Origin of the sequence: Bacillus cereus group sp. N21 (genome assembly GCF_016483395.1) — a bacterium.
Lineage (GTDB): Bacteria > Bacillota > Bacilli > Bacillales > Bacillaceae_G > Bacillus_A > Bacillus_A pseudomycoides.
The window spans coordinates 1-57,671 of sequence record NZ_JAEHBX010000028.1; the positions used below are offsets into that span (position 1 = coordinate 1).

A 57,671-nucleotide genomic window follows, 5' to 3' on the forward strand; every position below is an offset into this window, starting at 1 on the left:
AATGAGTGTAAAGATACACAAAAACCCCGAAGCATGGACTTTTTTTAAGTGTCCACGATTCGGGGTACAGTTCAATTATAACATAAATGAGCCTTTTTCATCTCTCAAAGTAAAATATAGAGAATATATTTAATCCATTTCCTCCGAATTATTATTTTTGTGCTCTAAATTTTTTTCTAACAACTTTTCAATAGATTGTAATTTCCATTTAATTTGAAGTCCGATCATGATGATACTAAATATAATTCCTCACAGTAGTCCAAATAACAAAGAATCCATATTATCCTTCTCCCATTATTTATTTCAATTTATAACTAAAAAAGGCTTAGAGATTTCTCCAAACCTTTTTTATCTAAATAGAATTCTAGAAAACTACTTCTCCAATACTAATCACATTACTGATTTCGCTGCGCCCCTCTAAACTCCTCCTTAATTTGATCAAGCGTTCCTTCTTCTGTAATTAATCGATATGCTACATACGCTAATGCTTTTGCGGATGTAACTAATGCTTTATCGCCAAGTTCCGAACGAGCTGCTTCTCTAAATTCATTCGTATGTGCAACTAAATTATCCGGCCCAATTTTAATATAAGGATGAACCGTTGGTACGACTTGACTCACATTTCCTGCATCTGTTGAACCGATTCCAAGTCTCTCTTTACGATTTACATCTTCACCAAGATTTTCTAATTCCTCAGCAATCACTTCATTAAATGTTTTTGTCACTAATAATTCATCAATTTCATTTTGAAACTGATTGATTTTTACTGTTGTCCCTGTTGCTAATGCGGCTCCCTTTGCAATATTTCGTACCTTTTCAGTTATTTCAACACATCTTTTACGTGTTGCTGCTCGAATAAAGAAACGGGCTAATGCGTAATCCGGAATAATATTCGGTGCCTTACCACCCTCAGTAATGACACCATGATTTTCACATCTGATGGAAGCTGCTGACGAAGTGCGTTAATCCCATTGTAAAGCTGAATCACCGCGTCTAATGCATTAATTCCTTCTTCAGGTGAAGCAGCCGCATGTGCCGACTTTCCATAAAAATGAAAATCAAGTGGATCAACTGCGAGTGACGGACTTGTTGTTGCTGTTTTTCCACTAGGGTGAATCATAAGTGCTGCATCAATATTGTTAAACAAACCTGCCTTCACATAACTTGCTTTTGCACTTCCATTCGGCCCACCTTCTTCTGCTGGTGTTCCGAATACAACGATTTCACCGCCGATTTCTTCAATTGTTTCCGATAATGCAATGGCTGCTGCAACGCTAATTGTACCAATTAAATTATGACCACACGCATGGCCTAATCCAGGCAAAGCGTCATACTCTGCTAAAAAGGCAATTGTCGGTCCTTGTTTTCCTGAACTTTTCCGTGCAATAAATCCTGTTTCATGTCCTGCGATATTGTGCTGAAGCTGAAATCCTGCACTTCCTAAAAGTAAACTTAACGCTCTAGATGCAAAGAATTCTTGATTACCAATTTCAGGATTCGCATGTATATCATGACTTGTTTTTAAGTATTTTTCTCTATTTCTTTCTATACTTTCCGTAATACTATTTCGGTGTGACGTTACTTGTTTTGTTCCCATTTCCCATTCCTCCTTTAAATTTGCACATAAAAAAGCCTCTTTCTAAAAGATAGAAAGAGGCTTGAACATACAGATTCAAAAATGGCCTTCTTTCTTATCTTTCAAGTCTTTCACTTGCTGGAATTGGCACAGTATTCATATTGAATCCGCTGCCGAGGTTTCATAGGGCCAGTCCCTCCACCTCTCGTGATAAGAAAATCGTTTTTATTTTCATAAAATTATATTAAATTATTTTCATTCTAGTTTTATTCCGAGTAAATGTCAAGGAATTCCGATCTGATTTTAACGAATATCTAAAAATCCTTTTAAAACGCCAATCGTTTCAGGCGCCTGCATTCTTGCACATATATAAGGGAATTCTGGACTTCCTTCAAACATCATTTGCGATGTTAACGGAGCACCTACCCAAAAGATCTCATCATCAATACATACAAATGGGAGTGATTTATTTTGCCTTTGTACTCTCACATTTTTTAATGGAATTGGTCCATCGCTATAGATTGTTACCTGCGCTGTTGTACGCATTAACGCTTGCCATACCCTTTTATCTACTTGTCTTGTACTTGGGAGCGAAATAATAATTTTTTGTTTTGCTGACAGAATGTCTTTTAATAATGTTTTCGTCTCTTCCAAATTCATTTGCATAAACCATCTCAAGCGTTTTGTAATTTTTCGTTCTAACAATGGACGTGATGTTGTACGATCATATACATTTCCGTGTCTTTCTATGTGAGAAGTTAAGTGAGATAACGCTTGTTTTCTAGAAAGATTTTTCCGCATATATTGACAGTCCGATAACTGAATGAGCTTTCCTCTTGCTCTCGTTACCGCAACATTTACAAGACGATGATTCTTATGATCAAAGAATAACACGCCAGGACGTTCCTGCGGATAACTATCTACTGTATCAAAAATCATCATATCGCGTTCAGATCCTTGAAATTTATGAACCGTCGCTGCTAGAATAGGTGTATTTCGATACTTTGTTTTTTGCAATATTTCTCTTATACATGTTGATAAGAAACGGGACTGCGCGCGATATGGCGTTACAACTCCAATCGATTGAACGCCATCTAATAATCCAATTAAAATCATCTGCATTGCAACTAAACCGGACATAATATTAAAACGAGAACCAGAAGCGGCATCTTTTAAAGAGTAAGCTCCCATTAAACTTGTATCAAACAGAGCTGTCGCTTCGTTTGCAAACGGCTGTAATTTCGCTAATTCTTGTCTTGCCGAAACAGAAGGATGGTCGAACACTCTATTCTTATAAATAAATGAGTTTGTAAATTTAGATATATCCGCATGCATACGTCTTTGTTCTTGCAGCATAAATAGATTCGGATGTGTCTCGCACTTGTTTACGGATTGGACAATCCCTGCATGATAAAACATATCTTCTCCTAACCACTTTCTAACAAGCTCATGATTTGCCATCGCAATTGGTGGCAACTGTAAAAAATCACCACAAACGACAATTCGCTTACCAAGAGAAGCAGCTAATGCGATTTGTGGCACATATGCCATACTCACTTCATCTACAACAACTAAGTCAAATGTTCGTTCATAAATAAGAGAATCAATTGCACACTTAGATAGTGTCGCACCTATTACCTTTGCATTTTCAATATATTCTCTTTCTACTTCTTTAATTTTCGCTCTTTGTTTTCTAAGATCTCCTTCAATTTCTTGCATACGCTTTTTATCAGAAGCAGTTGCCTTATAAGATAAGATTTTTTGACGAAGATCTTGACGCATTTCTTCTAAATAAAGCTTTTCTTCTCCCCATGAGCCATTCGTTGTTTCCACTAATCTAGAAGCAAGCAACGTTTCATGATTACGTATATGTTCATGTTGACTAAATCCATACCGGACGATTTCCCCTGGTGTCCATTTTTCTTTTTTTTCTATTTGCTTTGTAACCTCACTCATTAATACATCAACCGCTGCATTACTATGAGCAAGTACAAGTACTGATTTTCCTTTTTGATAGTGCGCCGAGATAATACGTGATAAATTATAAGATTTTCCTGTTCCAGGCGGTCCCCAAACATACGTCGCCCTATTATAAAAAGAACGATATGCAAGTTCATTCTTCGGATTTTTCATCTTTTCTATATGCTTTGGCGTACTTTTTCCATCTAAAAGACGCTTTACGCGTTGACGTTTTTGTTTATCTTTTCGTATTTCTTTCAATCGCTCTTGCAATTGCTCTAATAACTGCCATGGTTCACTATATAAAATCGCTTCTCTTATTTCGCCTTGTATATAATCATTTAATTTCAGTTCGATTTCTAATCCATGTACAGATAGCACTTCTCCTGTTGCTTCCTCACCATCAAATTCAATCCGAATGGGTGTACCATCAGGTAAGCTTACTTCCGAAATAAGCTGAAATACATACACCGTACTCTCATAATCTGTATATAAAAAACGGCCATTTATAATCGATAATTTACTGCCGCCTATCGTTTTCCAATGTTTAATTTCATATGCTAACGCCTGATGCCACTCTTTCATCGTTTCCGTTAATGAAGGAGCTTGCGAAGTTGTATTCATACTAATGTCTCCTTCCTTCTCTCCAAACATACTTTCTCACTATATCATAGAACACTAGAAAATTTGTAAGGTTTTTATCTTGCTTATTTTCTTAATTTTCAATATTATGATGCATATGCAATTTATGGGATGAAGGAAGCAACATGCCAGTAAGAAGAATCGAACATGTCGGAATCATGGTTGCAAACTTAGAAACGTCCCTTTCCTTTTATGAAGAAGTAATTGGACTAAAGCTTATCAAACGTATGGGACATCCAGACCCAAACTTAAAGCTTGCTTTTTTAGGTGTAGAAGAATCACAAGAAACAATTCTTGAATTAATTGAAGGCTATAATCCTTCTCTTCCAGCAGAAGGAAAAGTGCATCATATTTGCTTTAAAGTAGACTCTCTAGAAGATGAAATTGAAAGACTGAAGAAGTTAAGAGTAACTTTTTTATTAACAGAGGAAATTGAAACATTACCTGATGGAACACGTTACATTTTCTTCTCTGGCCCTGATGGAGAATGGATTGAGTTTTTTGAGACGGAGTGATAAGGTAAAGCTTTTATCAGTAAGGGCATTCATTCCCTCACTTATTTATTTATGGAGGTGAACCGATACATTGAATCAAACAGACATTCAACTAGGAAACATACACGGTCTCTTATTACAGCCCACACAACAGAATAAAAAAATAACAATCGTTTTCTATCATGGATGGGGATCTAGCATTTATCATCAAATCTTTTTAGGTACCATCTTAACTAACTTTGGATATACCGTAATTATTCCAGAAATTATTTATCACGATTCACGGACAGCTTTAGAAAATCATTTTTCTAAACCGATAATGGAACAATATTTCTGGAAAACCATTTTGCATACTGCTAAACATGATATAAATGATTTATTTACTAGTATCTATGAGAGTGAATACTGCTTAGGTCATAAAATTGTAGTTCTCGGAAGTTCAATGGGTGGATTCATATCCTCAGGAGCTTTTATCAAAGATTCAAAAATTGATGCACTTATTAATATAAATGGTTCAGGAGCTTGGATAACTTCTGAAGAGATTTTTCAAAAGCAAGGCTCAAATATCGCCAATGTAATTCATATGATTAGAAAAATGGATCCTATTCAATTTATCGAACGCATTCATAATCGACCTATACTATTATTACACGGGGCAAGTGATGCTGTTGTCTCGCCTCTTGGACAACAAACATTTTATGAAAAAGTACAATCACACCATCAAGATACAACAGCTAACATTACATTTATGCTATACCAAAATATCAATCATTCTATAAGTATTCCAATGATTGAAAAAATAGTAAACTGGTTAGATGAGCAATTTGTTCTTTATAGCTAATTAAGACAGACAAGTAAAGCTTACATAAAAAATCAGCACCACTTATTTTGGTGCTGATTTTCTTACATATTAGGAAAATAGTGATGTATTCGCATATAACGCCGGAGAACCACCTGAATGTACAAATAGAATGTTATCTTCTTTCTTAAATGTACCTTTTCGAATTAGGTCGATCAGTCCAGCTACTGCTTTCCCTGTATATACTGGATCCAGTAAAACCCCTTCTGTTTTTGCTAAAAGCTGAACAGCTTCTACCATTTCAGGTGTTGGTAAAGCGTATCCTGGTCCAACGTATTCATCAAAACATGTCACGGCCTCACGCGGAATACTGTTTAGAATACCAACATGCGCTGAAGTTTCTTGCACAAGCTTACATACCTTTTCTTCTTGTTCAGCTTTCCCGCGGCTCACATTCATTCCAATTACCGGAATCCCTGTTTGTCTTCCATAAAATCCAGTGATCAAACCAGCATGCATGCCCCCGCTGCCACTTACACAAACAACCGTATTGAAATCTATCCCTTGCTCAAACGATTGAGCCATAATTTCCTCTGCACATGCAATATATCCCATTGCACCGGTAGGATTGGATCCTCCAACTGGAATGACGTATGGTGTATGCCCTTTTTCAGTTACTTCTTTGGCCACTTTTTGCATCTCATCCATAAGGTCAGTTCCGTTTGGCACAACGATTACATTTTCAGCACCTAATAAATGATATAAGAAGTAATTCCCATTAAAGTCTGGTTTTTCTTCTGGTTCAAGTCCTTCTTCTAATACAAGAATGCATTTCATCTTCTCTTTTACCGCAGCTGCTAATGTTAATCGGCAATGATTGGACTGAATACCGCCAGCAGTAATTAACGTATCTGCACCTTTCGCCTGTGCATCCGCCACAAGGAATTCTAATTTTCTTGTTTTATTTCCACCAGCTGTTAAACCAAGTAAATCATCTCGTTTAAAATAAATAGAAGGTCCTCCTAGGACTTCAGAAAAGTGATTTAATTTTTCAATTGGCGTATATGATTCTGTATATTTTTTTCTAGGAAATTTGGCTAAATTCATACTAACTCTCCTTCTGTATTCTCTATTCAAGCTTCATACATGTAATTAACGTATCCTAACATGCTCTGCTTACTGATTATAAACTTTACACTTTCAATGAAAGAAACTTTATGTAGTAAGAACAACTTCAATGTCTTTTCGAAATAGATTATTTGCAGGAAACATTTTTCAGTATACTTGATTCATCTTAGTAAAGCGACTCGAATTTTTAAAAAACCATTATTTTATCTGACATTTAACTAATTCCTTTATAAACACCCTGTTGTGATTGTCGTTGTGAAATAATGTTACTATATTTGTGAATTTTATTTCAAATTTACAATAGTTCCTCTTTTTGTTGCTTTAAAAATTCTCAAATAATAAAAATAAACACTTCACTGTTTAATCTTGAAACAGCGAAATGTTTATTTAAGTTATCAGCTGTTATTTGATTCACTCATCACTAGGAGCAAACTTTTATATATACGCCTTTTTCTATTGTTTGCTTCGCTTGTTCCGTCATCATTTTAACACTAGTCGACAAGTTGGATACGGGAACAAGTTGACCTAAAACGATAACAAGTGGGTCAATCAGGCGCTGTTTTGTTGTTTGATGGACGTCATAACAAGACTGGGTTCCCTTCTCTACTTTGCTGTTAAAAAGCGTATATAGCATAGCTGCTATTCTGCTATCTCCAGAGTCCTTTAACAAGCGAACAACATCCTCATCTTCTTTCAAAAAATCTTCTATAGACAACACATCTTTTTGCAAAGCAAGCCTTAATGTTTTGGCAAGCTGATCATTCCCAAACATATTAAGCGGGTCCATAAAAAGCCCAATGACTTCTTTATAATACGTACTCACAAACCACTCCGCCGCTGATTGATCACTGCAAACCATTTTTCCGTCCAAAGCCACAAGTTGTTCTAAAAAGAAATGTGCTTCCTGTAGTGTTATATGACCATAGGCGTATAAATCACGCAATGTATAATCAACACGATCCGCGCATAATTGTGGGGCTGGTTGTTCCAATAAAGTCCATTGGCTCTCATCAAGCAAGATGCTCTTCCAGTCTAACCCAGCCTTCGCCAATATATCAGGAATTGATGATCGAGCAACTATCTGTTCATAAATCGTTTCATGATAATTCTCTTCTTTATGCCCTAAGACATAATCAATAACATGGGAAAATGCCGTGTGCGAAACATCATGCAATAAAGCGGCCACTTGCTCTTCCAATGAGCCTCCGAGTTTGTTCACAAGCATCATCGTGCCAATTGAATGGTCGTATCGCGTGTTGTTCCAATTTGAATTTACAAGATAGCTAGCTCCACCTTGATAAATTCCTTTTAATCGTTGAACTGGCTCACTGCAAATAAGTTCTAACAAGACACCATCCACCTCAAATTCACCGTAGAGGGCGTCACTAAGCTTCAAAGTCATTATCATGGTTCTTCTCCTTTCAACATACAAATCATGTCTTCAAGCTAAAACGGGGTGATCTAGCTTTATTAAATCTCTACATGCAAACATCATTTCTCACTTATACAGTAATCGAGGCATTCATTACAGCCAATGTTAATCAATACAAGAACAAAACCGCTCTTGTGCTCATTGACATCCACTGGAGAACAACACACCCTTTGTACCCCAATGCCTGCTGTATCTGTCTTAGGCAGAGCCTCATAATAAGATTATACCATTTTTGAGTTTGTATTTACTTTTTATTTTTTTGTTCCGCATAAATACAAAGACAACAAATAAAGCCACTAACACCTGTATACCACCTACTACAGCATTCATCTCAACACCGGTTATTCAATTTTGTAAAAGGTAAAATAAAAATTGACACTGCAAATGCGGCAATGACACGAATTATCGTTTTATTAAGGCCAATACGATAAAAGAGATTTTCCCATCGGTAAATCTCTTTTATCTAGAACATATATCCATAATTTTTATACAACTTTTCTGAATTATTTATCAACCGAGAACCGCACCATCTGCGTTAACTCAGGTTGCAAATTCATTTCCTCTTTAGACGTACATATACCGTTTGATTCCCTTCAAATTTCGGAGGTGTTACCGGATTATAAGTATGCCATTCTTTTGTTACTTCTATAGAATATTCCATTACTATATCCTATAACTTCTGAATATGCGTATCCTTAAAATCTGTTTTATATTTAAGACCATATCCGAACAGACGATCCATCCCGATATGAGCAGTCCAAATTAAACCAATCATAAGGGTAGCATCTGATTTTAGAAATACGCCTATCAAAATAAGGAATATTGATACTATGTAGGTATGAAATAGATTGTAAACCTGTGCTCCAATACGATTATTGATAAGATATGCAAGCATTGAAACATCCGGCGTTAAAAGCAGTAAGAAAAATATAAACCAACTAAAATCACAGAATGAATACATATATATGCTTGCGACTAAAACAATAAGTCCTTCAAGATGTATGATTTTCTTTTCCACATTTTCCCCTCCTACCATTTAAATATCAGAATAATGAAGTTATTATAACATTTAAAATAAAATAAATGAAAAAGCACAGGAATCCACCCTGTGCTTTTTCTTATCATACTTATACTAACTTTCCGTCACGTAATGTTAAGATACGATCACATACATCCAGCATTCTTTCGTCATGTGTAATCATAATCGCTGCTTTTTGACTTTCTTTTACTTCTCGTTTCATCCTTTCGACAACTTCGCGCCCACGTTTTGAATCAAGGCTTGCTGTTGGTTCATCCGCTAATATTAAATCTGGATTATTCATGAAAGCACGAGCAATTGCAACCCTTTGTTTTTCTCCGCCAGATAATTGATTTGGATAATGATTTTTTCTTTGAGATAATCCAAATGCAGCTAACAAATGATCCACTCGCTTTTCGGATTCTTTTCGGTCTTCTTTCTTTAATTTTGCAATGTAGAGTAATTGTTCTTTTACATTTAAATAGGGAACAAGATTTGCAAACTGAAAAATGAACCCGATTTTTCTTAAACGAATATCTGTCATTTCCTTTTCTGATAAACGCGTAATATTTTGTTCACGAATGTAAATGTTTCCTTTTGATGGTGATAATAACGCACCAGCAATTGATAACAAAGTACTTTTCCCTGATCCAGAGGGACCAACAATACCGATAAACTCTCCCGCCATCACATCAAGTGAAATTGGATGTAGAGCAGTTACTTCTGTATTTCCTTCTCCGTACACTTTACTTACTTCCTCTAATTTTAATAATGAAGTCATTACATGCCACCTCCAATTGCTTCTAGTGCATCAACTTTTAACACTTGATATAAGGAAATAAGTGTTCCTAGAATACTAATGACAATAAAGATTCCTGTATATTGGCCAATCATTGTCGTTGTTAATAAAAATGGCATGCTTTCTGGCAAAATCTTTTGCAATCCTTCTACTAATACAATGCTTATCACCATTGCGACAACAGATAAGAATAATGCTTGCACAACTAAAGTATTTGCTAAATAAGAATTTTTCGTTCCAATTGCTTTTAATACACCTAATTGCTGCGTTTTTTGTAATGTAATGACATAGAAGAACACACCGATTAATAAAGCAGCAATCACAAGCAAGAACGCAATAATCATTGTTAATGTTCCTTGTTCTTCTTTATACCCTGGAATACTTTGAAGAACTTCTTTTTTCTCTATCACATGTGCATTTTTCACTTCTTTATCAGTACGAAGTGCAATTGCGCTATAATCCTTTTGATTTGGCTGCGCAATTTGTCCCCATACATCTTGATTCACATAAACAACAGGTGTGTGACTAAACATTTGATCTTTCGTAAAGCCAACGATTTTGAATTCCTTTTTCGAAACTGGATCGATAATTGTATCGCCAATATCTATGCCTTTTTCTTTAATCGATTCGTCAGCAACCATTTCATCTTGTGCTGTTCCTAATGCATTCCCTTTCACAATCTTTGGTTCCAAGAACGTGTCACGTTCACTTGCAAAAATTGCAATATCAACCTTTTTTGAACTATCCTTCTTTTCATACGTAGAAACCTTCACATGAAATGGCACAGCATCTTTTGCATCTACTTGCCCTACTACATCATCCACATCTTCTTTCTTTATTTGTGAACGGAGTAATTTATTTTCTGCATCATCTGCTAATACAAATTTTGTTGCATCCATATTTTGAATTGATGATGCATTATCATACGATAAACCATTTGCTAATCCAGAAATCACAAGAACTAAAAATGATAATAAAATCATGATGAGCCCGATTAATCCATATCTTAATTTTGATTGTTTTAATTCACGCAGAGCTAAAAACATTTCGCTCGCTCCTTCCTATTTCTTTCTATGTACTCATCTTAAAAAAGAAATATGAACGGAATATGAACAAAAGATTACAATCAAAAAATTACCATTGAATGAAATGTATTGGATTCAAGCCCATAGTTTCATTAACGATTTCTATAATGAGGTTGAATATATCCTAATTGTATTCCTTTTGTTACAGCTTCTAATGAAGATGAAACATCCAATTTATCAAACATATGTTGAATATGGTTTGAAATTGTGCGTTCACTAGCATATAACATAGTAGCAATTTCTTTACGCTTATATCCACCACATAGTAACTGTAAAATTTGTTTCTCACTATCGGTTAATTCTTCAACATAGTCCATAGACATTGGAAAATAACAAATACCTTCGTTAATTTTAATTAAAATTTCCAACAACTTATCTGGCATAATATTTTTATTAATAAAGCCACTTACACCAATTTTTTGAGCTTCATATCGATAAACAGGCAAATCATAACCTGTTAATATAGCTATTTTCGTGTCACATTTACTATCTAAAATAGTTTTTGCTATTTCTAAACCATCTTCGCTACTAATATTGCTTAAATATATATATACTAAAATAATATCTTGCTTAAACTCATTAATGATTGTAATGACATTTTCAACATTTTGTAATGAATAGAATTGATCTATCTCAGGATAATCTTCTAAAGCTATCTCCAAACTTTTGGAGAACAAAGCATGGTCATCTATTAATAAAATATTGATAGGAATCATCTCCTTTCATAGGAATAAAAATAACAATACATAAACCAGAAGGATTACATTCTGAAATTGTCATGTTACCGTTTAACAAAAACAGTCGTTCTTTGATAGAATTCAACCCTCTATGGTCATTAGGAATATGCTTTTCATTTCCCATACCCATTTGACCTATACCATTATCTTTTACTATAATATTTCGTTATTTTCTTGTGCCAAACTCAAAACTAACTTAGAACATTTAGAATGTTTGAACACATTTGTTACTAATTCTTTTATAATTCGATATATAACAAGATTATAAGGTTCAACTAAGAATAAATTATCATTACAATTAAAAGATATATCAATATTTTTCATTCTGTATTTTTGCTGTATCATCTCAAGCAGATTACTATAATTCTTTTTTAATGTGAGTGTCTTTAATAACGTTGGGTGGTATTCTTGCATTTGTACACGTATAGACTGGTTTAAGTCATCTAGCGTTTTTACTATCATTTCATGAATTTCTTCTTTATTAGATTTATTCATCATATTTTTAACTGCTAATATATCTTGTAATATTTCATCATGCAGATAATCAGAAAAATCACTTTTCAACTTCTCCTCTTTAGCTATCTGCAAAAGATTGTGAACGTAAGAGCTTTCTGGCAAGGTTTTGGGTTCTTCTGCATCCACATTTAAGATCGTATTTTTTATGTCTTGAAATAATAATGTGAAATAAAGAAGAACAAACCAAAAAATCGTATGTATAATGACAAAATAGGTAATCATATTAAATTTAAACAACAGCCCAAGCGAACTAATAAAAACAATAAAACATAAAAACATGAATACCATTTTACCTTCCTTTAAAAGAAAATATTGCTTCATAAATGTATGGCTTTTAAAAGCAATCGCATGAATACTAAATAAGGGTAGCAGGATCACGATATACCACCCTAAATTACTTAAATATTCGGGGCTTCCTGCAAACAACATAGCATATAGAATAAAGAGAGCGATAAGAATAGCAACAGATTTAAATAACTGCTTTTTTTCGCTTTTGAAGATAAATTTAATTCGTTTTCGATTTTTCAAAAATAGAAAAATAATACAAATAAAACTAAAAATCCATTGACATGAAAATAGAGCGGCAAATATTTTATCGTTTATCAATTTCGCAACCAATGTTAATACACATGTAATCTTTAAAATCCAGTCTGTTTCTTTTTTATAAGCATAAATAGAATCTTGGAAAAAGAACAAAAGTAAAAATTGTACTGTCTTATATAGAATCACTACACTAAGTAGTATACTTAGTGTATAAGAAATTTGACTCCCGTTAAGCGTAAGTAAAAATTGCCATGAAGCAAAAAATAGCAATTTGGAGAATTTTGATAACGTGTTATTTTCTTTTATGTTTACAAAACTAATGTATGCTCCATATATGACCATTATCGTTATAAGCGTTAGTGGAAGTAACTTTGCTGTGCCTCCAATATTACCTTGCAAAAATTCATAGCATAAAAAAATAATCATACAAAGTTGATTCATTAAAATAAAGATTTGTTTTTGCTCATAGTATTTTTTCATAGACTCACTTACCTTTACTAGATTACATACAGATAAAGCTGATGTTTGTTTATTATCATCAGCTTTATCTGTAAATTTTTACTTTTTATCGTTAAATATAATTTTATAGCATGCTCTTTTTGTTAACAAATAATAAATGATATAAACCACAGTAAAAATAATTAATGCAAAAAGAATAGGTAATATAAAGGCACTACCTTTTCCTAATAAATCGTCCATTAAAGCAGTTTTGTATGCCACCAGTGCAAAAATACTATGCGCTGCCCCTAATATATAAGGGATGTTAAATAACGTAAAGATTTCTTTTCTTATTATCCTTTTTATCTTTTTCTTGTTATATCCCATTCTTTGTAAAATTTTAAATTCATTTTCATTTGACATTATACTCGAAAGATTATGGAAATAGAGTATGCTACCTGTTGCAATAAAAAAGATGATAGTGACAAAGCTAATGAGCAGGAATGTTGAGCTATTCTGCTGGATAATGTAATCATTTTTTTGATAACTACTTGTAAAATAGATATTATCTTTAAATAGTGGAGCTAAGTTTTCATAAACTTCTTTGTTATCTCTCATATCTGTTCCGTTAATGCTCAACATAGTCTTTTCTGGAAGCCCTAATGCTTTTATTTCTTTGTAAAGTTTGTCAGAAATAATAAGGGTTCCTACACTATTCGCAAATCCAATTGGGTTAAGTAATGTGGTCTCTTTCACTTTTACATCCACACTCTTTGTAGATGTTAAGTTCAAAGTATATGTATTCTCTTTATCTAACTTTTCTTTTTCAGGCCTATATTTCACTAAAATACTTTCATGTTTAGCTAAATTCTCAAATTCTACATTTTTCCCTTGAAAATTTATTAAATCCCTGTAATCCGACTCAGAGATTAGATCAAATCCATGTTCTTTCTTTACACTATATTCTTCAGGCAAATTTCCAGAAGAGGATGTTCCCTGAATAATAGTCGTTTCTTTGTATTTCATGTTTTCTTTTCCGACAGTATCTTGTACAACTTTAATTGCTTTATTAGTCAATTCTTTATCTTCTAACGGGAATTCAATAGCTGACGGTACGATACGTTCTGTAGCAGCAACTGGATAGTAAAGCGTCAGTATAATGGATCCAAATATAGCCAAAGTTCCTGCAGCTAATAAAGTTAACAAAATTAAAGTCTTTGCCTTCGAACGGATTTTAAATATAAAGTTTGGAATGATAATAATATTCGATTCCTTATAAAACCATTTTTTCTTTTTCTTCAATTTTTGAATAGCAAAAGGTAAAAAGGAGTGAATAAAGAAGATTGTCCCTAATACCACACTTAACATTGTTAAAAGTGCGATTGGTGAAAACCCTATCGTTTTCCACAATGATTCGGTTCCTCTTATAATATCAATAGCTAAGAAATAGCCTACCAAAATCAAGAATAGTCCTAATAGGGATAAAGCTGTACTAACTTTCATCTGCTTTTCTTCCTTTTTCTCCATACGTACCAAAGTAAGTAAGGAACTTTTTCGAAGGATTATCCAGTTTGATAAGAATAAGACAGTCAAAACAGCAAATATAAAAATAAAAGTGAATAGTACCGAATCAAGATTAATTAATGGCACTTCAGAAGTATGAATGTTTAATTTTAGTACTTTGATTATCACCTCAATAATTCCTTTATGAGCAACAGCACCCAGCACGATACCTACAATTAGAGCAGTAAAACAAATTATAATATTTTCAAAGGTTAATAATTTTACCATGGTTGACTTTCGATACCCCAAGAGCGAATAAATCCCCAGTTCTTTCATTCTTTTTTTCATAAAGAAAGTATTGGAGTATGACATATAGAATAGTACAAATGCCATAACGAAGATTGCCACCGTTCTCGACATTGTTTCTACTCTACCATCAGACGAAATCTTTTCCATGATAATATCGTTCATGGAAAAAGAAATAGAACGAATAGAAGGAAAAGTTATTCTTCAGATTCTTTGTTGCTATTGTTAATAATCCCACAGTCATGCCTTCCTCTCACACTCTTAGTTATATCGATTTTCATCAATTTTTGAGATTTCCTTTAATATCTCTTCAAAAAATTCTTTTCTACCCTTTTCGTTTCTTTTTAATTCTTTCAAAATATTCCCATCCTTAAATATTAAGATTCTACTTGAAAAACTTGCTGCATAAGCGTCATGGGTTACCATTAAAATTGTTGTATGAAGGTCCTCATTAACCTCTCTTAATTTTTGAAGTAGCTCTGTTGCAGAGTTTGAATCTAACGCGCCAGTTGGTTCATCTGCAAATAATATACTTGGCTGTTTCGCAATCGCTCTTGCTGCCGCAACCCTCTGTTTTTGTCCTCCAGAAAGTTGACTAGGGTACTTTGATAATTGTGCGAATATGCCAAAACGCTTTGCTAAACTTTCTATAGTCGATTCGATTTCGTTTGGAGATTTGTTTAACAGAGTAAGTGGCACAGCAATATTTTCCTGCACCGTTAAACTATCAAGTAAAAAATACTCTTGAAAAATAAAGCCTAAATGATCCTTCCTAAAATCCGCCGTTTTGTTATCATTAAGTGTTTTAATATTGACACCATTTATCAAAACATCTCCATCTGTCGGTGTATCAATAGTTGATAGTATATTTAATAAAGTTGTCTTTCCAGATCCTGAAGCACCCATAATACCAATAAATTCACCTGATTCAATATCAAAAGATACTTTATTCAGCCCAGGCAATTGATTCTTATTGTAAATTTTTGTAACATTTTTTGCGGATAATAATATATTCATCCTATTTGCTCCTTTCAATTTATTGATATATTAATTTTATTCTTCAATATATAAAGAAGCATGAGTAAAAAACGCAATCTTCTACTTACATTACAAATTCACTTTATTTGCCCTCCCGTTTAGCTGTCCCCTAGATAATGAACACTTTTAAAAAGTTGCCTATGCCTTCATGAAAAGATTAGTAAAACATTTTGGAGAACCAACTGTTCTCACTACAGACAAAACGCCGGCATTACTTTGCGCATTTAACAAATTAAGAAAACAAGGATTTTATCAAACTACAATCCATTGTACAATCAAGCATTTAAACAATCTTATTGAACAGGATCATAGGCATGTAAAGAGACGTTTTGCCAAATCAGCAGGATTTCAAAATCTTCGTCATGCTTCACGTACGATAAAAGGTATTGAAACCATTCATGCTCTATATAAACAAAGGCGAAGTCTCCAAAGAGACTCCGCCTTTTCAACGTACAATGAACTTCAACAATTACTAGCTACTTCTTAAACATTGCTCCTCATTTACCAACCTGTTTATGCTTTTTTCAAACTTTGCAACAGAACCATTCGTTTGGTTTTTTTGATAATATCTAAACGTTATTATAAAATGTTTATATATGTGTAAACGAAATGAATTTATGTTCATTTATATTCATAAGAGATAGGAAATGTTAATAACAATAAAGAAATGGGTATACCACCAACAAAGAGCTGCAAAAAGAATGGAACCAGTACGGAAAAGATGCTTTCATGATTGACATACTAGAAAAATAGAAAAGAAGAATTATTAGCTCTTGAAGAAAAGTTACAACCATATGGAGAACGGGGTTATAACCAAAAATATTCTTAAAAAGGGGAGAAAATTATGGAACAAAGAAAGTATCCAGTAACACCTCAAGATCGAATGAATTATATATTAGGTCTTTATTCTGCAAATCAACAAATTAATGCAGTTCTTTATTTTCCTGTAGATATATCAAAGAAAATACTTGAACAATCAGTAAGGATAACGTTACAATTGCAGCCGGTTTTGAACAGCCGTTTTGTAGAAAGTGATATTCCTTACTGGGAGGAACATTTATCTGGTACTAACTCACCTATTTGTCTTTTTGCAGAAGGAAATGATCAAGAACTTGAAATGATGGCAATAGATTTTATTAAGGAATCTGGAGATCGTATTCAGGGGCCTATGGTTCAAACAAAATTATTACGAGGCACTACAACAAATATGTTAGTTGTGAAATTATCCCATCTATGTTCAGATGGTGCAGGAGTCAAGGAATATATTAATTTGCTGGGAGCAATTTATACTCAACTTTACCTGGGAAAATCTAAGGATCAAATTATAAAGGAATTTGGTGAGGGGAATGAGAGTTTTCGTGATCAATCACCTGTTTTCAAATATGCTGGAATACCAGACGTAAAAAGTGCCTATCGTCCTAACCAAGAACAACAGGCATCGTTATGGTCTTTTCCATCTCAACCGAACAAAAATATATACCCAAAAATGGCGGTACAGCGGTTGAGCCATGAGCAAACTCTACGTCTAATCCAATGGACAAAAGCACAACAGGCTACCTTGAATGATACAATCATGACTGCATACTTCCGAGCTTTATCACGTTTCACTGTGTATGCAGAACCTCGCACCGCAGAAAAAATGATTGGTTTAACAATTGATTTACGCCGATATCTTCCTAATCATACAACTGGTGCTATTTGCAACTTATCCGGTATGGAAATGCCAGTGATTAAAATGGAAGATGATGAATCATTTAATCAGACTCTAGCTCGAGTCAAACAATCAATGGATAAAATAAAATCTCAAAATCCAGGTCTTTCTTCAGCAGCAGGAATGGAGCTACTGGCAGGTATAAAGCTATCTGCGGTGAAAGAAATGTATAAGCAGCAATACGAACAGGCTTTACAGATGGGGATGGCATTGCCGTTACTTACAAATTTCGGGGTGATAGCAGATGAACCTATTAAGTTTGGTGAAGTTCAAGCTGAGGACGGGTATATGACATCACCTATTATGTATGCACCATTCTTTACAATGGGGGCAAGCTCTTATAATGGAAGACTTACATTTACGATTGGTTATCATACGCCGGATACATCAAAAGAAAAAGTAGACCAATTTTTAGAAAGTGTGGTTAATCAACTATCATAATTGTAATAATCATTACGTAATAGGGGTATCACCCCACACCCAACAAGCTAAGCTTGTATAAGTTTAATTTTACGTGAGATTTTTCTTTTTTCTAAAAGAGAGTTTTGGCTTAAAGAAGATAAATTTTCAATGGATTATTGCCATGAATATATTGATAAAGTTCATCAATATATTTGTAGAAAGGAGGAACTAAAATGAAGAAAGATGATAATAAGATTGGTCACTTTACATCTGAAAAAGGAAAGGAAGACTTTCAAATTGCCTACGATGAATCAATGGCACTTCTTCCAAAGCCTAACGATACGAGAGATATAAAAACTAAATATGGCACAATTCGTGCTTATTACTTTACTAAAGAGGAAAACAAACATAAGGAACCAATACTCTTACTCCCTGGACGTGGTGCATCTACTCCAATGTGGGTACCCAATTTAGAAGGGCTAAGGGAGAAAAGGCCTGTTTACACGATAGATTTACTCGGTGAACCTGGAATGAGTGTGCAAACGAAGGTGATTGAAAACCAAAAACAACAAGCAGAATGGTTAAATGAAGTAATTGAAGGATTAGGTTTAGAAAAAGTGCATATCGTAGGTGTCTCCATTGGCGGTTGGACAACAATGAATTTGGCCAGATATAATCCAGAGCATATTGCTACGGCTAGTTTATTGGACCCAGTCTTTGTATTTGCGCAAATGCCCATAAAGATGATTCTAGCATCTATTCCAGCTTCCGTCCCTATTGTACCTAAGTTTATAAGAGAAAAGATGTTAAGCTATGTATCTGGAGGAGCAGAAACAAATGACGATGAGCCTATTGCTAAATTAATCGAGTCGGGTATGCGTAACTATAAACTTAAAACGCCAGCGCCTGATCTATTTAGTAAAGAAGACTTAAAAAATATCAATGTTCCGGTGCTTGCATTAATGGCTGAAAAAAGTACAATGCACAATTCAGTAAAAGCAGTTGAAACTGGGAAAAAATATGTTAAAGATATCGATATAGTTAACTGGAAAAATGCATCTCACGCAATCAATGGTGAGTTCTCTAACGAAGTTAATGCCAGGATCCTTGATTTTGTAGAAAAACATTCTAATGACAACTAAGTTGAAAGTGGAAAATATGTTGTAATAACAACTTTACACTTTCATTTTTCATAATCGGTATAAAAAAGGGACAGATTGATTTAAGGAATCAGTCTATCCAAAATCCAAAAGAGTTCATCCACCAAGTGTTTGGACTTATAGCATAAAATACGATTTCACTAGGAATCTACTATTATCCGCGTTCTTCTTCATATATTTGCACCAGAACCGAAAATGACGTACCCATTTCCAAATAGCTACTTCCAACAATCTATCTCAAATGATTTACATATTTTCTTTCAACATTTTTATCATTTTATCCTATAAAAAAAGACTGATTTAAAGATTTCCTCTTCAAATCAGTCCTTCTCATCATTTCGGTAATTCAATTCGAAACGTCGTACCTTCCCCTCTTATACTCTCCACTGAAACTTTCCCATGGTGTAATTCAACAATTTTTTGCACAATGGATAAGCCTAAGCCACTTCCTTCCACATTACGAGCCCTCGCTGTATCCACCTTATAAAACCGATCAAAAATCCGCTCTACTTCTTCTTGCTCCATACCAATCCCGCTATCTGAAATTGAAATCACTACACTCGCTTCTAATTCTTCTACAGCAAATCCAATCGTTCCACCACTATCTGTAAACTTAATACTATTTGTAAAGATATTTGTCCAAACTTGATGAAGTAAATTTTCATCGCCTCTTACATTTATGCTAGGTACGTCAAATTCAACCGCTATGTCTTTTTCACGCCATTTCCATTCCAACATAAAAATGACATCTTTCATTTGTTTGTGCACATCAAATTCTTTTATTTGAAGAACCTTTTCCTCTTTATCTAAAGAAGCAAGCGTAAGTAACTGCTTACATAAACTAGACATCCGCTTACTTTCACCCTCAATAATTTGTAAATAACGTTTTCTTTCATCTTCTGTCATCTTTTCTGACTGTAGAGTTTTAGAAAAACCTTGAATCGAGGAAAGTGGAGATTGAAATTCATGAGACACGTTAGAAACGAACTCTTGTCTCATTTGATCTAACTCTTTTATACTTTTTGTCATTTTTTTAAAACTCGTAGATAATGTTCCAATCTCATCTTTTCGCCCTTCTTCTAATTCAATATCATATTCACCATTCGCAATTTTTTGCGTCGCTTTTGTAAATATGCGAATCGGACGAACGATATACCGCGCTGCGATTGCAATAAAAACGATACTTAATACAACAATAAATCCAAGCAATACCGCTAAGAAAATCCTCATTTCGCCGAATTGTTGCTGAATATCAGGACGAATAAATAAGGCATATTGCTTATCACCATGTTTCAGCGGAACCCCTACGCTATTAATTAATTCATTATCAAAAAAGCCTGTTATAAATAGACGAGTTGGATAGGTAGAAACACCATTGTATGTTTTCCCTTGTAAGACTTTGTCAATGGTAGCATCACTAATCTTTATAGTCCGAAAAGCATTTCCAATTCGTTTCCCCTGTTTTTGATCATCTACTACATAAATCTCATAACCTAATTTCGCAATAGAATGTAAATACTCATCCTTATTTTCCTCAGTCTGTTTTTCATATAAATGTTTTACTTCCTCAGCGTAACGTAAAATCTTTTCACTATTATACGGTTTTAATTTCACTTGATAATAAACATTGGTTAATAAAAAACCAATGATGCTACTAAGAAGCATAATCCCAATCGTAATCAATGCAAATCTAGAATAAAGTGACTTCATCTTATTTCAGCTCCAACTTATAACCAAGTCCACGTACCGTTTTAATTTGAAAATCATCTGTTCGTTTTGAAAAACGATCTCGAAGACGTTTAATATGAACATCGACTGTCCGTTCATCTCCTTCAAAGTCCATCCCCCAAACAAGTTCAATCAACTCTTCTCTTGAAAACGTTCTTCCAGGATACCCTGCAAGTTGTGATAACAATTCAAATTCCTTTAAAGGAAGTAAAATCGTTTGGTCATTACATTTTACCTCAAAGCTTTTTCTATCAATCATTGTTCCGTGAAGCGTGATAACGTCCGCACTCAGCATTTGATAACGACGAAGTAAAGCTTTCATACGGAAAATAACTTCCGCTGGTTCGAATGGCTTTACAATATAATCATCTGTTCCTGAAATAAATCCTTTTTCTTTATCCACCAATTGATCTTTAGCAGTTAATAAAATAACAGGTATATCATGATACTTTCTAATTTCTTCGCACAAAGTATATCCGTCAATAAATGGCATCATGATATCGACAACGGCCAGGTGAATATTTTCTTTTTCTAATATGGATTGCGCTACCTTTCCATCCTCAGCTTCAAAAACTTTATAGCCTTCCTTTTGTAAGTGGTAATGTAATAATTCTCTAATATGCCCGTCATCATCCGCTAATAAAATATGTATCATATTCGTTAAATCCTTCCTTGTTTATCCTTCTACACTATTACATTAAGAAACAATTGTGTTTTTTGCAAGAAAAAGCCCGCATTTAAAATTAAATATATACAAATATTAACAAATATTACAAATGAAAGCCTGCACCTTCGATTACTAAGTAATTTTCGATACAGGCTTTTTTATTTAACCTTAGCTCTCCGTTCGTTAAGCTGTAAAACCCGAAAAACCGCTTGTTTGTAGGCGCTAAAAAGACCGAGCAAGACGGAATCCAAGGTCGTCAATGCAAAATGTCAGATGGCTACGACGACGACACGAAGCCCCACACCCCCTGGCCTCTTCAGCCCAGCTACCTCCTCGGAAAATTCGGTAAGATCCGTACACTTGTTCATCATATAAATCAAAGCACCACTCCCAAACATTCCCTAACATATCATATAGACCCCATGCATTCGGTTCCTTTCTTCCTACTTCATGGATTTTGCCCCCTGAATTTTCATTGTACCAGGCAATCTTATCAAGCTCTCCATATCTATAACCAGTAGTCCCTGCTTTACATGCATATTGCCACTCTGCTTCTGAAGGAAGTCGATAACCGTCAGATTCCCAATTACAAATAATGTTTTCACCATCATTACTTATAGAATAACACTCTTTCAGTCCAGCTTTCTGTGAAAGTAGATTACAAAAAGAAATTGCATCATTCCAAGAAATATTCACAAATGGTTTTAGATCTCCATCAAAAGAATTGGATGACTTATTTGTAATAGCATAGTATAGATCCATAGTTACAGGATACCTTGCAAGAAGAAACGGTCTTATTTCAACTTTCCATTTGCTTTTTATTCTATCGTCTCTTAATTCTATTTCTCCCCCTGGAATTTTCACCATCTGATTGTCAATGTAACTCATTATTTCATTTGACACTCCCATTTCCTCCTAACAATCTTAATGCCGTAAATTTCATTACATCTAGAACCATTAGATCAATACAAAAATCATGTTGTTTTTGTAGATAACTACCTGTTATCCATTCATACAGCACAGGTACTACACCATAGAAGATGAAAATGGATAGAATGTGTTCATACTATTTTATGGTTGGAAGAGGAATTTCAATCAACTACGGTACTTTAGAAACTATCCCTTAGTTGAAGAAAGAATAGTTTATAGCGTATTTTCATAAGTCGTCAATTATTACTATGTATCTTTAATTTATACTTATAGTTTAAAAAAGATAGTAGGGATATTTAATCCTTACTATCTTTATTCCTAATCTTATGTCTTTTTGTTTAATTTAAAGAATGTATGAAAAGCCCACTACGAAGCTTCGGTTCAAACCAAGTGGACTTTGGTGACATAACTTCCCCCGCATCAGCAATTGCTAGTAAATCTTCCATTGATGTAGGATATAAAGCAAACGCTACTTTATAATCACCACGATTTACAAGGCGCTCTAACTCCTCTAAACCTCGAATACCACCAACAAAATCAATGCGGCTATCTGCACGTGGATCGTGAATTTGTAATACTTGACTCAATAAGTGATCTTGTAAAATAGAAACATCTAAACGTTTTACAACATCATAGGCATCAAATGTTTCTTCTTTCACAGTGAGTTTATACCACCCCTGATCTAAATACATGCCAAATGATTTTGGTTCAGTTGGTTTATATGGAGATACACAAGCTCTTTCTACATAAAAATAGTGTGAAATTTGCTGTAAAAATTGGTCCTGTGATAAACGATTTAAATCTTTCACAACACGATTATAATCCCAAATTGATAATTCATCATGAGGGAATAAAACAGATAAAAAGAAATTAAATTCTTCTTCTCCTGTATAGTTCGGATATTGTTCCCTACGCATTAACCCAACTTTCACAGCAGATGCTGATCGATGATGTCCATCTGCAATATATAAAGAAGGGATCTCTTCGAATGATTCTACTAATGCAGAAATCGCATCAATTTCTGCGATTTTCCATATTACATGCTCCACACCGTCATCTGCAGTAAATTGATAAATTGGCGTGTGATTTTTTTGCCACGTTGCAATTAACTTTGTTACGTCTTCTTTCGCACGATATGTTGAAAAAATTGGACCTGTATTCGCATTACATATATCAACATGACGAATGCGATCTTGTTCTTTTTCATGACGGGTCCGCTCATGCTTTTTAATTGTATTATCAGTATACTCATCAATTGACGTACAAACGACAAGTCCAGACTGCGTTCTCCCTTGCATTGTTAATTGATAAATATAAAGACATGGCTCTTCATCTTGAATCAATACTTCTTCTTGCATTAAACGTTGTAGATTTTCACTTGCCTTTTCATATACACTGTTATCATATGGTGAAACAGCCGGATCTAAGTCTATTTCAGCTTTATCAATATGCAAAAAGGAATATGGGTTTCCCTTTACAACTTCTCTTGCTTCTTCACTATTTAACACATCATACGGCAGTGCTGCAACTTGTGCAGCTTTATCAGATACTGGACGAATTGCCCTGAATGGTCGAATTGTCGCCAAATCTCTCTCTCCTTTATACAATCATTCGAACAGCTACTACACCTGTGATTTTCTTTATGTTTTCAACTACATTTTCTTTAATTATATCATCAATTCCATTATCGATATCAATCATTGTATATGCAAAAGAGCCTTTACTACGATTTATCATATCAGCAATATTAATATGATGTTCCGCTAAACATCCTGTAATTTGCCCCACCATATTCGGAACGTTTTGATGCATAATCGTAATTCGTTTCTTTCCGACATAAGGAAGTTCTACATTTGGATAATTTACTGAATTACGGATATTTCCTGTTTCTAAATAGTCTCGTAATTGACGAGCAGCCATAACTGCACAATTCTCTTCAGATTCATACGTTGAAGCTCCAAGATGGGGTGTTGCCGTTACATTTCTCATTTTTATTACATTTTCATTCGGAAAATCAGTTACGTAATGATTAATAATCCCTTCTTCTAAAGCTTTTGCTAACGTAACTTCATCCACAAGTTCTCCTCTTGAGAAGTTAAAGAGACGGACACCTTTTTTCATCGTTTGTATAGCGTGTTCTCCAATAATACCTCGCGTTTGATCTGTCAGTGGAATATGCAATGTAATATAGTCACATGTTGCAAAGATTTCATCTAAACTAAATGCACGTTGTACATGTGTTGATAAGCGCCATGCTGTTTCAACAGATATATATGGATCGTATCCAACGACATCCATACCAAGAGATAATGCGTCATTTGCGACAAGGGCACCAATAGCACCAAGTCCAATAACACCAAGTCGTTTTCCCGCTATCTCTGAACCAACGAATTGTTTTTTTCCTGCTTCTACAAGCTGCGGAACTTTTTCACCTTCTAATCCCGCTGTCCAACCAACCCCACTTATAATATTACGTGATGACATAATAAGACTGGCAAGAATAAGTTCTTTCACTGCATTCGCATTTGCCCCTGGGGTATTAAAAACAACGATACCTCTTTCTGTACAACGTTCTACAGGAATGTTATTTACACCAGCTCCTGCTCTTGCAATTGCCTTTAAATCTTTTGAAAATTCTTCTTGATGTAAGGAAAAACTTCGAAGTAGTATACCATCTGGATGTTCTAAGCCTTCTCCAACCTCATATCGCTCTCCACCAAAAATTTGCAAGCCCTTTTCAGCAATCTGATTTAATGTTTGAACGCGAAACATTTCCCCATCTCCCTATCTATTCTCTAGCTCAAAATCCTTCATGTAATCTACTAATTGTTGAACACCTTCTACCGGCATTGCATTATAAATACTCGCTCGCATGCCACCAACTGAACGATGGCCTTTTAATGTAACAAGCCCCAGTGTTTTAGCTTTTTGTAAAAATTGCTCATTTAAATCATTGGATGGTGTTGTAAATGGAATATTCATAAGCGAACGATATGCAGGATCAACCGGTGAAGTAAATAATTTTGATTCATCTAAGAAATCGTATAGAAGAGCTGCTTTTTTTCTATTTTGTTCTTCAATCGCGGATACGCCGCCCTGCTCCTTTAACCATTCTAATACTAGCTTCGTCACATAAATACTAAAGGATGGTGGTGTATTATATAAGGAATTATTTTTACTGTAAGTTTCATAGTTTAACATTGTCGGACAAGAAGTATCCGCTTTACCAATTAAGTCTTTTCTAATAATTGCAATTGTTAGTCCTGCTGGTCCTAAATTCTTTTGTGCTCCTGCATAAATGAAACCAAATTTCTCTATATCGTATTCTTCAGATAAAATATTTGAAGACATATCAGCAATAAGTGGAATATTCTCTAATTTCGGCAATTGAATATATTTCGTTCCTTCAATCGTATTATTCGTTGTTATATGTACATAATCTAGTTCTTTCGGAATCATTGAAACATCAACATGTGGAATCGTTGAAAAATGATTTTCTTCCGATGAAGCAATAACTTCTACTTCTCCAGTTTTCTTAGCCTCCTGTAAGGCTTTCTTAGACCATGACCCTGTAAGGACATATCCAGCTCTTTTATGTTCATTCATTAAATTTAATGGAACCATTGAAAACTGTAACGATGCCCCTCCCTGTAAAAATAGCACGTCGTAATTCTCAGGAATGTGCATCAATTCACGAAGCAAGCTACTTGCTTCATCTATAATATTTTGAAACTCTGAAGACCGGTGACTCATTTCAATAACAGACATGCCTGTCCGGTTATAATTCAAAAGCTCCCTTTGCACTGTTTCTAAAACTGGCAAAGGGAGTATAGATGGTCCTGCCGAAAAATTGTAAACTCTCTCCATCAACTGTATGACCTCCCTGTTTCTATATTCATTAATTTTTAAACTTTCTGAATTATAACCTATATAAAATATACGGTCAATTTGTTTTGCTTTATTAGGGTGCAAGACGCAATGGAACCGTTTGCAGATGCATTTACTTTTATAAACATACAAAAAAGTGTTAAGCATTTTATCTCGCTTAACACTCCATTCATAAATTTATAAGAGCTAATTGTCCGTAAAGAACCGATCATAAATTTGATAAAGAGCAGAAAGACCAAAAAGCCAATAAATGGTATCAACAAGAGCTGGTGTAGAACCAAACCATTTCTCAACTACATTATAATCCAGCGCAACAAACAACCAATTCAAACCGCCAAGAATCACCAGAATTACTGTAAGGTAAGACAAAAACTTCATTATGATTGCCCCCTAGGTGATAAAATGGTGAAAGGCCTTTCACTAAAATATATGTAACAAATCAAAAAACTTTCTTATTTTTTAATTAAATTTATCACACATTAACGAGCAGTAATATCCCTTCCTCAGCATTCAGCAAAAACTAAAAGGAGGACATTTGTCCCCCTTACTTGTTATATAAAAGCAAACAATGTAACCTATATGATTTTATTTTGTTCCTACTGCAATACCTTGTGTATCAATTTTCGTAATTAACTCATGATATCTCTGCATCTCTCGCTCACTATTATCCCAACTTTCACCGTAAATGTGACTTATTTTTGTTGCTCGGATTTCTAAAAGAAACGAGCCCTCCTCATCTTGCAATAATACATATGTAATTGTTCCTTCTTTATAAAATTTAGTTGGATGTGCATTTTTTAATTTCTCGACACTAGGTTGGCCAACCTTTCCCATCACAACTGGAACATAACCTTCTTCAACAAATTGCTGAAGGGATTTCTCACTAAAATCACTTCTTTTTAATGAATATAAAATAGATTCCACCGTATACTTATTGAATTTTTCTTTTTGTTCTTCGAGCGCTCTATCCTGATATTCAACAATCGATTGTTTTGTTTCTTGGCTGATATGTGGCGTTGTATTTCCGGTTTCCCTCTGATACAGGTTGTATAATTTTTCAGCACGATAAATAAGAGTAAACGAGAAAATAATGACTAGACAGATTCCCCATTTATTATACCGTGGAGATTTAATATCTGAATACGATTGAATTTGTTTATGTTCTTCAGACGATAATTGTGATCGAGCAACCGTGGGCGCTACCTCTGCGACTTGTTGTTTTTCAAACATGGCTTCTTTTCCCCAAAAACTTGCTAATTGCGACTCAATCTCTTCTGGTGACAGCTTTTGTGTCGATACATTTACAGGCTCTACTTTCCCAACTTCACGTGTCATTTTAGAGATTTCTCGATCTCTAATAGATTGATTCTGGCGCAGATTCGTTCTCCAATCCGAAGGCATACTTAGTCCAGCTTCTTTATATATCTTCCCTTTAATGATAGAAGAAACAAGACACATCACAAGAACAACAAAATAGATAATACCTGCATACCCTCCTATCACATATATAGGAAGAATAAGCCATCCAATAAAACTTAATACGATTAAAAAAGTATACACATACCGATTTAGATCATATACAAATCCAAATAACGAGCAAAATTTAGAAAAAGCTCGTACTAAAATTTGTGAAAATCCCATAGTAAAAGCACAAAATTTATTTTTCGTTACAATTGTATCTTTATAAATCCCTCTAACGTCTTCATCATTTGGATCTAGTTTCATCGCAGTTTCAGCTAGCATTCTTGCTTTTTTAAAATTCCTCTTCTCCTTCGCTATACTTGCAAAACAGAAAAGATTCGTTATATTTTCTGGATTTAATTCTAAAGCACGCTTTTCAGCCTTTAATCCCTCTTCTTTTCGTTTTGGGAAATGTTTCAAAAGGATATAAGCATATCTACCTACATACGTTTCATTTTCAGGGTCTAATTCCATCGCCTTTTCTAGGTAAACAAGTACATTCTTCATTCCTTCAAGATGCACGACAGCTTCGCTCATATAGAAATAATATGGTCCCTCTTCAGGGTAGTTTCTTATACCAATTTCCGCTATTTCTCTTAATCTTGTAAAATTACTTTGCGCAGTAAAAATATCTAATCCTGCTAAAAGAACAAATTCATTTAAGTGATCTAATTTAAGCGCTTCTTCTATATATTCACTTGCAATATCACTTTCATGAAGCCCATAGAAATATACATAGCTTAAGCTGAGATATCCATAAACATCTTCTGGATCTTCCCTAACCATAAGTTCCGCTTCTTCTTTGGCACGCTCAACATCACCAAGTTTCAGCAAATAATAAACCCTTCTAAAATTGTCTTCCATTCCCTCATCCCCTGCTTCTTACCTGCTATTTCAATCTGTGTTCTTTCATATAATCTAGCACTTTATCAAAATCCTTATTCACATCGCTAAATGTCGCATAATTTTTTGCTGTTGAAAACCAATCTAAAGTCGTTGGCTGACGTTTTTTCATCGCTTCTAGCAAGTCTTCATTTGAAAGAGGTTGTAATTGCCCTGTTTCAAATGAACGCTGAATCGCTTGATTAATCGCATCCTCAACTAAATATGTTAAATCGGCACCCGAAAAATGCTCTGCATACTTTGCGACCAAATCAAGCTGTAATTCTGTTTTCGGCTTATCTTTTGTTTTCAAATCCAGTATTGTTAATCGTTCCTCATAAGTCGGCGGTGCAACAAAAACAAGAGAATTAAAGCGTCCTGGACGGCGTAATGCAGGGTCAATATACCATGGTGTATTTGTTGCACCAATAATATAAACTCCTTCATTAAAAGAATTACTTCCATCCATTTCTACTAGCAATTGATTTACTAGTGTCCGCTGATGATGGGAACCCATTTTTTGTCTATTCCCTCCAAATGCATCTAATTCATCAATAAACAAAATACATGGCTTTGTTCTCCGTGCTTCCTCAAAAATCTCATGTAAATTTTTCTCAGACTCACCCGTCCACATAGAAAGTATAGCTTGCAGTTCCAAATGAATAAAATTCGCATCAATTTCCCCAGCTACCGCACGTGCTAAAAATGTCTTCCCGCAACCAGGCGGTCCATAAAATAATAAGCTTCCACCTGTTTTCTTACCAAACGCTTGAAAGTATTCAGGATTTTTAATTGGCATAATAAAATCCATATTAATTTTCTTCTTAATCTCTTCCATTCCGCCAACATCGGCGAAAGTCATTTTACTTTCTTCAACTTCCACCATTCTATTTTGTTCTCTATCAAAAGAAATCACCTTAATTTTTTTGCGATATTTCTCCATTTCATCCATCTTCTTATCCATTCCCCTCTAAATAAACACTTTGATTCTAACTAATGTTGTCATGGTGTTTGTAGAGTGAATCTCTCCAAAAACACCATAAAGAATAGCTAATACAACTCATTATTATAAAAATGAAATATTCCAAAAAACATCATAGCAAATAAAGTTTTTATGCGTTGTCGTATTTCGTCGAATACAACAAAAAAAGGGACCATCCTCCTATCCCTTTTTACATAGACCTATCATCTATCATTTTCCCTCTTGTCTCTTCTCACCTTATGCGTTTCTAAATCTGCCAACCTCACTGGAATTGGTAATCTACTTTCTTTCCCGATTAAATTCGACACAATTTGAATACTCGTATCTAAATCGATATTATTTCCACAAGAAACAAAAATAGGTTTTACATTCTCCTTCGTTCTTAAAACTCTTCCATATACCTCGTCATCGATCATAATATCACTAAAAGCAAACTCCTTATTCTTTGGCACTATAAAATCAACATCTTTAATCTTAAGATAACTTTTCGCTACACCGATTGTAGGTTTTTGTAAGAAAAAAGAAGCATGTGTCGCAATCCCCATATGTTTATAGTGTAAATAGCCATTTCCATCGAACATGAATATATCTGGATTAGAAGTAAGCTTTTTAGTTGCCTCTATTACTAAAGGTAACTCACGGAATGCTAAAAAACCTGGTATATACGGTACCGTTACCTCCCCATAACTATAGACCTTCTCCACTTCCTTCTTCGTATGATAATCAATAACAACAATACAGCAAGTTCCATAGTGCTTATCATCTTTTTCCCAATAAGCTAAATCTACTCCAGCTATTAAACTTACATCTTCTAGATGAAAGTTATTTTTCAATTCAATTCTATGTATCAATTTATCTTGAATTTCAGAAAATTCTTTTTCTGAATGTAGATTAAATGAATGTATTTCTCTAACTTCCATGTTCTCATCCTCTTTTTTCTATTTTTATTGTATTATTTATATGGAACTGCCCCTATGTACTTCATTGTATAAAAATCTTCGTTTTTATTTGTTATTTCACCACTGTATTCATAGTTATAGATCATAATAATCGTGTTGTACTTCATCTCTAATATATTCGAAGTAAATCTTTTCATCTGCGGTATCACAACTTCTTCATAAGAACATCCTGCTAGTAAAGTTTCTAGATGATCACTTCGCTTTAAATAAAATTCTTTTTCAATAAAGTCCTCATCAATATCATACATACAAATATGAAAATCCTTTATAAATGGTGATGGTATGGAATCACCATCATCTGTATATTTTATACTGAAATAATCCTCTAAAAAATCTTGAGATTCCATATTTCCTAGCCATAATGAGACCACACCTTCTTTTTCCATACATACAAACTCCATTCATATATAGTTTCTCAGTACACAAAAGTAATTCTTAAACCCTCTACATACTACGCTTCAAAACCAATCACAATCCATTCATCTACTACATCCCAAAAATCAACATTATATTTTGGCTGATTGTTTGCAAACCATAATGTAGCTTTATCATATTTGCAATTGTTATAATCAATAGCTACATAACCGCCCGCTCCACTTTTAAAAAATCCAAAAGTTGTTTTCAAATCAATTTGTAAGTTCTCCTCTAATTCTTCAATAATTCCCCACTCATCATCATCAAAATAAGTAACACATTCAAAAGGCACTAATCCCATAGCACCGCTCGCATAATAATAAAAACCATTATGAACTTTTTCATAAAACTTTCGAACTGAAATGGGAATTCTATCCCATGAAACTTCTAGCACTTTATTATGAAATGTATCCATAGGATTTCCTGCTTCATAATACACTATTTCACCATCCGACGTCTCCAGTATATATAACATCGAATACATGCCGTTATTTTCTATTAACTCCACATTGAAAAGGTGCTCTTCCAAATATGAGATTGTGTTTCTTAATTCTTTCCCTACGTATGTTCTCCAAATCTCTAAAACCATTTTTATTCTCTTGTTGCTATCGTGTTCTTTAAAAATTTCATACCAAATACTAGGTATGACCTTATTATCTATTTTATCTATTGATTGAAGCTTTACATTTCTTTTATATTTTCTTAAAAATGCAAGTTTTGGTTCCATATAGCCGTCCCCTTTCATTTCTACTTCTCTAAAGTAAAAAGGTTTTCACCACTAAATACCTTTAAACTAATCTATTCAATTCTAACAGTTTATACCATTCGTCATCTTTACTTCCAATGGGATTCATTATTCCACCCGCTTCAGCAAAAGACAGCCCAATATCAATATATTTGCTTCCTAAAAAATAATTTTCTAAAAAACTGCTAAAATCACCGTAGGATTCAATAACAAAATTTTGATCAATTAAATCTCCAAACAAACAAGATACTTCACCATCAATTTTATTTATAAATAATGGATAATTTTCTACTGTTCCTATACAAATCCATTTATCAGCACCATCTGGCATATCTTCCACATAAAACTGAATACTTTCAAGTTTTTGATGGCCGTATACAGTAATTACTCCACCATTCAATATATTGTATTTTCCTGCAATAAAATAATAATCTTTTAAAATATGATCTTCTAATTTTTCATCTATTTGGTTTTCTTCTTCCACAATTTCACCAATAACCAAACTAAATGGATCATCACCTAAAATATCTTTGACTAATTCTATTTTTTCTAATACTGATTTACTCATATCCATTACCTCTTAACTTATATTTCGAATTGAATCCTATATAATATATACTTTCATTAGAGCATTGAAATGAGTTCTGCTAAACTATTACTAATAACTTCAAAAGTCCCCTTTTCATAATCTTCTATCTTCACTTGTCCATTTTCATTATCTACAACTACCAAAAGCCCGTTACATTCCATACCTATAGGAATATTTTCCAACTCATTATGGTGCGCTTTTTTATAACCTTGTAAAAAGATATAGAAATCTCGAAGTTCAATTCCTGGTATAACGGGATTTAGCTCTATGTTATACTCTAAATAACTACCTGCTAAATCTAAAAACCAGTAGGAATTATAATATTCTTTAATCGAATGATGTAATTGTACTGCTAATTTCTTTTCTATATCAGAAAAGTCATGAAATAAATCTTTTTCTATAGGCTTCCAAAAAATATATTCCTCTGTATCTGGTTCCCCTACATATATAAAAGAATCTGCTTCTTCTATCCATACGGATTTTGGTAATGAATGATTATAGTTTTTCCATTCCTTAAATAATTTATGAAAATACTGCTCCATTTCTCTTTTCATTTTCACTTCTCCCAAACCATTATCTATTCCCTACTTAATACAATTCACTAATAAGTTCAGTACAACTTCGTGTAGCATAATATCCATTCTCTCTTTGTACAGAATCTATCTGGCTACAAGTTATTACTCCTCTTTAGAGTATGCTATTTTAATGGTACAAAAACTCGATAACTTCTTCTGTTATATTATCAATAAAATAACATTTCCCATTCTCTACAACTAATTGTATGTCACTTCCAACCGGAAAGGAATAAACCGCTAGAATAGCAGGTTCAATTTGGGCTACTGTATTAAAATCGCATACTACTAAATTATTCGGATCGTTTACGTAATCGTCATCATCAATATCCGAAAAAAATCTCCATCCATTATCAACACTATTTACAGATTCATCTCTAACCAACCATTTCAATTTTCCATTTCCATCTAAAATATTTTTCGATACGATACAGCCGCCTGCATGTTTGATAAATTCTGACTTTACGTAATTGGACATATTCCCTCACCCTTTCTGTGGCTTCTTTTTATGATTTATTCTATTCCATATATTTCATTGATTGTTATGTAACTTGGATTCTTTCAACCTTGTATAACTAAATGAAAACTATCTACAATTTTATACGTATTTCCGTGTTTATTTGATTTTTCAAAACTAAATGCATAGTTACAATAAGAAAATCTATCACTATACCTTTAACTATGGTAAATTCTATACGCTCTCATCAATAATTTTGAATCCACTATACTCAATCAACGCTCTAAACACATCGTTTCCACCGTATGGCCATGCATAGGGATAAAATTCAATTCTTCCAATATTGTTCGATACCTTTTCACAAGAGACTAATTCATATTCTCCACAAGCAAATGCATCAATCATAGATTCAAAATCCCATGGGGTCGTAAGCTCAGGATCTGTTAAACGTTTTTCTATGGGAGTTTGTTCCCATAACATCTGATAGTTACGTAATTCTTCTTCAGTCGGCCACCAGAACTGTTTCAATACATCTTCTTCAAAATAATCTAGCCACATAGAATCACTACAATCTATCATCTCTTTTTCTTTCTCTTCTTTAAGATTGTAAAAAATTTTCTTAGTCTATAAAAACAAGACTCTTTATGTATTACAAATTCAAAATAACAATTGCTCATGTACTCACCTCTGTATATAACTATGAAACTCTCTTCCTAAATTATAACATTCCATAATTTAATTATGGTACACTGTCGTTTTATAAGAAAGCTATTTATGATAAGAAAAAGACTCTTACAAACGTAAGAGTCCTATAAAGTACAACTTTCATCAGTGAGTTTTTTCTTCATCCCCCACTGGTGGTTAGATGAACCAATCAGGCTTTTACGGGCAGTTATCCCTCACCTATCTTCCTCATTCCTCTCTGAAGCTTTAGGTGGGGTCTTATTTCCCGTTAATCCAGGATAAATCTTATTGTGGTTTTAAAGTTAATATTTTACCGTCAATTCGATCTGTACGAAGCGTAGTAGCATGATAGTTTCCATTTACCCAATCTTCTATTTGATCATGATACCAGTCACTTTTAAAATGTCCTGATTGTCCTGGTCCTACAATATGATAACCATTTGACATATCCTTTGTATCTATTACAAATCGCCAAGATGCTCCGTGATTCACAATCCCATCATCTCCATAACTTGCTGCTTGAACTGTAATATTACTTCCCCCAACTGGCACAGCCTTTTCACGATTGAAAAAAAAACCAAGTAACTGAGAGGATTGGGACATAGGATGCGTAAAAGAAAGCTTATGGTATTCTCCCCACTTCCATTTCGTTACGTCTGATCCATATTGTTTTTCAAGCTTTTTCATTACCTTTGAATACGATGTATGTAAAACTTCTTTGAAGCCTCCATGTTTAGAAAACCATACACTGTTTTCCCCATTCATCTGCTTCCGTATCAATTGATCCACAACTTGTTGCTTACCTTCAAATAAACCCATTACATCGTTTGGTATTTCCTTTGAAAATAAAGTATTGGATATTTCTTTCATCCATAAATGAAAGATTAACGGGGCAGCTTTCTCTTTATTATCGTAAAAATCCCAATTTTTCAGCTCTTTTAACCCTTGTTTCTCCACGTCTGATACGTTTACTTTATTCAGTTCTTTCACAAACACTGGAACAAACTCTCTTGCCTGAAGGTTCTTTTGATCCATTTGCAAAGTTTGTAAATCCTTCGTAGTCAATTTATCCTTTTCCTGTAAAAATTCTTGAATACACATTTGACGATACGGCTGCGCCCAAATATGACTAATATGATACGGATAATCATCATTTATTATTTTATTATTGGCTGTTGATATAAAGCCTTGTTCTGGGTTTATCACCTTTGGAAGTTTATCAAAGGGAATGTAGCCTTCCCATTCATATTCATCTGTCCATCCAGGAACAGGTAAAATTCCATCTCCCTTTTTACGTATCGGTATGTTTCCGTTTGCTTTATAAGCAATTGTGCCATCTGTTGATGCAAATAAGAAATTTTGAGTAGGAGTATGAAAATCTTCCAGCGCTGATTCAAATTCAGTCCAATTTGTTGCTTTGTTCATATTTAATACGGCCTTTAATTCCGCTGAAGGTTCCAATGCCGTCCATCTAAGCGCAAAAACGGCCTCATCTTTATTTTTATAAGCAAATTCTGAAATGACTGGACCGTGTCTAGTAATCGTCACTTCGTAAGGAATTGTTTTTTCACCTTTCACTTTTATAGGTTCATTCACAATCGTAGCTTTTTCCCATTTATCGTTATACAAAAACTCATTGGGATTATCCGGGTTTCTTTTTTCTATATATAAATCTTGTACGTCCGGACCCGTATTCGTGACACCCCAAGCAATTTGTTTGTTATGCCCTAACATAACACCTGGAACCCCTGCAAAAATAACTCCGCTCACATTTATGTCTTTCATCTCCAAATGTGTTTGATACCATATCGATGGTGTCGCCAAAGAAAGATGGGGATCATCTGCTAATATAGGCATTCCTGATGCACTTTTTTCTCCACTTACAACCCAATTATTGCTCCCGTTAGATTCTGGTGGAATAATTGCTTTTGCAAAACCACTGGCCACATTCACATCCAGATTATTTAACAGCGCTAATAGTCTAGGAGCATCCGTTGGATAAGTTGGAAATAATTCATAGGCCTGTTCTTTCGAAAGATGTTGAAGTGCCCAAAATCGAAATGCTTGTCCATGCCAATGACCACCTAAGTCAAAAGCCATATACTTGCCAATCGTTAAAGAATCAACCGGAGTCCATTCAGCAGGCTCGTATCCTAGTAAATGAAACTCTACTGGTAGTTTCCCGTCCTTTTTTGCTTCCTTTATAAATGCATTTACTCCATCAGCAAACGACTCCAATGCATCTTTTGCTTCGCCAGTATATTGGCTTACTGATGCTTCTGCTGCTCGCCTTAGCCCAAGGGTTCGGAACAATTTATCTTTATCTAGCGCCGCCTTCCCAACCACTTCTCCTAATGTTCCAGATGCTTGTCTTCTACTTAAGTCCATTTGAAACAACCGATCTTGCGCCTGAACATATCCTTGTGAAAAATATAAATCATGCTCATTCTCAGCTTTAATATGAGGTACCCCTCTTTCATCTCGTGTTACTTGAACCGATTTTTGCAATCCACTGACATGAACCGTCCCTTCTACCTTTGGCATTGACTTCATCACGAATGCATTTACAAAAACTGCCGCGATAACAAGTAGAAAAAGAAGAATACTACCAAACCAAATGACAATTTTTTTCCCCTTACCTCTTTTCTTCCGCTGTTTCACAACAACTTCCATACAAACTCCCTCCTTTTTCAATCTATTCGCTCATATTAGGAGAGAAACCTTTCAGATTGAAGAGAGTTGTCATGTACCATCCATCTTTGATATGTAGAATACTATTTATTTTTTACATTCTTATCGTGAACTGTCTCACTCAAAAGATAACGATAAACAAAAAGCCCCAGTAAATTTCGATTTACTGAGACTTTTTGTTTCTTGAATACTCAATAGTAAACTCTTTATCTTGAAAGCATGTCCAATAAAGGAATTTTAAATGCACCAAAAAATCTTGGAATGACAAATGCAACAATCAGAAAAAGCACTTCCACAGCTACCTTTTTCCACTTAGAATTCGGTGCGTACTTCTGATAGAAATAACAGCTGACAAAAGCTAAAAATATACATATCCCACCGATGAGAACTGGATATAAATACGGCATAACTATTGGCGCATATTCTGTACTCATATCAGCATTCGGATCGGCCCAAAACAAAGCTACCGTAACTGCAAAAAAGAAGAAAAATGCAAAATTTATCATATGGAAAACAGTAAGTAAAATAAACATAGTTAATATAATTTTATCCTTAACAACATGAAATAAACTATCTTTATAAGCCACAAATGTTCCTCCCTAAGTAATTGCTCCAATATGTAATAAGGCTCATCCTACACGATTCGATTTTTACACTTTATTGAGATACTAACATTAACAAATGGCTGGGTCTTTTTTCTATACCAGATTATTTATCGTTAATCCTATCCAAAATGTTCACATTATTTTCATCTACCACTGCTTTCACTACATCTTTTTCAAAGATTACAAGAAATCCAGAAGGTAATGTTAATACTTGAATAAGTGAAGGCTTCAATTTTAGTAATTCATATGCATAAAACGCTTCGTACTCTTCTGTATCATCCTCATCATTAATAGGACCTATATACCAACCGGAGTCACCTTTTTCACAATCTTTTGTTCTTTCTAAGTAAATATCATCTAACTTTAATACATTTTTGGCAGCGACAATTTTATCACAAAATCGCAGCAATTCCCCTTCAATTGTTAATGGTTTTAAAAAACTCACTTGTGTTAATAGTATCCATAATGAAATCGTCAAATCATCTGTCATATCTTCAAATGGATTCTTCGTATAATCATGTACAGTAATATGAAATCCATCTTCCCTTTTATCAAGAAAATAAATCGACCAACCAACTTGTATAGAAAACCCATCTATTAATCGATCATTTTCTACTTCAGTTAAAAAATGAAATAACCCTTCTCCTATGTGCTTCATTTTCACTCTGAATAACTCCATTTCCCCTCACTTCTCACCAAAATTTTATCAATCAGTAAATGATCTCCATCTTCCCAAACCTTTTCTATTATTCCTCTCATTTTTTCAATCCCGTTACTAGCATTACAATCACAAAAAACAAGAATATCTCTCGCTGGTATCGCAACTGCATACCCATTTGATACGAATTCTTTTAATGAGTGCTCCCATAAGTCGTCTAGAACAATTAAGCTAGCTTCGAAATTCCCGTCAAGAATTAAAGCAAAACACCCTTCCGATAGCGTGTGAACCCGTAGTTCTTTTTCATCTGCTAATTTATAAAGATTATTGATCCCGATTTCTACTAACTGTTCCTCATCCAATCCTTCTTCTGATATATGCTTATTTTGAACATATTGAAAATAATCGTTTTGATGATCCTCAACTAAAAAGGTAATCATTAAATCTTCATTAAAAAATGTATGGACAAAACTATTTTCTTCAGATAAAGTAAAGCATTCTTCCTCAAGATCCTCTTTTACTATTGGTTTTAAGTATGCAACTGCTTCCTTACAAAACCGGATTGTCATATAAATACGCCCCTTTACTTTCTATAACAATACACACCAATTAACAGATATAAAGCCAACAAAACACTACTAATTCATTGGAAGCTTAATCGAGAAATGAGTTCCTTTAAACTTGTACTAACTATCACCTCTTCAAACGTAAATTCAAAATCAATTCTTGTATATTTTCTGAAATTGTTTCAAATGAACTTCTCTCAAAATCTTCTAATTTCACTTTCCCATTTTCATTGTCAATCACAACTAACATTCCATTACCTTCAATACCTATTGGGATATGTTTTAATCTCTCTTGATGGTTCCCCTTATAGCCCTTTAACCGTTCTTTAAATGAATGCAATTCAATATTCGGCAATACCGCTTCTAATTCAATATAATAATTTTTATAAAAACCATTTAATTCAGCAAACCAATAGGAATTAAAGTACGTAATAACCGTTTGATGAAAGTGAATATCCATTTCTTGTTCTAAATGAATAAAGTCGTGTACGATATTTTTTTCTACTGGTTTCCATAGAATATAACCTTCCTCATCTATTTCCCCATCATAAAGAATAGGATTCACTTCTTCAAGAACTGGTGTTTTTAATAGAAAATCTAAACCTTCGTGCGCTAATTTTATTCTTAACCTAAAGTATTGTTGCATTGCATTTTTAATAGACACGCATATTCCCCTTTACTTTACTTCACTTAATTTTCCCCCTACAAATCTATCATCAAAAATGGATTTATACCTCTTCAGTAACTGCCTATGTAAATATGCCCCTAAATTAGAAGTACTCCATTCTTATTCACCAGTATCCATATCAACTCTCATCATTTTTACAGTTAGTTATTTACAACAAATCGGATTTCCTGCACCATCTATTCCTATCACAACAAACTTTATACTACTCTTTTTTTACTAACGCCCAAATACCATACTGATTATAAAACAATTCATCTTCTGAAAAATGTTTACACTCCGTATGTTGCAATATAAAATGAGGGTTATTTTCATCTAGGCTGAATGTAGAATAGTCCGTTAAGCTAGGCTTTTCAATCAGATTATACAGACAAAAAACGTTCATTAATTCTTGAGCATATTGCGGGGTTACTTGATCTTTAAAAGTAATTACATCCGGCAGCCCAAAGCAATGCATACCACACGTATAGTAAAAATCATCTTCTGCGACTACTGTTACAAAAGCTTTGAATAATTGGACTTCATCATCTGTATGATACATATCCTTCCAGCTTTCAATTGTATTTGCAGTACCTGAGGATTCAACTTTCACGCCCAGCCCTCCAGCTTTTACAAGTGCATTTGCAGCATCAACTAACTTCCTTATCTTTTCAATGGAACCTCCTTCCCCAATTAAATACAGTGCTAAAGAATGTTTTCTAATAGGATCAAGGTCTTCCTCAGTAAATGAATTGTATCCAGCAATTTCAAACGCTTCTACTACTCGCTCGTCATGTTCATATATATCAACTTCAAAAAAAATACTCGGGTCCCCTAGTTTACTCATATAATTCCCAGCAAACATATATCCCTCACTTTTTCTTACAATCGCCTCAATAAGTTCACTTCTATTCTTCCATAAACCAGGTATACATAATACAACTTTTGAACTTTCCATCGAACCCTCTCCTTATTTACAACATTTCTCTATGTAAATACTAATACAATCTCCTTCTAAACTCTCTCATCTACTTATTAAAGTTATTCTTTTTCTTTCTTATAACTTAATGCAAATTCTACTACTTCTTTAGGTGTTAATTCTATATCATTCCAAAATATTAAATCACTAGGTGTCGGATGCGGAACACCGCTATTATTGAATTGATTCACATATTCGCTATGTTCTGTTTCTGGTAAATCAAGATTATAGATCTTTTTTACAAGTTCAATAAGTTCCTCTCTGTTCATTTTACTTTTCATATCTTCCAACCTTTCAAATTGCAAAAATCGCTCCACTGTTCTTTCTATTCCAATTAAACTTTACATTACATTTATTGTACTATATTTCTATTTTATATTTTTACGTTTGATAGTTATATTATTGTTAAAAAACACGAAACCCCTAGGTACATTCCGTTCACTAGGGATTCCAATTCATCATATAATTTTATCAAGAAAATATGTATACGAGCTTCTTACATAAAATACGTTTTATCTTGCAGTTTTTTCAACTTATTCTGATAACATTTCAAAAAACTCATTTATATTATTCGCTATTTTTTCAGTGAATGGTTCAAATTCATCTGAATCCTCATGATACCAAATACAAATCTCTGGACTCATTTGATTTTCCCGATAATCTATACAAACAAAATCTCCCGCATATAGAGCCGCAATAGGAACTATCTCCGCACCAGTTAAATCCTCATCCGAAATAATTCGTTCATCCAATTGACTAAACACTACTTTCATATCATACATACCTTTTGGATTTTCACTTGGGTTATCCAATAAACATAGGAAATGCTCTACTACATACCGATTGTTTTTATGTGCAAAATACTTTGTGATGGGAATCGCTCCATTATTTTTCTTAATAAACATACAAAATTCTGAAGGGAATTTAACTTCCAGATTTCCCTCTATTCTTTCTAGCAACGTATCATCTGGGAGAGGATAAATAATACTTTCCGTTTGTATTTTCATTTTTTCCTCCTTGATGTTTTGATATTTCATTAAATACCTAAAAATCATTAATTATAAGGTACAGCACCAATAAATATAAATTCTAAACCCTCATATGTATCTTCTACTTTCTCAGCATCGTATTGAAAATCATAAAGCACTATAGCAGAATTCATCCTGTCCTCTACATTTACTTTTTTCATCAAATCTTTAAATCTCGGAATAATTACCTCACTATAAGAGAAATCCAGTAAAATCTCTTCTATATGTATTTTAGGTTCCTCATAAAACATAATTTCGATTTGATCTTCATCATAGTAACCAAAACCGAAATTCACTCCAAATTTTGAATCTATACTATCTCCATCTTCTGTATATTCCATATCAACATATTCTTGAAGATGCTGAAATGATTGACTTGTTCCAAGCCACAACGAAGCCATTCCTTTATATTCCATATTGCCTCTCCTTATTATACTCTCCATCGTATAGAAACCTGTTCTCTTACTGTGAACGCCCTTATCTTGCAAAACTTTATTCATATGTAAGTTTTCTCGTTCTACAATTTAAATAACAATATCTTGATAACCAACTTCAATAACTTCTTCATTCTCAAATCTTACACCAATACCGTCCTCTTCCCATGTACAATTGAATATTAATCCTAGCCTTCTAACTCCATCTTCGAAATCTGGTAAAATAGTAAGTCCTATAGGATCAACCAACTTTCCTAATTGTTGATTAGTTGTTATAATTGGTACTATTTCATCAGCAGACTCATCACCTAACATAGCTCTATACTCTAAACATTCTTCTTGATAATATTCGAATATAGCTTGTTCAGCTTCTTGTATAAGTCTATTTGTATCAGCGATGAATTTGCTATAAGCTTCTTCTTGAATTGCAGAAAATACATCATGTTCTTCCCCATCAATAGTTAAAGGAACTATTTTGTCATGACCCAAAATAGCTATTTTTTGTTTTCCAGTCCAATATCCATCATAGATAAGTTCACCAAATAATTCATGGTTTATTTTTTTCATCTATTCATTCTCCTATCGGATACTACTATTCTATTTTTTGCTGATTATTTATACCGAAGTACAAATACATTCCCTAGCAAAACATAACCAAAACATTCGTTAAAAACTACACCAAAAGACACGATCTACTGTTTGTTGGAAAACAGGTACTTTCATAAAGTTTAATAGTATATCTTTCTCATTTGTCCCAACATATTCATCGTTATCTACATTATAAAATTGAAGGACTTCCACTTTATATACTCCATTTTCGATATCAATTTTATAATTGGAGCAATTTTCATCAGGTACTTTCTCATCTTCAAATTATGCAGCCATTGTAAGGCAGTCATAATCAACTAAATATAATTGGTTCTCAGTTACTCTAATATACCCTTCTGCTTTTCTGAAGCACTCCTGCTTTATTGGTTCTTCTCCAATTTTTACTTCTACATTCCACGAGTGCTCAATACCTTCTTCAGTCATCTGAAATACTAAAATATTTCCGTTTTTCATTTCATTAGTAAAATGCTGTAGCAACATTTCAAATTCCCAATCCTCATCCACAAATGACTTGTATCGCTCCGCATTTACAACCCCAATAAAATTCGTATCGCCAAATTTCATACAAAACCGCATGTTTATCCTCCTTAATATAAATAACCCCTATTTTTAATATCTACATTATTTAATATTGTATAGAAGTACGTGTAAATTCCTAAACTTGTATCCGCTTCTTCTATCTCATCCTCATTTAGCTGCCACTTCCACTTTACTCAATTGAGATTTGAAACCATAATCAATTGGACCCCATTCTTGAATTACTTGTCCATTTCTTTCAATTTTTCTTCCTTCCTGTTTAAATTGTATACTTCAAACTAGACTCAAACCAACTTAAAACAAAGAACAATAACAATTAATATTAGTTTTGTAAGTATTTAGCCGTTTACAATTTCCCCACCATTCACGTGCAGAATTTGCCCTGATATGTAAGATGCATCATCGGAGGCCAAGAATACATAAGCAGGTGCCACTTCAAACGGTTGACCAGCTCGCTTCATAGGAACATGGTCTCCAAATGTGGCAAGCCATTCTGGAGGTAAGGAAGATGGAATTAATGGCGTCCAAATTGGTCCTGGGGCCACACCATTAACTCGAATCCCTTGCGATGCCAGTGACGATGACAGCGAACGTGTAAATGAAACAATAGCCCCTTTAGATGCCGCGTAGTCAATTGCATCTTGATCTCCATGATAGGCACTAAGGGATGTTGTATTTATTATGGAGCTCCCTGAATTCATGTATGGCAAAGCAGCTTTCGTAAAAATAAACTGAGAAAAAACATTTGTGTGAAAGGTACTTGCTCGTTGGTTCGAATCTACATCAAGTAGACTATTCCTTATGTATAGTACACCGGCATTATTCACCAAAATGTCAATACGGCCAAATTGGTGAATTGTTTGCATTACTGCTTGTTGGCAATGCTGCTCATACCCAATATCACCTGGAATGGTAATGCAACTACGGCCGTACTTTTTGACATAGAACGCCGTTTCTTTTGCATCGCTGTGTTCATTTAAATATGAGATTGCTATGTCTGCACCCTCTTTCGCGAATGCTACAGCGACAGCTCTACCAATTCCACTATCTCCACCAGTTATAAGTGCTACCTTATTTATAAGCTTACCGGCTGGTTTGTAATTGGGGTTATCAAATATAGGTCTGGGTATCATTAATGATTCAATGCCAGGTCTACCTTGTTGTTGAGGCGGGAAACCCATCACATACACCCCTCTCAGCATTTTTCTATAATGTATTATGATATACAAGAAAATATATCCTTTTCAAAAAATTAAATAGAGGAAGTTTTCATGCGTTCATACTCTCTGAATATTTCTAGTAGCCCTATATTTTTCATTAAAGATTAAACGAAAAATTTAAAACACACTTATTATGCTTTGAGCGTTTCACCACATTATAAGCAGCAGATACTTTGACCATAAATGTCTTCACCAATATTATTCTTCCCACTCTTCATAAATAACTGCACCAGCATAAACAAGGTGCTTATTTTCAACAGCATTAGCTTCGTTATATTCAAAATCATACACTCTAATCACTGTGTTATAACTCTCTAACATATGTTCCCCATAATAATCTATGAATTGAGATATAATCTTTTCATAATAAGATGCGCCTTCTAATAACAACTGTAAAGATGTAGTTGAAATATCAATAAATGTGATTTCCAATAGATCTTCATTGTAATTTATAAAATCAATTTGAAAATCTCTCATAAATTGTGATGGGATTCTGTCTCCCTGTTCATCAAATTTTATTTCCACATACTTTTGCAGCATTTCTTTACTCTTGAAATTCCCTAGCCATAGAGACATTACCCCTGGATTTTCGATATTAACCCTCCTTTATGCATTCTTACTCGTTTATTAGGGGTCGTTTTATTTTGAATTCTCCTTACCCACTGCTAGCATCGTCCTCTTCTATTAATAATGCATCCAAACGCGACCTTTGTTTTGCAGTCTGCCTGGAAGTTTCCATGCCATTTGTAAACACTGCAACTGTTATTTCTCTATTCCCCTCATCCGTTTGCTTAAAAATCCTAAATTGCAGCTTATTTGAAGACAATTCTTCAATTAAATCCTTCATTTTTTCCATTTTTTCTGAATTCCGACGGTTAACAGCCATTACCGGATATTTATTTTTTATGTTGGATTGAATTTCGGATAAAGAGCAATTTGTATAGTTTTTTATTTTCATTAATAAGCGACCTTTAATACTCGATTCAAGAATGACAGAATATGTAGCCAAGTAGCAGCCCTCCTCAAATGTTACATTTTATAAAAAATAGGCGTTCTTAAATTTAGCTACTAAAACTAGGTCAGTGTAGCCCTATTAAACCAGGGATTATGTTCTCTATTTTTGCCCATCTAAATAAGCATTCAACTTGCATTTGATTTCTACACTTAATTTTTAATACCCCTTCTTCTTCAATAGCATTTATTCCAAATTGATGAATTATATTGTCTGTTCCTATATCTTTGATTATTAAATCTTGAATACAAAAGAATGAAATTTCTATATAAATTACATCCCATTTATTCCATCGTTTCGGTTTATTTTCAACAGGTTCCTTTGTCATGATTCGAATAACTAAAGTCGGACCATCTCTTTTAAGATGAACATCTAATAACTCTGATTGTTCAAACTCTGGTATCATTCCAAAAATACTTATAAGTGCTTGAGGATTTAAGATTTTAAGTTGATTAATCATTTTTATATGCCTTACTTTCTTTGATTTTCTTTTCAAAATAATGGAGCTTCATCTCAAAATTCAGAGAAAAATATGTAGAGAAACATTAATTATGAAATCCCGATAGATGTCCCAAAGATGAAGTACATCATCTATAAAATACATTCTTTTATTCAGTAAGGTTTCAAGTTCCTCAGACCAAAATGTATTCTTTTCTACAGCCTTTGAATCGATACGCCTTACTTCATTTTCAAACCAGATACGCACTGATTCCGGAATTTCATTATCTAAAAATGCAAATTCACCATTTATCTGAATCGCTTCATCTATTAACTTAGAAAACAATAGAAGGCTTTCTGCAAATTGATGAATGGAAGAATTAATGAAGATTTCTTCATAGTTGTTGTCGTGATGTAAATAGACTACATTATTTGTTCTCTCATCAATACAAAGAGGATCTCCAGAACCAGTCGTACCTATAAACCAATAAAACTCAAAATCTATTGGTATGCCAAATTTTTGAGTTACATTCTGCATTAATTCAGTTGCGTTATCAAACTCTATAAATGGAGCAGCCGATGCTGGAAGACCCGCTTCACTTAAAAACCTTCTCGTATCACTAGATAAATTTGTATGCTGCATTATCTCTCTATCCAATTTGTTTAATGTCCCGTCTCTTTTTTCATTCCATCTATCACAAAATTCTTTAGGTGAACTCATTTAAATACCCCTTTCCTTTTTTCATCCCCATAATTTACTCCTCTTCCATTCTATTGAAATCAATCATTTCCCTAATCGCGAACTCCAGCCATTCCCAAAAATCATCGAATTCCTTCCTCTGTTCAAACCCTTCTGTAGCGAAGTCATGAATCACTTGAACCTTTTGTCCTTTTCCAAATTCAAAGCAGGCAATATCATCATTATCATCTCTTCTAGCAAAAGGAACTAATTTTCTATTTGGATACCTTTCTTTCAAATCAAGAAAGCGTCTAGTTGCTTGTGCTGATTCCATCATATACCATAAATCAAAATCCACTAAATGTAATTCAATTGCTTTTCAATATGCTTCTGGATATTCAAACCCATCTATCTTAATAAAATAGCTCCCCACTCAAATTCCCGCTTTCTCATTTATTTTGAGCAAAACAAAGATATAGCTTTTCTCCTACTCGTTTACCTTCAAATACTTCCTCTTCAGCACTAAAGAGAATAAACCGCGCTATTCTGCTGAAGGATTATAATCAATCTCTACTTTTTCAAGACCTTCCAATACTTTATGTATTCTGTTAGATAAATCTCTTATTTCTTCTTGTGTTAATTCTCCCACTGTATCTAGTGGATTAAACTTGCTTAATCTCTTTGTTATCCCTTCAATATATCCAATAAAAACTTTATCATGAGTTAACACTATTTCACCTACAGCTGTATCAACAATTACGTCTTCTATTTCTCCGAGATTTATATACTCATAACAAGTTCTCGCAATTGCATCTTTCTGTCCTCTATCTAAAGTTAAAAAGTCATTATAGGCTTCATTAATGGCTTCAAACAATTCATTGTATTCCCAGTTTTCCATTTCAGGTCCCTCCATTAGGTATTCATTATCATGTTGAATTTAAAGTAATTGTTTAGGCATGAAAAGCTAAGTCTAATTTAAAATCACCATGTCAGTTCTCCTTTTCGTACCTTTCTCCCATCATTTTGATTGTCTACCACTACATTTTACAATCCTAGCAATTTTCAAATCAAAAAACTTGAAAGGCATTGTACAATCAAGTTTTTTACTACTGTTTATATATCGCTGTTTTCGCATAGATTGTTGCTTTCTTGACCACCTCGTTGATAGCTTGATACAATCGTGTCCAAGGTGTGGCTACAAAATACCTTGATAACTATCTCTATTGGTTCCGTTGGTTAGAAATAGACAAGCATTTTGCATTTGAAAAACAAGTAGAACAAATGCTTAGAACTGCTTGATAAGGAGGCGAAAATTACAATGGGTGAATTACTTTTAGAGATTGAAAAATTTAGGAATTGGGCTAAAACAGCAAATAAGTCCTTTGGTGAATGGGAAACTGAATATCTCCATTGGGATAGAATATATCGCCTTGTTAATATGCTAGTAGATGCTACTCCTGTTGGAAAATGGAGTTCTGACCTTCTAAATGATTTTCTATATATTTTAGCGAGAGACAACGAATGTGAAATAATTATTGATACTTTGATAGAAAATCCAAGCCAACTTCTATCCCTTGCGAAACACTCGGTATCTTTTCCAGACCACGATGCCAGGTGGCAAATAGCTTATGGACTTGGAGAGATATCTGAAAATAGCGAAGAAATCAAAACTCTCCTTAATCAATTTTCACTTGATGAATTTGAATACGTTAGAAGAAGAGCATCATTTGCATATGAGAAAAAAGGGTTTTAATAAACCCTTCTCAAAAGCAACAAAGCTTACGAAAACAGCGTTATTTTAAAATTTATGAATGATTATATGAGTCCATCATAAGCATCTCCAAGTGATACAAAATCACTCTGCATCCAATACCAATACTTCCCCTTATTATGTATAAGTCTTTCAAGTAGATCTATAAACGATGTTGCAATGATTTGTGATTCCCCTGCAATTCCATGACGATCAAAGAAGCTATCATAACATTTCCCCAATCTATTTCGATTTAGGTCAATTGTTAAGTATTCCTCTTTTCCATCATTACATATAATATACCAATTGGAAGTAATATCATCTTCACACAGCTCACTTATTATTACTGGATTTGCTAAAATAAATTCTTGTGGGGAGACAATATAAATCGGATACTCCTCATTCTCGAACAAAACCGCTCCTCCGCAAAGACTGTAAAATCCCTTTACATCCTCAGGTAGGATATGCTTCTTCTCATTAATTATCGGTAATCCTGCAGGCTCAAGCACACGACAATCAGATAAAGACTCTATTTGTGCAATGAGTTGACTCATTTTTTTCATTTCTATCACTCCTAAAGTGATATTGATTATATTCTTATTAGCGAATTTGAGTACATTTTTATGGCTACCTTCCTCTCATTTATTGCCACTCAAATTTCTTTTGTACAGTTTCAAGTCACTTCATTGATTGCGGAATGACTTAATATAAAATCAACCTTTTCCGCAAATAACTCCGGCATCTCACTCTTTACATTACATAAAATATCTTTCACTATTTGTTTCGTATGCTCATCAACCTGTTGTAAAGCTTTAATATATGGCAAAATTAACTCTTCTGAATTTAAAAGTGTTCGATGAATTCTATCTGCCCAAAATTCTGCCTGGGGTAACATATTTGGTATTCCATTCGCTAACTGTACAAGTCCATCCTCTAATCCATTCCGGCTTGCAATATAAAAAATGGTTTCAATTACATCGCTGTCTGCAGAAGGTTCCGCTACCTCGTCTTCAAATATTTTACAAAGTTCTGGGATCACTTCATTTCCTGCATGAAATGATAGTTCATTTAATATTTCTTCAAATTCTTCAATATCATCGCCTTCATTTTCCATAAAGCGCATTTTATATAAAATAGCAAGTTGTTCTTTATAACTCATGATGTACCTTCCGATTTTATTGATACTCACTAATTACTAGAATACAAAACACTATTTAAACAATTATGATGTAAAAAAACAGCAGAGTTTTTAAAACCTCTGCTGTTTCCTGTTATTTAACTTCTAACGTGAACCAATTATTTATTGAATAGACAAGCGTTACCAAACAGCCGATTACACCAAACCAAATAGCATTAGGATCAATCTTTGAACCAAATAATACTGCTATTAACGATACCATACACAATAGCATCGCTAGACCATTAATCTTAATTTCGACTATATCGCCACTTTTTACTTGCTTTTCTTTACTTCCAAAAAATAATTGATTTGCTTTTATCTTCGCTTCTTTTACATCAGAAGGGAGCGTGTACTCTTCATTATTTTCTAATTTCATTACAACTTCATTATCCACTTTTAAAGCTACTCTTGTAGCCCCACCCATCATACCTGTTGCCCTTATTACTTTTATAGCCATTTTAAACTCCCCTTAAACTTTTGTTCGTCTAATAAAAACCTTCCTACTTTTCAGTCTAGTATATTCCCTACAATTTTTCATCTTTTTTCCATAATTTATATTATCATATTTGGAATTAATTTATTAATAGGAGTATGATTGTTTCTACCTTTTACTTTATAGTCTATGATAAGAATCCTGTTTCTCTCCAGATATGGTTAGTGGATGTTTTAAATCATCTATTCTTATTTAATCGGTTTCTCTGTTTTTAAAACAAATGAACTTAATGCGGGAACCTTAATCTTATTATCATGGAAAACATAAAGTACTTTACTTCCTGCACGTTCACCATCTACTAGCACTTTCCAAGGACCTTTTGATGGAAGAGTAATTTCCACCGCTTCTCTATTCGCATTGTGAGCCACAACAAAATATTCGTTTTTATTACCATTTGCTTTGCCATCTAATGTATAAGCTACAACATTTTTTGGCGCATCAATGAACGTTAAATGTTTTTTTATTTGTTCAGCAGATGTCATGCGAAAAACTGAATGGTTGTTACGCAACTCTATTAAGCCTTTCATATAATCTACTTCTTTATCGAATGCTGCACGGCGCACCCAATCCATTTGGTTAATAGAATCAGGAGATTTGTAGCTATTATGATCACCATATTTTGTACGCATGAACTCTTGGCCTGCATGCAAGAATGAAACCCCTTGCGATGTTAATATGATGGAAGAAGACAACTTGTGCATTCGTTTACGTACTTCTTCACTGTCGCCAGGATTAGTCAACACAAGCTTATCCCATAATGTATGGTTGTCATGTGCTTCAACATATGTCAGAATCTGCTCAGGATCCTGATAAGTATACACTTTTTTATCATAGTCGATACCAGCCATAATTCCTTTTTTAATGCGTTCTTCCATGTTTTGCATTCCGTTCACAAAACCATTATCCTTATCCCCGAATACGCTTCCTTTCAATCCATCACGAATATCGTCATTAAAATGAGCGATTCCTTTCATTTTCTCCGCATTTTTTTGATTTGCTTTTAACTCAGGCGCTAGAGGCGTATTTAAATCCCAACCTTCTCCATGAAGAATAATAGAAGGATCAATTTGATTAATGGCTTTACGTATCGCATTCATTGTTTCGACATCATGAATACCCATCAAGTCAAAACGGAATCCATCTAAATTATACTCTTTTGCCCAATACACGACGGAATCTATCATAAATTTCCTCATCATCTTTCGTTCAGAAGCCGTATCATTCCCTACTCCTGTTCCATTTGCGAGTGAACCATCCTCATTGTAACGATAATAATAACCTGGAACTAACTTGTGGAAATTGGATTCAGCCGCATTGTACATATGATTATATACAACGTCCATCACAACACGAAGATTATTATCATGAAGTGCTTGAATCATCTGCTTTAATTCAGTAATTCGAACAGTGGGCTCATAAGGATTAGTAGAGTATGAGCCTTCTGGTACATTGTAATTTTTCGGATCATATCCCCAGTTATATTGTGGTTCATTTAATTTTTCTTCATTTACTGAAGCATAATCAAATATCGGTAAAAACTGGACATGAGTAACACCAAGATCTTTAATATGATCAAGACCTGTTTTTACACCCTCGGGTCCTCTCGTTCCTTTTTCTGTTACACCAAGATATTTTCCTTTTTGTTTAATACCACTTTCAGGTTGAATGGAAAGATCACGTACTTGTAACTCATAAATAATAGCATCTTCCGGATTTTTAAATTTCGGCTTTTTGCTCCCCTTCCACTTTTTTGGATTTGTTTCTTTTAAATCAACGACTGCACCTTTATCACCGTTAACAGAAGCAGCACGCACATATGGATCAACGGCCTCAGTCCATTTGTCCCCAATCTTCACCTTATATGTATAAAAAAGGCCCTTTTGATCACCTGTCAGTTTTGCAGTCCAAGTTCCTTTTCCCCCTTGATCCATGCTGATTTCAGTACCTTTTTCATCATTCCATTTTTTATAAGTAACCAACTTTGCCTCGCTCGCAGTGGGAGCCCACAAACGAAACTTGGTTTCCTGTGGCGTATATATATTCCCTAAATCATTACCATCATAATAAAATAAATGATCAAATTCCTCGCTACGAATTACTTTACCAATTTCAGTATTAGCTTCAATGGAATTTCCCATTTTGATTTTGTATGTTTTTTTTAAATCAAGATTCTTTTCTGTAATGATTTTGACCTTATTGGTAATATCTCCATTATTTGTGTCATAAGGACTAACTTTCTCAATGTTAACGCCCTCAATTTCAATTTTTTGCTCCTTAATATTGAATGGAGCATTGGTAGTTATAGTGATTTCATTGAAGCTATCAATAGTCGCCTTCTGAATAGAAAGTTCAGAAGAAGGCTTAGAATTGTAAACTTTATCATCGCCAGAAAGAACCCATATTTCAGCACGGCCATCCTTAATATTTTCAATCCAACGATCACCACCATCTTTTTCCCATTCATTCGTACGAACTATAAATCCGACACGATTATAATCACCATCTATTTTCACCTTAGCATACTTACCAAACTCATCTTCCCCAGTAAATTCATAGGACCTGCCACTCGTATTTTCAGCCCACATCCAAAGATTCCAATCTTTTATATTTCCAGACTTCTCCTTATAATGAACGATAATTTCAGTTGTTTTCGTATTTGATTCTGCTTGTACACTCTGAAAAGAAAAACCAGATAATAGCATAGCAATTACAGTAAGTAATAAAAACGTCTTGTTTATTAATTTTTTTGTAATATACACTCCATTCACCCTTTCTTAAAATATTACGAATAATTCATTATGAGTAACCCTGCATAAGTTAATCTAGAAATCGCTTTTATAACACCTCCGTATTGAATGTTTTCACTTATGTATTTCAATGATCTTTTAATAGAAAAATCAAAGGTATAAAGGAGTAAGAAATTAACGAAAACGTTTGCATTAAATATCAAAAAAAATACTTACTTATTCCTTTTTATATCTCTAAATATCAAAAGATCATGAAAAACATTCTAAAGAAAACGTTTGTTATCGCTTTCAATTTTATAGCACGAACCATAAAAAGGTCAATATATTATTAATTTTCTGTTTTTACCCTATGTACATATTGTTAACATGTAAAGTTGTAACCCCTTGAAGATAGTAAACATGGACATATTTTGACTTTAAGACTTCATCTCTACGTCAACACATACTAAAATTCTCCCACTTTACATAATAAAAACTCTCCTAAATACATTCACGTATTTAGGAGAGTTTGGGATTACTTTATTTTACAAGATTCATGTATTGAATCCTCTTTCTTTATAACTCGCTTGTATGAACTATCTCTTTTCAAAATAAGCGATGATTCTTCCATTACCAGGGTACTCTCCGTTCCAGCCACAAGGAAAGCCACCTGCTTTATAGATTTCAAACATAGTTTCAAAGAAATCATTCTTCTTCCCATTGATAGCACGGCTAAAAGCACAATTATTGAGATCAGCTACGACATCATTGAAAAATCCATCCATTCTAACTGCACTCTGCCTTACATGATTGTCAATAATCTCTAACATAGTATGTAATTCCTTTGGTCTTTCAATTTCTGATAACCTATAATACACTCCCCGAACTTTACTCTTTTCTAACTCCCTTATATCTGTCCACGTGTATTCATCTTCACCATATGCTTCCTCATAAGCGAGCAATTCCGCTTGCTGCATATCGTTAACGATAGCTATTTTATTCGAAAGTTTTTTGGTTAAAGAAGCAAACTGAAAATCTTTTGAGAAATCTACTACCTCTTGTACCAATTCATTATATTCCTCACCGTTCATTCCTTATTAAACCACCTTTCTTGATGCTTAATTACACCTCATTGAGACCATTCATAAACGAAACGTATTTTTGAAAAAATAACATGTTATACAAAAAGAGAAACAACGATAGAGTTTAAAGATCGTTATTCCCCTCTATTTTTTAACTTTGAGCGTTAATTTTTTCCAATAATAATTTGTTACAGTTTCCGTATGTTGTTTTTCCAATTCAGATAACTATAATCAACCTCTTCTTTTAATTCAAAATAGTTTTCCCAAGTATCTTGTACATGATAAAGTGTTTCGCCTGCATCTACAAAAACATCCCTATAATCATATAGATACTTCCAATCATTATCATTATTAAAGTAATACATTGCAAATTGATTGCCCTCATCATTTAACATGTCGTCTGCAAACACACCACCCCACTTTATATAGATTTGCGTGCCAGTCATTTGTCTAAGCTTAAACTTATTAATGTCATCTTGAGACTTTTCTTCAAATTCTTTACTAAATAAATTATTTTCAATGATCCACCCCAGAAACATACCAGTATGTACATATGCTTGTTCCATTGGCAAATCCTCCGGAAAATCACCATTATAGTGGTACTTTGCCTTATCATAAATCACGATGCCCAGCTCCTTTTCATATCTCATTCATTTTACATACTATTGAAAATCAAACAATGCAACTATTATAAAAATCTTATATACAATGAATCTATTTTTATTAAATTTGTATATTTTCCAAATTTAAATGAGGTAACTTATCCTTATTATCTAGTATTTCAATTTTTGTTATTTGTTTATTATTGTTTTGAACGAGTTGCAATAAGGCAAATAAACGATCGAGTTCTTTTGTTTCAAATTGACTATAATCTAGATTTCGGACAGATTTTAACATTACGAATAACTCAGAAGGAACCTTTCTATGGCTTTCTTCCATATCATCAATTATAAATTGAATTACATTTTCATCAGGTGCTGGAATGTATCCTAACTTTTCAATTTCTTTCAATAATGGTTTGAATTTTTTATACTCTTCATATACCTTTAAACCATTTTCATAATCATCCCCTATAATGGTAGAGTTAAACAAACCACTCACTTCCACCTGAAACTGAATGTTATGATTATCTTTCACTTGAACCGTGTGCCAAGTGTGTCCCCATTTCCTCCATTTATGCTACCCCACTTTGTTACGATAACATCAATACCATATTTGTCCTCTATATATTTTTGTATTTTTTCGTCCTCTGTGGTTTGAGAGAAAATAAGCATAAATAATGCAATAATAGCAATCGCAATTATCGAAGTTTTTTTATATTCGCAATTCACCCCCTGCTATATTTTAACATATAGACATTTCTCTTTCTTCATTCTATATGAGTTTCAACTCACATCCATTCACTTAAAAAATTCGTTGTTCTCAAAGTGAAACATAAATTAAATGCTCATAGATAACTATGAGAGACAAAATTTTAGTTTTGAAGTATTTTAAAATCTTAACTTGATTGCCATCATAAAGTTTCACTTTATAAGGTATTTTCGGTCCAACATTATTTCAAAACAACAATTTAAGCGTGGCTTTAAACTATGCTGACTTTGTTTCTTAGTTAATTTCTGCATTTTATACCATTCGCCAATCATATAAAGTAAAGAGGAATACCGATTATAGTTAAAAGCGATAAAAATGGAACCCCTTATTCATTTTTTTATGATAGATAAGAAAAAAGGAGAGAGTTTACAAATGACTGTAGTAAAAAACGGAACATTGCAAGTACCTGGTGCGAGTCTTTACTATGAAATTAGAGGAAAAGGGCCTGTCCTTCTAATGATCCATGGCGGCGGTGGTGACGCTGATAAATTCCTTAAAGTCGCTAATCATCTTGTTGATTGGTATACAGTTGTTACCTACGACCGCCGTGGACATTCTCGCAGTAAGCTTACCAATCAAACTGAAGATTACCGCGTGGAAACACATAGTGACGATGCTCACCACCTGCTAGCTAAACTGACCGATGAACCGGCATACGTATTCGGAAGCAGCTCTGGTGCTGTTATTGGACTTGATCTGTGCGTACGCTATCCAGAGCAAGTAAAGCTACTAATCCCTCACGAACCCGTTTTATTGCAACTTTTATTCGGTGATGAGCAGTTGCAGGCTAGAAAATTCATGGAAGCCCTTAAGAAAAATCATAAAAGCGAGGTCATAAAGTTATTATCAAATGTAGGAGTGGACACTAGCAATCTAAAGCAACTGAATGATGTGCAAGAAAAGCGAATGCTTAGTAATTCAACGTATTTCGTTGAGTATGAAATACCGGGAATTCTCCGCCATTCACTAGATATCGATGCCTTGAAGACTGCATTAATATCTTCATCGATGCAAGTACTTCCAGCCGGGGGAAGTGATGCACGGGATTTTTTCGCTTACCACTGCGCAGTCGCATTAACGGAACAACTAGGAACAGAAATTGTGGAGTTTCCAGGGCATCATGGAGGCTATAACACAAGTCATCATAAAGAGTTTGCTGAGAAGTTACACGCGATTTGTTGTTCACATTAACAAAGACAAATAAAAACTGGCAAAATGAAATTTGCTAGTTTTTATTTACTTCGGGACTACTATTCATCAGAATCATCCCTAAACATTACATTATCAATTGCTTCCCTGTCTTTTGCAATCCCTTCTATTGTCCCAATTAAATTTCTTACCATCTCAAGTGTAATCCATTCTTCCTCTTCATAAATTTTTATACTTGCTCCCATTGAAAGTAATTCCTCAGCACATTTCACTAAAGATCTCAATTGATCTGCATCATCATAATTACATTCCATTACAGGCTTTTCTGTTTTCATATTTTGTTTGATTTCACTTATCGATTTAGACGTTTTCTTTCTAATCAAAGGCAGATACTTATTACAATTCGAATCATGAAGCACTACTACATTCACAGTAACCAACTTAACTATCCCTCCTCCAATTAAAATTCTATTATTCCATCATTTCAACCACTATTATAATTTAAATCCATAAAAATATTTTTGACCTCTTTCCCAACTTCTTTTCGAGATAGTATCTATATAGGTTACAAAATCTTTATAGTTATCATTACGAATTATCGTATGATAATCAGCAGGTACTTTCTCTCCTGTCCATATTGATAATAAGGATGGTATTAACTCCATTTTTAATGGTTCTTCATGATTTGCTGCTCTTATGACTCTTTCAAACAGTTTCTTTGTTAAATCCCCAGGAAACGCTGGGCTCTGATAGCAATAATACTTTTCCATATCACTGTTTTTTGTGTGATTAAGATAAAATTCACCAATCTCGTCTACACTTGCTGCTTCTCCGATGATATCTTGATAATTTATATAAAAATCAATGGAATCCCTTATGATCATCGAAGTTTCTGTTATTTCATTCCACTCTTCAAGTAACACTAATAAATACGGAATAACCTCCATAGAGAGCGATGTAATAGCTGCGGATGAAAATGTATCTACTGCGTATTCACTTGCTGAAGCTAAAAATATAAGATTATTAGAATTCCTAATATCTTCATGAGAAGCAATAGAACAAAAAATTCGAATACATAAGTTTAATATTTGTTCATCATTCGTATGATTCATTAGTTGAATTAGTAATTGTTTTTGTGAAAAATCACCAGCCTTAAAAAGCTCTATTACATTTAGCAAAACTTCCTTTTCTGTTTTAGCATTCAAAATATTCTTTTTTATATCTGAAATCGATTCAATTGGTCTATTCCCATACCAAATACGATTCATTATATTTGTACCTTCAATCAAAACATCTAACTCCCTTGTAATGACCGTTTTCTATACCCCCACATTTACTCTTTTCATATCAAGAATATCTGTGATTCCTTTTTCATTCATTTTATTTAATAAGTATGTATAACCTTTCTCTAAAGCAAGATTTCTTTCTTCTTCATAAATAGGTAAAAGTGTATAAAAATTAATGATATTACCTTCTAGAGTCACTAATTTCTCCAACCCCTTTTCTTGTACATTACATACCATAATACATGATAACTTTGTTTTAGGTGCAAAGGG

General features: G+C 33.8%; 57 protein-coding genes, 8 pseudogenes and 1 riboswitch (1 of these 66 running past the window's edge). Of the genes and pseudogenes, 9 read left to right on the top strand and 56 right to left on the bottom strand.

Going from position 1 to position 57,671, the window contains the following annotated elements; translation table 11 throughout:
• Positions 1–395: 395 nt before the first annotated feature.
• Both JDS96_RS16400 and JDS96_RS16405 read right to left on the bottom strand, forming a co-directional pair.
• A pseudogene (locus tag JDS96_RS16400) lies at positions 396–1,597 on the bottom strand (M20 family metallopeptidase).
• A 91-nt stretch (positions 1,598–1,688) separates the two neighbouring features.
• A riboswitch (SAM riboswitch) is annotated at positions 1,689–1,793 on the bottom strand.
• Between the two features lie 86 nt (positions 1,794–1,879).
• Positions 1,880–4,189 (bottom strand): AAA domain-containing protein, encoded by a 2,310-nt coding sequence (locus tag JDS96_RS16405; RefSeq protein WP_199667406.1) that lies wholly within the window; start codon positions 4,187–4,189, stop codon positions 1,880–1,882.
• Between the two features lie 113 nt (positions 4,190–4,302).
• Between JDS96_RS16405 and JDS96_RS16410 the strand changes: the two genes are divergently transcribed.
• Together JDS96_RS16410 and JDS96_RS16415 are read left to right on the top strand one after the other, a co-directional pair.
• Positions 4,303–4,692, top strand: a complete 390-nt coding sequence (locus JDS96_RS16410) for a VOC family protein (RefSeq protein ID WP_199667408.1) — start codon at positions 4,303–4,305, stop codon at positions 4,690–4,692.
• A 70-nt stretch (positions 4,693–4,762) separates the two neighbouring features.
• Positions 4,763–5,512 (top strand): alpha/beta hydrolase family protein, encoded by a 750-nt coding sequence (locus tag JDS96_RS16415; protein WP_199667410.1) that lies wholly within the window; start codon positions 4,763–4,765, stop codon positions 5,510–5,512.
• A 69-nt stretch (positions 5,513–5,581) separates the two neighbouring features.
• Here JDS96_RS16415 and cuyA read toward each other — a convergent pair whose 3' ends face one another.
• From cuyA to JDS96_RS16465, 10 genes and pseudogenes are all read right to left on the bottom strand, one after another.
• Entirely contained in the window at positions 5,582–6,577 is a 996-nt protein-coding gene (gene cuyA, locus JDS96_RS16420) for a D-cysteate sulfo-lyase (RefSeq protein ID WP_003207601.1), read from the bottom strand.
• 442 nt (positions 6,578–7,019) lie between these two features.
• A complete protein-coding gene (locus JDS96_RS16425) occupies positions 7,020–8,006 on the bottom strand; it encodes an HD domain-containing protein (protein WP_374221001.1) in 987 nt (328 codons plus the stop codon).
• Positions 8,007–8,533: 527 nt separating this feature from the next.
• Positions 8,534–8,691, bottom strand: a pseudogene (locus JDS96_RS16430) (DUF4073 domain-containing protein); the annotation flags it as partial.
• A gap of 9 nt (positions 8,692–8,700) precedes the next feature.
• Positions 8,701–9,048, bottom strand: coding sequence for a DUF4260 domain-containing protein (locus JDS96_RS16435; protein ID WP_199667412.1), 348 nt, complete (start codon positions 9,046–9,048; stop codon positions 8,701–8,703).
• 109 nt (positions 9,049–9,157) lie between these two features.
• Positions 9,158–9,829, bottom strand: coding sequence for an ABC transporter ATP-binding protein (locus JDS96_RS16440; RefSeq protein ID WP_199667414.1), 672 nt, complete (start codon positions 9,827–9,829; stop codon positions 9,158–9,160).
• A complete protein-coding gene (locus JDS96_RS16445; protein ID WP_199667416.1) occupies positions 9,829–10,893 on the bottom strand; it encodes an ABC transporter permease in 1,065 nt (354 codons plus the stop codon). The genes JDS96_RS16440 and JDS96_RS16445 overlap by 1 nt, the downstream gene beginning before the upstream one ends.
• A 131-nt stretch (positions 10,894–11,024) precedes the next feature.
• A complete protein-coding gene (locus JDS96_RS16450) occupies positions 11,025–11,648 on the bottom strand; it encodes a response regulator transcription factor (protein ID WP_199667418.1) in 624 nt (207 codons plus the stop codon).
• Positions 11,617–13,208, bottom strand: a pseudogene (locus JDS96_RS16455) (ATP-binding protein). The gene JDS96_RS16450 and the pseudogene JDS96_RS16455 overlap by 32 nt, the downstream one beginning before the upstream one ends.
• 78 nt (positions 13,209–13,286) lie before the next feature.
• Positions 13,287–15,213, bottom strand: a pseudogene (locus tag JDS96_RS16460) (ABC transporter permease).
• Between the two features lie 23 nt (positions 15,214–15,236).
• Complete coding sequence (locus tag JDS96_RS16465; RefSeq protein WP_199667422.1) at positions 15,237–15,992, bottom strand: ABC transporter ATP-binding protein; 756 nt, start codon at positions 15,990–15,992, stop codon at positions 15,237–15,239.
• A gap of 151 nt (positions 15,993–16,143) precedes the next feature.
• On the opposite strand from JDS96_RS16465, the pseudogene JDS96_RS16470 reads away from it, so the two are divergent.
• The 4 genes and pseudogenes from JDS96_RS16470 to JDS96_RS16485 form a co-directional block, all read left to right on the top strand.
• Positions 16,144–16,500 (top strand): annotated as a pseudogene (locus tag JDS96_RS16470) (DDE-type integrase/transposase/recombinase); the annotation flags it as partial.
• 357 nt (positions 16,501–16,857) lie between these two features.
• Positions 16,858–18,165, top strand: a complete 1,308-nt coding sequence (locus JDS96_RS16475) for a condensation domain-containing protein (protein ID WP_199667424.1) — start codon at positions 16,858–16,860, stop codon at positions 18,163–18,165.
• 194 nt (positions 18,166–18,359) lie between these two features.
• Entirely contained in the window at positions 18,360–19,268 is a 909-nt protein-coding gene (locus JDS96_RS16480) for an alpha/beta fold hydrolase (RefSeq protein ID WP_006095442.1), read from the top strand.
• 59 nt (positions 19,269–19,327) lie between these two features.
• Positions 19,328–19,414 (top strand): annotated as a pseudogene (locus JDS96_RS16485) (IS6 family transposase); the annotation flags it as partial.
• Between the two features lie 205 nt (positions 19,415–19,619).
• Here JDS96_RS16485 and JDS96_RS16490 read toward each other — a convergent pair.
• The 34 genes and pseudogenes from JDS96_RS16490 to JDS96_RS16655 form a co-directional block, all read right to left on the bottom strand.
• Entirely contained in the window at positions 19,620–20,996 is a 1,377-nt protein-coding gene (locus tag JDS96_RS16490) for a sensor histidine kinase (RefSeq protein ID WP_199667425.1), read from the bottom strand.
• Position 20,997: 1 nt separating this feature from the next.
• A complete protein-coding gene (locus JDS96_RS16495) occupies positions 20,998–21,669 on the bottom strand; it encodes a response regulator transcription factor (RefSeq protein WP_199667427.1) in 672 nt (223 codons plus the stop codon).
• A gap of 234 nt (positions 21,670–21,903) precedes the next feature.
• A complete protein-coding gene (locus tag JDS96_RS16500) occupies positions 21,904–22,590 on the bottom strand; it encodes a formylglycine-generating enzyme family protein (RefSeq protein ID WP_199667429.1) in 687 nt (228 codons plus the stop codon).
• 359 nt (positions 22,591–22,949) lie between these two features.
• Positions 22,950–24,197: a DUF1015 domain-containing protein gene (locus tag JDS96_RS16505; RefSeq protein ID WP_199667431.1), complete on the bottom strand. Its 1,248-nt coding sequence runs from the start codon at positions 24,195–24,197 to the stop codon at positions 22,950–22,952.
• Between the two features lie 13 nt (positions 24,198–24,210).
• The gene (locus tag JDS96_RS16510) at positions 24,211–25,383 is read right to left on the bottom strand and encodes a phosphoglycerate dehydrogenase (protein WP_199667433.1); all 1,173 of its coding nucleotides are present in this window, start codon (positions 25,381–25,383) and stop codon (positions 24,211–24,213) included.
• A gap of 12 nt (positions 25,384–25,395) precedes the next feature.
• Entirely contained in the window at positions 25,396–26,478 is a 1,083-nt protein-coding gene (gene serC / locus JDS96_RS16515; RefSeq protein WP_199667435.1) for a 3-phosphoserine/phosphohydroxythreonine transaminase, read from the bottom strand.
• 207 nt (positions 26,479–26,685) lie between these two features.
• Positions 26,686–26,877: a DUF378 domain-containing protein gene (locus tag JDS96_RS16520; RefSeq protein ID WP_016115354.1), complete on the bottom strand. Its 192-nt coding sequence runs from the start codon at positions 26,875–26,877 to the stop codon at positions 26,686–26,688.
• Positions 26,878–27,084: 207 nt separating this feature from the next.
• Entirely contained in the window at positions 27,085–28,824 is a 1,740-nt protein-coding gene (locus tag JDS96_RS16525) for a tetratricopeptide repeat protein (protein ID WP_199667437.1), read from the bottom strand.
• 25 nt (positions 28,825–28,849) lie between these two features.
• On the bottom strand, positions 28,850–29,794 hold the full coding sequence (locus JDS96_RS16530; RefSeq protein WP_033796253.1) for an ATP-binding protein: 945 nt from the start codon (positions 29,792–29,794) through the stop codon (positions 28,850–28,852).
• Between the two features lie 233 nt (positions 29,795–30,027).
• The gene (locus JDS96_RS16535; protein WP_199667439.1) at positions 30,028–30,744 is read right to left on the bottom strand and encodes an endonuclease V; all 717 of its coding nucleotides are present in this window, start codon (positions 30,742–30,744) and stop codon (positions 30,028–30,030) included.
• 32 nt (positions 30,745–30,776) lie between these two features.
• On the bottom strand, positions 30,777–31,169 hold the full coding sequence (locus JDS96_RS16540; protein ID WP_199667441.1) for an immunity 22 family protein: 393 nt from the start codon (positions 31,167–31,169) through the stop codon (positions 30,777–30,779).
• A gap of 65 nt (positions 31,170–31,234) precedes the next feature.
• On the bottom strand, positions 31,235–31,924 hold the full coding sequence (locus JDS96_RS16545) for an SMI1/KNR4 family protein (RefSeq protein WP_199667443.1): 690 nt from the start codon (positions 31,922–31,924) through the stop codon (positions 31,235–31,237).
• A 61-nt stretch (positions 31,925–31,985) separates the two neighbouring features.
• Entirely contained in the window at positions 31,986–32,510 is a 525-nt protein-coding gene (locus JDS96_RS16550) for a hypothetical protein (RefSeq protein ID WP_199667445.1), read from the bottom strand.
• A 56-nt stretch (positions 32,511–32,566) separates the two neighbouring features.
• On the bottom strand, positions 32,567–33,085 hold the full coding sequence (locus JDS96_RS16555) for a SecY-interacting protein Syd (RefSeq protein WP_199667447.1): 519 nt from the start codon (positions 33,083–33,085) through the stop codon (positions 32,567–32,569).
• A 148-nt stretch (positions 33,086–33,233) separates the two neighbouring features.
• Positions 33,234–33,581: a DUF2185 domain-containing protein gene (locus JDS96_RS16560; protein ID WP_199667449.1), complete on the bottom strand. Its 348-nt coding sequence runs from the start codon at positions 33,579–33,581 to the stop codon at positions 33,234–33,236.
• Between the two features lie 213 nt (positions 33,582–33,794).
• Complete coding sequence (locus tag JDS96_RS16565; RefSeq protein ID WP_242479922.1) at positions 33,795–34,139, bottom strand: hypothetical protein; 345 nt, start codon at positions 34,137–34,139, stop codon at positions 33,795–33,797.
• 390 nt (positions 34,140–34,529) lie between these two features.
• A complete protein-coding gene (locus tag JDS96_RS16570) occupies positions 34,530–36,917 on the bottom strand; it encodes a penicillin acylase family protein (protein ID WP_199667451.1) in 2,388 nt (795 codons plus the stop codon).
• 224 nt (positions 36,918–37,141) lie between these two features.
• Positions 37,142–37,522, bottom strand: coding sequence for a hypothetical protein (locus JDS96_RS16575; protein WP_199667453.1), 381 nt, complete (start codon positions 37,520–37,522; stop codon positions 37,142–37,144).
• Positions 37,523–37,643: 121 nt separating this feature from the next.
• On the bottom strand, positions 37,644–38,198 hold the full coding sequence (locus JDS96_RS16580) for an immunity protein Imm33 domain-containing protein (protein ID WP_374221003.1): 555 nt from the start codon (positions 38,196–38,198) through the stop codon (positions 37,644–37,646).
• 2 nt (positions 38,199–38,200) lie between these two features.
• Positions 38,201–38,767 (bottom strand): DUF1444 family protein, encoded by a 567-nt coding sequence (locus tag JDS96_RS16585; protein ID WP_006095425.1) that lies wholly within the window; start codon positions 38,765–38,767, stop codon positions 38,201–38,203.
• Between the two features lie 124 nt (positions 38,768–38,891).
• Positions 38,892–39,428 carry a SecY-interacting protein Syd gene (locus JDS96_RS16590; protein ID WP_097795564.1) on the bottom strand — a complete coding sequence of 179 codons (537 nt, stop codon included), beginning with the start codon at positions 39,426–39,428 and terminating at the stop codon, positions 38,892–38,894.
• A 226-nt stretch (positions 39,429–39,654) separates the two neighbouring features.
• Positions 39,655–40,386, bottom strand: coding sequence for a DUF4261 domain-containing protein (locus tag JDS96_RS16595; RefSeq protein WP_199667457.1), 732 nt, complete (start codon positions 40,384–40,386; stop codon positions 39,655–39,657).
• A gap of 83 nt (positions 40,387–40,469) precedes the next feature.
• Positions 40,470–40,688 (bottom strand): bacteriocin immunity protein, encoded by a 219-nt coding sequence (locus tag JDS96_RS16600; RefSeq protein WP_199667459.1) that lies wholly within the window; start codon positions 40,686–40,688, stop codon positions 40,470–40,472.
• A 252-nt stretch (positions 40,689–40,940) separates the two neighbouring features.
• Positions 40,941–41,414 (bottom strand): SMI1/KNR4 family protein, encoded by a 474-nt coding sequence (locus tag JDS96_RS16605; protein WP_199667461.1) that lies wholly within the window; start codon positions 41,412–41,414, stop codon positions 40,941–40,943.
• A gap of 47 nt (positions 41,415–41,461) precedes the next feature.
• Positions 41,462–41,851: an immunity 22 family protein gene (locus tag JDS96_RS16610; protein WP_033796248.1), complete on the bottom strand. Its 390-nt coding sequence runs from the start codon at positions 41,849–41,851 to the stop codon at positions 41,462–41,464.
• A 108-nt stretch (positions 41,852–41,959) separates the two neighbouring features.
• Complete coding sequence (locus JDS96_RS16615) at positions 41,960–42,436, bottom strand: DUF6985 domain-containing protein (protein WP_199667463.1); 477 nt, start codon at positions 42,434–42,436, stop codon at positions 41,960–41,962.
• A gap of 99 nt (positions 42,437–42,535) precedes the next feature.
• Positions 42,536–43,042: pseudogene (locus JDS96_RS33055) on the bottom strand (hypothetical protein).
• 311 nt (positions 43,043–43,353) lie between these two features.
• Positions 43,354–44,196: an SDR family oxidoreductase gene (locus JDS96_RS16625; protein WP_098160457.1), complete on the bottom strand. Its 843-nt coding sequence runs from the start codon at positions 44,194–44,196 to the stop codon at positions 43,354–43,356.
• A 237-nt stretch (positions 44,197–44,433) separates the two neighbouring features.
• Positions 44,434–44,829 carry an immunity 22 family protein gene (locus JDS96_RS16630; RefSeq protein ID WP_026008655.1) on the bottom strand — a complete coding sequence of 132 codons (396 nt, stop codon included), beginning with the start codon at positions 44,827–44,829 and terminating at the stop codon, positions 44,434–44,436.
• 61 nt (positions 44,830–44,890) lie between these two features.
• Complete coding sequence (locus JDS96_RS16635; RefSeq protein WP_242479924.1) at positions 44,891–45,244, bottom strand: hypothetical protein; 354 nt, start codon at positions 45,242–45,244, stop codon at positions 44,891–44,893.
• A gap of 70 nt (positions 45,245–45,314) precedes the next feature.
• Positions 45,315–45,707: an immunity 50 family protein gene (locus tag JDS96_RS16640; RefSeq protein ID WP_199667465.1), complete on the bottom strand. Its 393-nt coding sequence runs from the start codon at positions 45,705–45,707 to the stop codon at positions 45,315–45,317.
• Positions 45,708–45,767: 60 nt separating this feature from the next.
• Positions 45,768–46,406 carry an SUKH-4 family immunity protein gene (locus JDS96_RS16645; protein WP_242479925.1) on the bottom strand — a complete coding sequence of 213 codons (639 nt, stop codon included), beginning with the start codon at positions 46,404–46,406 and terminating at the stop codon, positions 45,768–45,770.
• Positions 46,407–46,440: 34 nt separating this feature from the next.
• Positions 46,441–46,737 carry a hypothetical protein gene (locus JDS96_RS32150; RefSeq protein ID WP_307838191.1) on the bottom strand — a complete coding sequence of 99 codons (297 nt, stop codon included), beginning with the start codon at positions 46,735–46,737 and terminating at the stop codon, positions 46,441–46,443.
• A gap of 168 nt (positions 46,738–46,905) precedes the next feature.
• Positions 46,906–47,262, bottom strand: coding sequence for an Imm3 family immunity protein (locus JDS96_RS16655; RefSeq protein ID WP_199667466.1), 357 nt, complete (start codon positions 47,260–47,262; stop codon positions 46,906–46,908).
• 278 nt (positions 47,263–47,540) lie between these two features.
• Between JDS96_RS16655 and JDS96_RS16660 the strand changes: the two are divergent.
• Positions 47,541–47,663 (top strand): annotated as a pseudogene (locus tag JDS96_RS16660) (IS1595 family transposase); the annotation flags it as partial.
• 19 nt (positions 47,664–47,682) lie between these two features.
• The gene (locus tag JDS96_RS16665; protein WP_199667468.1) at positions 47,683–48,117 is read left to right on the top strand and encodes a hypothetical protein; all 435 of its coding nucleotides are present in this window, start codon (positions 47,683–47,685) and stop codon (positions 48,115–48,117) included.
• A gap of 62 nt (positions 48,118–48,179) precedes the next feature.
• Here the strand turns inward: JDS96_RS16665 and JDS96_RS16670 are convergent, their stop codons facing one another.
• The 7 genes from JDS96_RS16670 to JDS96_RS16700 all read right to left on the bottom strand — a co-directional run bounded on the left by JDS96_RS16670 (position 48,180) and on the right by JDS96_RS16700 (position 54,687).
• On the bottom strand, positions 48,180–48,677 hold the full coding sequence (locus tag JDS96_RS16670; protein ID WP_097795567.1) for an SMI1/KNR4 family protein: 498 nt from the start codon (positions 48,675–48,677) through the stop codon (positions 48,180–48,182).
• Positions 48,678–48,787: 110 nt separating this feature from the next.
• A complete protein-coding gene (locus JDS96_RS16675; protein ID WP_199667470.1) occupies positions 48,788–49,273 on the bottom strand; it encodes an Imm30 family immunity protein in 486 nt (161 codons plus the stop codon).
• 112 nt (positions 49,274–49,385) lie between these two features.
• Positions 49,386–49,751, bottom strand: a complete 366-nt coding sequence (locus tag JDS96_RS16680; protein ID WP_003203397.1) for a hypothetical protein — start codon at positions 49,749–49,751, stop codon at positions 49,386–49,388.
• Positions 49,752–49,975: 224 nt separating this feature from the next.
• Positions 49,976–52,546, bottom strand: a complete 2,571-nt coding sequence (gene pulA, locus JDS96_RS16685) for a type I pullulanase (protein ID WP_199667472.1) — start codon at positions 52,544–52,546, stop codon at positions 49,976–49,978.
• 563 nt (positions 52,547–53,109) lie between these two features.
• Positions 53,110–53,604: a hypothetical protein gene (locus JDS96_RS16690; RefSeq protein ID WP_199667474.1), complete on the bottom strand. Its 495-nt coding sequence runs from the start codon at positions 53,602–53,604 to the stop codon at positions 53,110–53,112.
• Positions 53,605–53,783: 179 nt separating this feature from the next.
• The gene (locus tag JDS96_RS16695) at positions 53,784–54,218 is read right to left on the bottom strand and encodes a DUF7832 domain-containing protein (protein ID WP_374221002.1); all 435 of its coding nucleotides are present in this window, start codon (positions 54,216–54,218) and stop codon (positions 53,784–53,786) included.
• Between the two features lie 100 nt (positions 54,219–54,318).
• Entirely contained in the window at positions 54,319–54,687 is a 369-nt protein-coding gene (locus tag JDS96_RS16700; protein WP_199667477.1) for a hypothetical protein, read from the bottom strand.
• 651 nt (positions 54,688–55,338) lie between these two features.
• Here JDS96_RS16700 and JDS96_RS16705 point away from each other — a divergent pair.
• Positions 55,339–56,157, top strand: coding sequence for an alpha/beta fold hydrolase (locus tag JDS96_RS16705; RefSeq protein WP_199667478.1), 819 nt, complete (start codon positions 55,339–55,341; stop codon positions 56,155–56,157).
• A gap of 59 nt (positions 56,158–56,216) precedes the next feature.
• Here the strand turns inward: JDS96_RS16705 and JDS96_RS16710 are convergent, their stop codons facing one another.
• From JDS96_RS16710 to JDS96_RS16720, 3 genes are all read right to left on the bottom strand, one after another.
• Complete coding sequence (locus JDS96_RS16710; protein WP_307838192.1) at positions 56,217–56,546, bottom strand: hypothetical protein; 330 nt, start codon at positions 56,544–56,546, stop codon at positions 56,217–56,219.
• Positions 56,547–56,609: 63 nt separating this feature from the next.
• A complete protein-coding gene (gene imm47, locus JDS96_RS16715; protein WP_199667480.1) occupies positions 56,610–57,404 on the bottom strand; it encodes an Imm47 family immunity protein in 795 nt (264 codons plus the stop codon).
• Between the two features lie 30 nt (positions 57,405–57,434).
• Positions 57,435–57,671 carry the end of a suppressor of fused domain protein gene (locus JDS96_RS16720; protein ID WP_199667481.1) on the bottom strand. It continues 897 nt past the right edge of the window, so the window shows 237 of its 1,134 coding nt (coding positions 898–1,134); the start codon falls outside the window, past its right edge — the gene reads right to left on this strand; it ends in the stop codon at positions 57,435–57,437.

Bases quoted from the DNA above. Each gene is read 5' to 3' on its own strand.
- JDS96_RS16475 (WP_199667424.1), top strand. From the start codon at position 16,858: ATGGAACAAAGAAAGTATCCAGTAACACCTCAAGATCGAATGAATTAT.
- JDS96_RS16640 (WP_199667465.1), bottom strand. From the start codon at position 45,707: ATGATTAATCAACTTAAAATCTTAAATCCTCAAGCACTTATAAGTATT.
- JDS96_RS16510 (WP_199667433.1), bottom strand. From the start codon at position 25,383: ATGTTTCGCGTTCAAACATTAAATCAGATTGCTGAAAAGGGCTTGCAA.
- JDS96_RS16615 (WP_199667463.1), bottom strand. From the start codon at position 42,436: ATGAAAAAAATAAACCATGAATTATTTGGTGAACTTATCTATGATGGA.
- JDS96_RS16535 (WP_199667439.1), bottom strand. From the start codon at position 30,744: ATGGAAGTTAGAGAAATACATTCATTTAATCTACATTCAGAAAAAGAA.
- JDS96_RS16675 (WP_199667470.1), bottom strand. From the start codon at position 49,273: ATGAGTTATAAAGAACAACTTGCTATTTTATATAAAATGCGCTTTATG.
- JDS96_RS16490 (WP_199667425.1), bottom strand. From the start codon at position 20,996: ATGAAGTCACTTTATTCTAGATTTGCATTGATTACGATTGGGATTATG.
- JDS96_RS16625 (WP_098160457.1), bottom strand. From the start codon at position 44,196: ATGGGTTTCCCGCCTCAACAACAAGGTAGACCTGGCATTGAATCATTA.
- JDS96_RS16655 (WP_199667466.1), bottom strand. From the start codon at position 47,262: ATGGAAAACTGGGAATACAATGAATTGTTTGAAGCCATTAATGAAGCC.
- JDS96_RS16480 (WP_006095442.1), top strand. From the start codon at position 18,360: ATGAAGAAAGATGATAATAAGATTGGTCACTTTACATCTGAAAAAGGA.
- JDS96_RS16405 (WP_199667406.1), bottom strand. From the start codon at position 4,189: ATGTTTGGAGAGAAGGAAGGAGACATTAGTATGAATACAACTTCGCAA.
- JDS96_RS16520 (WP_016115354.1), bottom strand. From the start codon at position 26,877: ATGAAGTTTTTGTCTTACCTTACAGTAATTCTGGTGATTCTTGGCGGT.
- JDS96_RS16450 (WP_199667418.1), bottom strand. From the start codon at position 11,648: ATGATTCCTATCAATATTTTATTAATAGATGACCATGCTTTGTTCTCC.
- JDS96_RS16550 (WP_199667445.1), bottom strand. From the start codon at position 32,510: ATGAGTAAATCAGTATTAGAAAAAATAGAATTAGTCAAAGATATTTTA.
- JDS96_RS16665 (WP_199667468.1), top strand. From the start codon at position 47,683: ATGGGTGAATTACTTTTAGAGATTGAAAAATTTAGGAATTGGGCTAAA.
- JDS96_RS16500 (WP_199667429.1), bottom strand. From the start codon at position 22,590: ATGGGAGTGTCAAATGAAATAATGAGTTACATTGACAATCAGATGGTG.
- JDS96_RS16595 (WP_199667457.1), bottom strand. From the start codon at position 40,386: ATGGAAAGTTCAAAAGTTGTATTATGTATACCTGGTTTATGGAAGAAT.
- JDS96_RS16545 (WP_199667443.1), bottom strand. From the start codon at position 31,924: ATGGAACCAAAACTTGCATTTTTAAGAAAATATAAAAGAAATGTAAAG.
- JDS96_RS16585 (WP_006095425.1), bottom strand. From the start codon at position 38,767: ATGACAATCCGGTTTTGTAAGGAAGCAGTTGCATACTTAAAACCAATA.
- JDS96_RS16680 (WP_003203397.1), bottom strand. From the start codon at position 49,751: ATGGCTATAAAAGTAATAAGGGCAACAGGTATGATGGGTGGGGCTACA.
- JDS96_RS16570 (WP_199667451.1), bottom strand. From the start codon at position 36,917: ATGGAAGTTGTTGTGAAACAGCGGAAGAAAAGAGGTAAGGGGAAAAAA.
- JDS96_RS16465 (WP_199667422.1), bottom strand. From the start codon at position 15,992: ATGAATATATTATTATCCGCAAAAAATGTTACAAAAATTTACAATAAG.
- JDS96_RS16705 (WP_199667478.1), top strand. From the start codon at position 55,339: ATGACTGTAGTAAAAAACGGAACATTGCAAGTACCTGGTGCGAGTCTT.
- JDS96_RS16555 (WP_199667447.1), bottom strand. From the start codon at position 33,085: ATGAAAAGAGAAATGGAGCAGTATTTTCATAAATTATTTAAGGAATGG.
- JDS96_RS16410 (WP_199667408.1), top strand. From the start codon at position 4,303: ATGCCAGTAAGAAGAATCGAACATGTCGGAATCATGGTTGCAAACTTA.
- JDS96_RS16670 (WP_097795567.1), bottom strand. From the start codon at position 48,677: ATGAAAAAAATGAGTCAACTCATTGCACAAATAGAGTCTTTATCTGAT.
- JDS96_RS16690 (WP_199667474.1), bottom strand. From the start codon at position 53,604: ATGAACGGTGAGGAATATAATGAATTGGTACAAGAGGTAGTAGATTTC.
- JDS96_RS16530 (WP_033796253.1), bottom strand. From the start codon at position 29,794: ATGGATGAAATGGAGAAATATCGCAAAAAAATTAAGGTGATTTCTTTT.
- JDS96_RS16610 (WP_033796248.1), bottom strand. From the start codon at position 41,851: ATGGAATATAAAGGAATGGCTTCGTTGTGGCTTGGAACAAGTCAATCA.
- JDS96_RS16600 (WP_199667459.1), bottom strand. From the start codon at position 40,688: ATGAAAAGTAAAATGAACAGAGAGGAACTTATTGAACTTGTAAAAAAG.
- JDS96_RS16495 (WP_199667427.1), bottom strand. From the start codon at position 21,669: ATGATACATATTTTATTAGCGGATGATGACGGGCATATTAGAGAATTA.
- JDS96_RS16540 (WP_199667441.1), bottom strand. From the start codon at position 31,169: ATGGAAAAAGAAGGTGTGGTCTCATTATGGCTAGGAAATATGGAATCT.
- cuyA (WP_003207601.1), bottom strand. From the start codon at position 6,577: ATGAATTTAGCCAAATTTCCTAGAAAAAAATATACAGAATCATATACG.
- JDS96_RS16440 (WP_199667414.1), bottom strand. From the start codon at position 9,829: ATGACTTCATTATTAAAATTAGAGGAAGTAAGTAAAGTGTACGGAGAA.
- JDS96_RS16445 (WP_199667416.1), bottom strand. From the start codon at position 10,893: ATGTTTTTAGCTCTGCGTGAATTAAAACAATCAAAATTAAGATATGGA.
- JDS96_RS16605 (WP_199667461.1), bottom strand. From the start codon at position 41,414: ATGAAAATACAAACGGAAAGTATTATTTATCCTCTCCCAGATGATACG.
- serC (WP_199667435.1), bottom strand. From the start codon at position 26,478: ATGGAGAGAGTTTACAATTTTTCGGCAGGACCATCTATACTCCCTTTG.
- JDS96_RS16645 (WP_242479925.1), bottom strand. From the start codon at position 46,406: ATGAGTTCACCTAAAGAATTTTGTGATAGATGGAATGAAAAAAGAGAC.
- JDS96_RS16525 (WP_199667437.1), bottom strand. From the start codon at position 28,824: ATGGAAGACAATTTTAGAAGGGTTTATTATTTGCTGAAACTTGGTGAT.
- JDS96_RS16560 (WP_199667449.1), bottom strand. From the start codon at position 33,581: ATGTCCAATTACGTAAAGTCAGAATTTATCAAACATGCAGGCGGCTGT.
- JDS96_RS16580 (WP_374221003.1), bottom strand. From the start codon at position 38,198: ATGAAGCACATAGGAGAAGGGTTATTTCATTTTTTAACTGAAGTAGAA.
- JDS96_RS16565 (WP_242479922.1), bottom strand. From the start codon at position 34,139: ATGATAGATTGTAGTGATTCTATGTGGCTAGATTATTTTGAAGAAGAT.
- JDS96_RS16425 (WP_374221001.1), bottom strand. From the start codon at position 8,006: ATGATAATGACTTTGAAGCTTAGTGACGCCCTCTACGGTGAATTTGAG.